The sequence below is a fragment of the Nonomuraea sp. NPDC004354 genome (genome assembly GCF_053602555.1).
Genome location: NZ_JBSGDV010000005.1, coordinates 395,490 through 448,840 on the forward strand (window position 1 = coordinate 395,490; position 53,351 = coordinate 448,840).

Genomic DNA, 53,351 nt, shown 5'->3' on the forward strand with positions numbered 1-53,351 from the left:
TCTCGGAGCGGCGGGTCGTCGTCACCGCGACGATGACCATCTCCGAGACGCGCTCCGGGTACGCCTCGGCGTAGGCCAGCATGAGCGTCGAGCCCCACGAACCGCCGTACAGCAGCCATCGGTCGACGCCGAGATGCTCGCGCAGCCGCTCCATGTCCGCGATGAGATGGTGGGTGGTGTTGGTGGTCAGGTCCGTGGCCGGGTCGGCGGCGTGCGGCAGGCTCCGGCCGCAGTTGCGCTGGTCGAACAGGATGATCTTGTAGCGTTCCGGGTCGAAGGTGCGGCGATGGCCGGGCGTGCAGCCCGAGCCTGGCCCGCCGTGGACGACGAGCGCGGGTTTCCCCTCGGGGTTGCCGCAGACCTCCCAGTAGACGAGGTGGCCGTCGCCGGTGTCGAGGTGGCCGTGGTCGTAGGGCTCGATGGGGGGATACATGCCGGGTCCTTTCCGTCAGAAAATACAACAGCACTGTTATATTAGGGCCATGGAACCACGCGAGGTGCTCGGCACGCGCCTGCGCCTGCTGCTCGACCTGCTCGACGACGGCGTGACGGCGCTCTACCCCCAGCTCGGCCTGGACGGCTTCCGCCCCCGCTACGCGCCGGTCCTCCGGCAACTCGCCCTCGAGGGTCCGAGCTCCATCCGCGACCTGGCCCGCGCCATCGGCGTCACCCACTCGGCCGCCAGCCAGACCGTCGCCCAGCTGGCCAGGGAGGAACTGGTCGGCCTCTCCCCCGGCGCCGACGCCCGCCAGCGGATCGTCCACCTCACCCCGAAGGCCGAGGCGCTGCTGCCCGCGATGGACGAGGAACGGCTGGCGACCGACGCCGCCGTGGCCGAACTCGAGGCCGAACTCCCCTACCCGCTCACCCGCCTGGTCGACGAGGCGCTGGAGGCGCTGCGCCGCCGTCCGATGCGGGAGCGGACCGGCGCGGCCGCCCGGCGCCGCTGACGCTCAGCGGAGAGCGGCCGCGACGTCGGCGGCCGGGCCCGGAGGCAGCGCGCCGTGCAGCAGCTCGACCCGGTGGGTGAGGCGGGGCGCGAGCACGGGGACACCCCGGCCGGCCGAGGCGGGCAGCAAAGTCAGGCCGTGTCCCGCCTCGACCAGGTTGCGCACGGTGTGCACGTCGTCGCCGGTGTAGGCCAGGCCGGGGCGGAAGCCGTCGCCCAGCAGGTCGCGCAGCCGCTCGAGCGGGCACAGCGTGGTCTGCAGCCACACCGCGTCGACCAGGTCCGCCAGCCGCAGGCCCGGTCGGCCGGCGAGCGGATGGTCCGACGGGAGGGCGACGACCAGGTCCTCCTCCGCGATGCCCACCGCGGTCAGCGGGCCGACGTCCGGCAGGCGCAACGGGTCGCTGGGCGCGGCGATGCCGTCGATCATCCCCAGATCGGCGCGCCCGGCGGCGACGTCGGCCGCCACGGTGTCGCGGTCGACGGTGGCCAGCGTGAGGTCGAGGCGGGGGTGGGCGGCGCGGGCACGCGCCAGCCGTACGGCGATCGAGGCAGTGACGGCCAGCGGCGAGGCGGACACCGCCAGCCGGCGGGCGGGCCCGGCCGCCGCGCGGCGCACGTCCGCGCGCGCCGCCTCCACGCGCAGCAGCAGCGGGCCCGCGTGCTCCAGCAGCCGGACGCCCGCCTCGGTCGGCGCGACCGGACGGCGGTGCAGCAACGGCATGCCGAGATCGGCCTCCAGCGTGGCGATCTGCTGGGAGACCGCCGACTGGGTGTAGCCGAGCTCCTCGGCCGCCGCCGAGAACGACCCCCTGCGGGCGACGGCGACCAGAGTCCTGAGCAGGTGCGGGTCCATCCCTAGAGTGTGACGCGCACCAGGTTCCTCGTGCGCAGCGCGTACAGGGCACGGCCGTCGGGCGCGGCTGCCAGCAGCGGCTGGGTGCCGTAGGCCTGCGCGTCCAGCCCGTCGACCACGGTGGAGATCGTCATGGCCGACGGGTCCAGCCGGTAGATCGTCCTGCCGTCGGTGCCGTAGAGGCGGCCGTGCGTCTCCACGAGCGTGCCGCTGCGCGCCGCGCTCAGCGGCACCTGGACGGTGCGGGTCACCTCCCTGCGCCACGGGTCGAACTCGAACAGCACGCCGGTGTCGGCGACGCCGTACAGCTTGCCGCGGTGGGCGACGAGGTCGGAGATCGACGTGGCGCCCTGTACCGGCACCAGCGACCAGCGGACCCGCTTGGTCCGCAGGTCGAAGGCGGCCAACTGGGCCTCCTTCTCCACCGGGGTGGTGCCGAGGCCGCCGGCGATCTCACTGGCGACGTAGGCGGTGCCGAGCATGCTGGTGACCGAGCGGACGGACTGGTTCCTGACGACGTTCCTGAAGGTCTCGATCGTGTCGCGGCGCGGGTCGTAGAGGGCCAGGGCGCCGCCGTGCAGGCCGTACTCCGGCTGGGTGCCGACCAGCAGCCGCCCGGAGAGCGGGTCGTAGTGGGCGTCCAGCGGGCGGTTCTGCTCCTCGCCCACCCGGGTCAGGCGCCTGAGCTCGGTGCCGTCGGGCCGCATCCCGAACAGGTAGGCCAGCGTGTAGACCGACAGGTAGACCTGCTTGCCGACGACCGTCATCGCCTTGGCCTCGCCCGGCAGGAAGGTGCGCGTGCTCGCGCCACCGGCCAGGTCGTGCACCTGGATGCCCGCCTTGCCGCTGACCAGCACCTGCTCACGGGTGGCGGTGACGGCCATCGGCAGCTCCGGCGCCGGCGGCATGCCGGCCTGCGTGAGGTCGACCCCGGTCAGCTCGCCCGTGGCCAGGTCGTACTCGACGACCGAGCTGGTGAGCACGCCCGTCACCTTGCCGCCACCGACGAAGACGCGGTTGAACGCCGCCCCGTCGTACGGCACCGCCAGCCTGTCGAGCTTCGCGGTGTCACGGTCGTAGCGGTAGAGCGTCCCCGACGGCCTGGTGCCGAAGTAGACGTCGTTGTTGGGCGCGTCGATGCCGATGGCGGTGACGTAGGAGTCGCCAGGGGCGTCCACCAGCGTGTGGCGGGACGGGTCGGCGGTCTCCATCAGCATGAGGTCGCCCGTCGCCGACAGCCCGGCGGCCAGCAGGCCGCCCTCCAGCGCCAGCGTGGCGACGAAGGTGCGGTCGGCCAGCTCGGCCGGCAGGATCTCGCGCTTGGCGCCGGTGGCCCGGTCGATGGCGACGAGATGCGCCTTCGCGCCCACGCCCGCGTAGATGGTGGTCTCGTCGACGGCGATGCTGCGCACGTACTGCTCGCCCGGCACGACCTGGCCGAAGTCACGGGTCTGGCCGGTGGCCGGGTCGTATTCGACCACCCGCCCGCGCGGGTAGGTGCCCGCGTAGATCTTGCCGTCGGGGGCGGCGTCCAGGCACCAGATGAAGGGGTCAGGCTTGACGTCGGCGACCTTCGTGGCCGTGCCGGTGCGCGTGTCGACCTTGTGGATGTCGCCGGGGGTGTAGGTGCCGACGTACAGGTCGGTGCCGACGGCCGCCGCGGCCCAGGTACCCTCACCCGTCGGCAGCTCGGTCACCGAGGTCACCGTGCGCCGGGCGGGGTCGTAGGCGCCGATCCGTGTCGGCGCGATGCCGCCGGTGCCCAGGTAGAGCCGGTCCCCGACGAACTCGGCCGCGCTGATGGAGGTGACCTCCGACGCGGGGCCCAGGTCCTCGACCACCGGCGCGGCGGCGGCCGGGGCGGGCACGCCCGACAGGGCGACGACCAGGGCCGTCGCCAGCGCGGCGGCGAACCGTGTCCTTCTCATCGATGTGCCTCTCGTGTGGTGCTCAGAAGGCATGGCGGTACAGCCTTCCGACGATCTTGTAAGAGGGGGTGCCGGGGTCGTCGGTGGCCAGGCCGTCGAGGCTCTGGGCGACCGGGACCGGCTCGGTGATCGTGGAGGTCGACCAAGGCGAGGCGCATGTCGTGTTCCTCTCTGGAACCGAGCACAGCGAGGCCCGCCATTACGGGCCGGGCCGATATTGGGCCCATTCGTACCATGCACGGAATCGATCGAGCAAGGCCTGTCACGATCACATACGCGCACACATCAGGAATGCTTATGGGCCCACCAGGAATCATCGTTGGCGCTTAACCACCCTCGCTCGACAGGATGGGGGGCATGAGAATCGCCCTGGTCGGAGACCGGTCACCCAGCGTCCGCTCGCACGCCCGCATCCCTCAGATCCTCCAGTCGCTGCGCGAGCGGGAGGGGCTGGCGCTCGACGCGTACTGGATTCCCACGCCCGACGCCACCGACCTGGAGGGCTTCGACGGCATCTGGGTTCCACCCGGCAGCCCATACCGCAGCGAGGAAGGCGCGCTCAACGCCGCGCGCACCGCGCGCGTGCACGGCATCCCCTTCCTCGGCACCTGCGGCGGCTTCCAGCACGCCATGCTGGAGTACGCCAGAGGCGTTCTCGGCCTTGACGTGGCCCACGCCGAGAACGACCCCGCCGCCCGCGACTTCCTGCTGCTGCCGCTGGAATGCTCCCTGGCCGGCCACGAAGGCCTGGTACGGCTGGCCCCCGGCTCCCTCGTCGAGCAGATCATGGGCTCGTCCACCACCGTCGAGCGCTACAACTGCTCCTACGGGCTGAACGCCGACTACGAGCAGCGCCTCGTCGACGGCGGGCTGAGGTTCACCGGACGGGCCGACGACGGCGCGATCAGGGTGGCCGAGATCCCCGGCCACCCGTTCTTTCTGGCCACCCTCTTCCAGCCCGAACTGCACGGCGACGGCTCCCGGCCGCACCCGGTCATCACCGCCTTCGCCACCGCCGTCAGCCGTGCCAAGGTGGCGGTGCGCTGATCGCGCTTGATCTCAAGCGCGGTTGAGGTTGCAGGATCGCATCCATCCCGTGGAGTCATCCCGGTGCTGACGAGAGGATGGTCATGCGAGTCGAGATCTACGTCGACGTGCTGTGCCCCTGGTGCTACATCGGCAGGAGACGCGTCGCGGCGGCGCTGGCGGACATGGCCGAACGCGACCGGCTGGAGATCGTCTGGCGGAGCTTCGAGCTGGCGCCCGACGCGAGCCGGACGCCCGGCCAGTCGGCCGCCGAGGCGCTGGTCGAGTGGTGGGGCGAGCAGGCGCCCGCCAGAGCCGCCAGGATCAGGGCCGTCGGCGCCGCGGAAGGGCTGGACCTCGACCTGCACGCCGCCCGCCCGGTCAACACCTTCGACGCCCACCGGCTCAGCCACCTGGCCGCCCGCCACGGCCTGGCCGACCAGGCGATGGAGCGGCTGTTCCGCGCCTACCACACCGAAGGACGCAACGTGGCCGACCACACGGTGCTGGAACACCTGGGCGTGGAGACCGGGCTGGACGCGGACGAGGTGCGGGAGATGCTCGCCGGCGACGCCTACGCCGCAGAGGTCAGGGCCGACGAGCGCCGCGCCGCCGAGCTGGGCGTCACGGGGGTCCCCACCCTGGTGATCGACGGCGCGCCGCGCTTCTCCGGCGTCCAGCCGCCCGCCGTTCTGCGCGAACTGCTGGAGCGGGGCCTGGCACGCGAGACGGTTCGCGGGTAGGGCGAGGTCGTGCGGCGGGGCCGCCGCCTCTTCCCGGACGCACCGGTTCGCCGGGACGGGTCTGCTCGACGGTGCCATTCTCCGGGGCTCGGTCGCGGATTCCCGGGCACGCCGGTTCGCAGGCACGGGCCTGCTCGACGGGCGAGTCACCGGGGCCCGGCCCTCGGTCCCGGCGGGAGGTGCGCGGTCAGGCGCGGGTCTTGGTGCGGCGGCCGGCGGCTAGGTCGTGCCGTTCCGCCCGGGAGGGCCGGTCACAGGGCGTGATCGCTGGGCCAGCCGGACCAGACGCAGCAGCGACCACCGCATGAACGCCCTGGCCACCGGGCGCACCAGCGCACCGAGCGGAAGCGACAGCTCCTCGGCCCAGACGAGCCGGCCGCCGACGATCCTGAAGACGCCCGTGCCGCGTACCAGCCGGCCCGTGTGCCTGACCGCGACCGTCGTGGGCGGCTCCCACCGGGTGACGACCATCGTGTCGAGGAAGCCCACCCGCCAGAGCCCGGTGAAGGCGGCCAGCTCAGCGCCCACGCCATGGCCGTCACCCGAGACGGCGCGGGCGGTGGTGAGGGCCATCCACTCCCGGTGCCGCGGCCAGTCGGTGAGCACCTGGAACAGGCGCTCGGCAGGCACCGTCGTCGGCACGGCGACGGCCATACGGGTCGACATGATCCCTACTCTACGGGCGACGCGACGCCCGGCGGGACGCCCGCGCGGCCTGGGGGCGGCGGGACGCTCGGGGGTGCGCCGCGCAGCAGCCGGCCAGCTCGGCCAGCGCGGCGGGCAGCTCCGGCGGCTCGGGCACCTCGGACTCCACGCCGAGCGTCCCGATCAGGCGGACCGGCAGCGCCTGGCCGAGTACGACGTGTTCGAGTGCGGCGCGGGCTACCTGCGGATCCAGGCCACCAGACCGCCGACCCTCGCGTACGGCCTGCACGACGCGCCGCTGGGCCAGCTGGCGTGGATCGTGAGGGGCGGCCACTTCGCCGCGTTGGAGCAGCCTGACCTGCCGGCCGCCGACATCAAGGCGTTCTTCGGCGCCCTCTGGCGACCAGTGGCCGGCGTGCGGGACCCGCGGGGCAGCCGGTTTCGCCAGCGACCGCTGACTCGCTTGCGGATCACCGGTGGGCAGCCGCTCAGTCGAAGCTGACGGCGGGCGGCTTGCCCGGCTCGGCGAAGGCGAGGAGCGCGACGGCCTCGGCCTCGATCTCCTCGCGCTGGGCAGCGGTCAGCGGCCCGAACGGCGAGACGGTGACCGCGGCCTTGTCACGCTTCCAGATGCCGTGGACGTAGCCGTCGACCAGGACGGTGCCGTGGACCTGGCCGTTGATCGTGATGACGCGCTTGCGGTGCTCGTCGGAGATGACCCTGGTGCGGTCGGCGTGGCCGAGCACGAGGTTGTCGAAGGGGGCGACCAGGCGCACGGGGGCCGGGGTGTCCTCCTCGGGGCGCGGCGCGTCGGGCAGGTCCAGCACGCCGCCGCCCAGATCGACCAGGTCGAGCCGGGCGGCGGCCGCGCGCAACCCGGTGAGCCCCGACCAGGCCTGCATGTCGGCCACCGTGGCCGGGCCGAACGCGGCCAGGTAGCGCCGTAACAGCTGGTCGAGCGCGGGCTCGGGGTCGAGGTCACGGCCCAGCCATGCCTCCACCGGGGTCAGGACGGCATCGCCCGCCCTGCCCCACACCCCGCGCGGCGGCACCTGGACCATGGGCAGCAGAGACCGAAGGATCACCGGCAGGTCGCCGGGCGCGGCGTCGGGGAAGCGCTCGGCCAGCAACGGGGTCATGGCCTTCACCGACAGCGGCCGCTCGGTCAGCAGCGCCCGGCCGGCCGCCACGACGGCGTCGCGGTCGACGCCGTCGACCCGCCTGGCCGCCAGGGCACGGGTGAGCATGGGCTGGATGAGCGGCCTGATGGCCAGGCAGTCGCGGGCGCTGACCAGGTGGACGGTGCCGCGCATGAGCGTGATGCGCACGACCTGCCGGCTGACCAGCAGCTCCGACAGCTCCTGCGGCTGGAAGCTCGCCATGCGCGACCAGAGCCCGAAGTAGGGCGGGAGGGGCGCCTGGGCCTGCAGTCCGACCAGGTGCTCGATGACCTCCATGGGGTTCATCGCATGCCGGCGCAGGAGCAGCTGCCTGGCAAGGGTGGCGCGGTTGAGCGCCCGCTGGCTGATCACGGCACCCACCCTAGGGCGAGCCACCGACATTCCATCAGCCGCGACCGGCCGACGGTGACACCCGCGCTTCGATCGGGGGGCCGGCCAGGACACGGCGAAAGGCAGGCAACTGTGTGAGCGGGTCCCCTCAGTGTTGACGCCTCCGAAGCCCTGCGTTCGACTGAACATCTTGAGCGGTGCGCTCGGTGACGCAGGCCGGCCACCTGGGGTCGGACTGGACGTGGCGTGAGCCGCCGGGTCCGAGGTGTTCGCGCGACGCAACCGAGAGGCGTCATCGGGCCTTGGCACGCGGACAGCGAACCGGGAGCGGCCGGGGTCTGGGCCGGGAATGTGGTCGGCGTCGAAGAATGGACCCGGGGGTCGTGCCGGGCGTGGCCTCAACCGCCGGCCGGGTGTGGCCTCGCCCGGCGGTTGCGGGAGACGCAGGCCACCGGCAAGACTCTCGGTGATCGTGATGGGCGGTCCACGAACTGGCCGAGGAAACATGAGCCGCGACGTCATCATCAGCCTGCAGTTCGAGCGCGACGTGGACTTCGAGGAAATCCTCGACCGGCTCGCCCGGGCGGGCTGGGAGTTCCTCCGTGACGAAGACTCCGTCTGGTACATGGTCGGCTTCGACTGGAAGGATCTGCCGCTGGAAGGCCTGGCCGAGGCGAGACGCGAGATGCGGGCCTCCTACGAGGCCGGAGAAACGGTAGGCGTGACCGCCAGGCTGCCCGACGGCGGCTTCTTCGCGAACGTGATGTTCCACGAGGACAGGGCGTCGGTCTCGCTGATTCCCCTGCTGGAGTACCGCACCTTCGCGCGCGTGCCCGAGTTCGTCGATCTGGGGTGGTACGTCGAGAGCTTCCTGGCGCCTTGTCGGGATCTCCGGATCGTGCGAACGGAGGCGAGCGACCAGCGGTGAGCGCAAGGGCCTCGACGCCGGCCCCGGTCACGTTCGTCACCGCCGGAGCGAGCGCCTGCGCCTGTCCAGCGCGCCTGCCGACCGTGCACCGGTGCCGTGGAAGGGGCAAGGGGGCGGTGGGGTGTCAGGCCGAAGGCCAGTGTCTGAGGGCGACGTCGAGGGCGTCCAGGGTTCTGGACCACGAGGTGTCCACCGCGCGCGGGTGGCGGTCGAACCGGCCCGAGGTCTCCAGGGACACGTATCCGTGGAGCGTGCTGTGCAGCATCCGTACCGCGTCCGTCTGGTCGGGGTCCGACAGGTCGTAACCGCGCAGCATCGCCCGCGTCATCTGCGCGTGCCGGGCTGCCGCGCGGGTGGCCGAGGTCTCCGGGTCGAGCTCGATCTGGGCCGCGGCGTACCTTCCCGGATGTTCCTTCGCGTAGTCCCGGTAGGCGTTGGCGAAGGCCACCAGCGCGTCCTTGCCCGCGCGGCCGGCCAGCGCGGCGCCGACCCTGTCGGCGAGCTCCGTCAGGGCCAGCTCGGCCACCCGTACCCGCAGGTCCTGCGCGTCCTTGATGTGCGTGTACAGCGCTGCGGGCTGGACGCCGAACCCGCGGGCGAGCGCCGAGACGGTCACGTTCTGGAAGCCGATCTCGTCGGCCAGGTCCGCCGCCGCCCGGGTCAGGCGCTCCGCGGTGACTCCCGCGCGTGGCATCTGCCGCCTTCCTCGCTCACTCAGCGGGTCTCCCCGCCCATGACACCGCTCACCGGGCGTGACTGACATCCACGCGTCCTTCGTCGCCCGCTCCAGGAACGAGACCAAGCGTCTCACCTTTCCCAAGACTTCACCGACAGCGCTCCCGGCCTGGTGGGCGGCGCGCAGCAGGCCGCGGGGGGGCGGGCGACCGGTTCGCGACCACGGATGACTGGCTGGAGTCTCGGCGCTCGTTCTCGTTCGGGCCGCACGACGACCCGGCGGACGTCGGGTTCGGGTTCCTGCTCGCGCACAACGACGAGACGCTTCCCCCTGGCACCGGCTTCGCGACGCACCCACACCAGGACCTGGAGATCGTCACCTGAGTACTGCGGGGCTCGCCGGCAACGGGCGGCGGTCGCAATGGCGATCCGCTGGCCGGTACCAGCGACGACCGCGGCTCCGGCAGGCGCTCATGCGAACGCCGAAAGTCACGATGAGCCGGTTTTGAGCGGCACGGCTCCTCACCGAACCTTCGTCTCACGATCACCTCCCGTACGGCCGGCCGCCTCGGTGATCGTCGATACTCGTGGCCCATGAGCAGATCGCGCGTGGTCACGGTTGCCACGATCTTCAGTGCCGCGCTCGCGGCGTTGCCCGGGGCGGCCGACGCGGACAGGCGCCCCTTCGACTTGCAGGCTCACCGAGGCGGGCTGGGGCTGGTGGTGGAGGCCACTCTGCCCGCGTTCGCCAACGCGCTCGAGCTGGGTGTCAGCACGTTGGAGCTCGACGTGCAGATCACCGAGGACGGCCAGGCGGTCGTCACTCACGACCGGAGGATCAGCAACAGGAAGTGCAGGGATACCGCGCCTGCCGTGCCGGGCGATCCCGAGTTCCCCTACGTCGGCAAGTACATCAACACGCTGACCCTCGAGCAGGTCAGGACGATGGACTGCGGCTCCATGACGCTGCCGGAGTTCCCAGGCCAGCGGCCGGTTCCCGGTGCCAGGATGGCGACCCTGCGCGAGGTGTTCGAGCTGGTGGAGCGCTATCGCGCGCGTCGCGTCATGCTCAATGTCGAGACCAAGGTCGAGGCCGGCGCGCCGCATGAGACGGCGCCGAGGGAGCAGTTCGTGCAGGTGACGCTGGCGGAGATCCGGCGGGCCGGGCTCATGCGGCAGGTCACCATCCAGAGTTTCGACTGGGGCGCGTTGATGCGGGTGCGCGAGGTCGAGCCGCGGCTGCCGATCGTGGCCCTGACCAACCGCGACTTCCTGCAGACCGGGAAGCCGGGGGCCTCACCCTGGCTTGGTGGCATCGACATCGACGATTTCGGCGGGGACCCGCTCAAGGCGATCAAGTCGTTCGGCGCTGACGCCTTTTCGCCGGTGCACGGGTTCCCGCAGAACGGAAAGGTGACGGACCCGGGCTACCAGCCGTACGTCACCAGGGAGATGGTGGATCAGGCGCACGGTCTGGGCATCAAGGTGATTCCATGGACCGTCGACGACGAGCCCACCTTGAACAAGCTCGTCGACGACGGGGTGGACGGGATCATCACCGACTACCCGGACCGGCTGCGGCAGATCATGGCCGAGCGTGGCTTCAAGCTGCCCAAGCAATACCGACCCAAGCCGTGATGAACTCGCGGCGAGAGCCTGACAGTCGCGCGGGGCGAACGAACCGGCCCGCGCCCTCGCCACGGGTGAGGCTGAATCGCCGGAGCCAAGGACGGCACTCCTGCAGGAGGGCAGCCGGTCTCAGTCGGCCGGTTCGCCTTCGATGGAGGCGAACCGGCCGTGGTGGCGGACGTGCAGACCTTGACCTTGTCTGCCCTCAGGACAGGAAGCGCAGCACCGCCAGGACGCGGCGGCTGTAGCCGGTGGTGTGGGACAGGCCGAGCTTGTCGAAGACCGCGTTGACATGTTTCTCGACCGCGCTCTGCGACACGTACAGCGCCTCGGCGATGGAGGCGTTGGTGTAGCCCTGCGCCATGTGCTCGAGCACCTCGCGCTCGCGCGGGGTCAGCCTGGTCAGCGGGTCGGTCTGGGTCGTGCGGGCCAGCAGCTGCCGTACCACCTCGGGGTCGAAGGCCGCGCCTCCGGCGCCGACGCGCTCGAGGGCGTCGAGGAAGTCGGCGACCTGGGCCACCCTGTCCTTCAGCAGGTAGCCGACGCCGGACACGTCGCCGGTCATCAGCTCGGTGGCGTACTTCTTCTCCACGTACTGCGACAGCACCAGCACCTTGACCTCCGGCCAGCGGTGCCTGATCTCCAGTGCGGCGCGCAGCCCCTCGTCGGTGTGGTTGGGCGGCATGCGCACGTCCACCACCACGATGTCGGGCCGGTCGGCCTCGACCGCCGTGACGAGGGCGGCGCCGTCGCCGACCGCGGCGACGACGTCGTGTCCCTCCTCGGCCAGCAGCCTGGCCAGGCCCTCGCGCAGCAGCGTGGAGTCGTCGGCGAGCATCACCCGCATGGCAGCTCCGCCCGGATCACGGTGGGCCCGCCGGCGGGGCTGGAGACGGCGAAGGAGCCGTCGAGCGCGGCGACCCTGCGCGCCAGGCCGGACAGTCCGCCGCCCGCCGGGTCGGCGTCGCCCTTGCCGTCGTCCTCGATGTTCACGGCGATGATTGTCCCATCGGCGCGCACGTCGACGGTGATCAGGTCCGCCTCGGCGTGCTTGGCCGCGTTGGTGACCGCCTCGCACACCACGAAGTAGGCGGCCGTCTCCACCGCGCGCGGTGGCCGCCGGTCGAGCTCGCAGGTCACCTTCACCGGTACGGCCGAGCGGTCGGCGACGGCGGCCAGCGCCTCGCCCAGGCCGAGGGCGTCGAGACCGCTCGGGTAGACCCGCCAGGCCACCTCGCGCAGCTCCGCGAGGGCCTGCTGGGCCTCCTCGTGCGCCTGCGCCAGCAGTTCGGGGCGTCCGCGGCGGGCCCTGCCGATCACCATGGCCAGCGCGACGAGCCGCTGCTGCAGACCGTCGTGCAGGTCCCGCTCGATGCGGCGGCGCTCGGCGTCCACGGCGGTCAGGACGCCGGCGCGGGTCTCGGCCAGCTCGGCGATCCTGCGTTCGAGCGCCTCGGTGGAGTGCGGGCCGAGGGTGCGCAGGGCGAGCCGCCGTTCGACGGCCTGCACGCCCACGAGGCCCGACAGGTCGAGGAAGAGCAGCACCAGTCCCGCGACCAGGAAGTAGGCCAGCAGGCCGGGGGTCATGCGCATGCCGTCGAACGCCTCGCCGTGGCCCCAGGCCCACAGCACCTGGATTCCCACGTCGAGGCCGATGACGAGCAGGGCGACGACGATGCCGCCGAGGATTCCGAGGGGCAGCCGCAGGGCCAGGAAACGCAGGGCCTGACCGCGCGAGAAGTCGCCCACCCGCACGTCCAGCCTGCGCGCCTCCGTCGCCGCGACCCGGGCGAGCGCGGCGCCCATGCGGGGGTGGGCGAGCACGGGGAGCGCGATCAGCTCGGCGACGGCGCTCAGCGCTCCCAGCGTGACCTTAGCGACGACTCGCATGCCGGCCCTTGCGCCGCTCGGCCAGCCGTACGCCGACGAAGACGAGCACGGCGAGCACCACCGCGCCGATGACAAGGTTGGTGCCGATGCCGACGTAGCCCTCGACGAGCGACCAGTTCTCCCCGAGGACGTAGCCCGCCAGCACGAAGATCGTGTTCCAGATCGCGCTGCCGAGCGTGGTGAACGCCAGGAAGACGCCCAGCGGCATCCGCTCGACCCCGGCCGGGATGGAGATCATGCTGCGGAAGATGGGGATCATCCGCCCGAAGAACACCGTTTTCACGCCGTGCTTGGCGAACCATTCCTCGGTCTTCTCGATGTCGGAGACCTTCACCAGCGGCAGCCGTCGGGCGATCGCGGCCACCCTGTCCCTGCCGAGCAGCGCGCCGACCAGGTAGAGCGCGAGCGCGCCGACGACCGAGCCTGCCGTCGTCCACACCAGCGCCTCGATCAGGCCCATGCCGCCCTGTGCCGCGGTGAACCCGGCCAGCGGGAGGATCACCTCGCTCGGCAGCGGGGGGAAGAGGTTCTCCAGCGCGATGGCGATGCCCGCGCCGGGCGCGCCAAGGGTCTCCATGAGGCCTGTCGCCCAACCGGCGATTCCGTTCTCAGCAGTCATGCCTCAGAGCCTATGAGTGATCGAATATGCCCAGAATGAGGGCAACTGCCGAAATGCGGCTGTGGTAAACCACAGCTACGCCGTACGGTACGCTGTACGGCTATGCGGGAACTCCTTCGGCACGCGGCCGTCTTCGAACCGGGCGACCCGCCCAGGGCAGCAACCGTGGCCTTCCTCGACCCGGCGGGCGACGAGAGAGTCACGATCGCGGAGCCGGAAGGGCCTCGTGAAACTCCGGTCACCCGCGTTCCCGTCACCGAGGCGGTCGCGCTGCTCAGCAGGGCCCGCACCGACCAGAGTGCCGACCCCGCCACCCGGTTCTGGGGTGCCGTGGCGCTACTGGCGCTCCAGATCGTCGCCAAGGGTCGTATCAGGCCCGGCGTGAGCGCGGGCGACCACGCCGCGTGGCGGGCCGGCCCCCTGGACGCCGCCGACCTGGCCAAGGTCAGGGAGCTGGCCGACGCGATGCCCGCCACGGCGCGGGCCGTCCCCCTGCCGTCGGCCCCGGGCCTGCTGCCCGACGCCGAGGGCCTGGTCCGCGCCTTCCTCGACGCCGTCGCCGACGGCATGCCCCGCTCCCCAGGCGCCGTGCGCGCGGTGGGCGTGCCCGCCTACTCGGCCGCCAAGCCGGTCAAGACGCCACAGCTGAGGGCATGGGCGGCCGACCCCGGCGTACGGCTGTCGCTGCGGGTGGAGACCGCCGGCGCCGACCACGCCGCCTTCCGCGCGGTCGTACAGCTGCACGGCATCGCCGACCCCGCGCTGGTCGTGGACGCCGCCGAGCTCTGGGCGGGCCGCGACCAGGGGCTCGGCCCCCGCGCCAAGGTCGACGCGGTGGTCGAGCTGCGCAGGGCGGCCCGGCGGTGGCCGCCGCTGGAGCGGCTGCTCGACGCCGAGGTTCCCGACGAGCTCGAGCTGTCCGACGAGGAGGTGTCCGGCCTGCTGTCCGGCGCGGCCACCGGCATCGACGTGCACTGGCCACGCGACCTGGTGCGCGGCGTCAGCGCGAGAGCGGTCGTCGGCGGCGAGTCCAGCGGGCTGTTCCGCTTCGACTGGCGGCTGCGGCTGGGCGACGACGAGCTGACCGAAGCCGAGATGGACCGGCTGGCCGAGGCCCACCGCCCCGTCGTACGGCTGCGCGACCAGTGGGTGCTCATCGACCCCGAGCTGGCCCGCAAGGCCAGGAACCGGGAGATGAAACCGCTCACCGGCATCGAGGCCCTCGGTGCCGCCCTCACCGGCACGGCGCTGGTGGAGGACGAGGAGGTGGCGGTCTCCCCCGGTCCGGTGCTGGAGGAGCTGCGCGGCAGGCTGGTCGCCGATCCCGTCGACCCGCCCGAAGGGCTGGCCGCGACGCTGCGCGACTACCAGCTGGCGGGCCTGCGGTGGCTGGCCCAGATGACCTCCCTGGGTCTCGGCGGCTGCCTGGCCGACGACATGGGCCTGGGCAAGACGATCACGCTGATCGCGCTCCACCTGCACAGGAACAGCGGGCCGACGCTGGTCGTCTGCCCCGCCTCGCTGCTGGGCAACTGGGAGCGGGAGATCGCCAGGTTCGCCCCCGGCGTCCCGGTCCGCCGCTACCACGGCGCCCAGCGCACGCTGGCCGACACCGGGTTCGTGCTCACCACCTACGGCACCATGCGCGTCGACGCCGCCGTGCTCGCCGAGCACACCTGGGACCTGGTCGTGGCCGACGAAGCCCAGCACGTCAAGAACCACCGATCGGGCACCGCCAAGGCGCTGCGCGAGATCCCCTCGGCCGCGCGCGTCGCGCTGACCGGCACGCCGGTGGAGAACACGCTGTCGGAGCTGTGGGCGATCCTCGACTGGACCACGCCGGGGCTGCTCGGCCCGCTCGCGCGCTTCCGTACGCGCTGGGAGCCGCGGCCCGAACGGCTCGGCCGCCTGGTCGCGCCCTTCCTGCTGCGCCGCCGCAAGTCCGATCCCGGCATCGCGCCCGAGCTGCCGCCCAAGACCGAGACCGACCGGCCCGTCTCGCTCACCAGGGAGCAGGCCGGGCTCTACGAGGCGACGGTGCGCGAGCTGATGGCCTCCATCGCGGCGGCCGACGGCATGGCCAGGCGCGGCCTCATCGTCAAGCTGCTGACGAGCCTCAAACAGATCTGCAACCATCCCGCCCAGTTCCTGCACGAGAAGGACCCCGTGCTGGACGGCCGCTCGGGCAAGCTCGAGCTCCTCGAAGAGCTGCTGGAGACCATCCTCGCCGAGGACGGCGCGGTGCTGGTCTTCACCCAGTACGTCACCATGGCCCGGCTCCTGGAGCGTTTCCTCGCCGCAAGGGGCATCGCCACCCAGCTGCTTCACGGCGGCACCTCCGTGGCCCGGCGGGAGGAGATGGTCAGGCGCTTCCAGGACGGCGAGGCCCCCGTCTTCCTGCTCTCGCTCAAGGCCGCGGGCACCGGGCTCAACCTCACCCGCGCCGACCACGTCATCCACTTCGACCGCTGGTGGAACCCCGCCGTCGAGGACCAGGCCACCGACCGGGCCTACCGCATCGGCCAGACCAGGCCCGTCCAGGTGCACCGGCTCATCGCCGAGGGCACCGTCGAGGACCGGATCGCGACCATGCTGGAGACCAAGCGGTCGCTGGCCGAGGCCGTGCTGTCCAACGACTTCACCGAACTGACCGACGCGGACCTGCTCAACCTCGTGGAGCTGCGATGACCGCCGCCAAGGGATTCCCCGCCTTCGCCCCGCAGCGCGCCGGCGCCCGCTTCGCCACCTCGTGGTGGGGCAGGGCCTGGCTCAAGGCGCTGGAGGACACCTCGCTCGACCACACCCTGCTCGCCAAGGGCCGCGCCTACGCCAAGACCGGCCAGCTCGGCCCCATCACCGTCAGCTCCGGCCGGCTCGCCGCGATGGCCGAAGGCGAGTACGCCGCGGTCGTGCACGTGGCACCCGTGGCGGCGGGATTCGTCGAGCAGATCGCCGCCAAGGCGGGCCATCTGGCCGCGCTGCTCGACGGCGACCTGCCGTACGACCTGGTGGAGCTCCTTCCTGGAGTCGGCGACCTCGAGCCCGAGTGCGACTGCCCCGACTGGGGGCACCCGTGCAAGCACGCCGCCGCGCTGTGCTACCAGGCCTCGTGGCTGCTCGACCGCGACCCGTTCCTGCTGATGCTGATGCGCGGCCTCGACAAGGACGACCTGATCGCCTCGCTCCAGCGGGCCACCGCGCCGACCGGCACCCCCGTCGCCGAGGCCTACGCGCACGGCATCCCGCCGCTGCCGTCCTTCGCGACCGCCGAGCCGCTCGACGCGCTGCCCGCCCCGGAGCCCCTGGAGGTGGAGCCCGCGCCGGGCATCGACCCCGCTGCGCTGCGGGTGCTGGCCGCCGACGCGGCGCTGCGCGCCCGCGAGCTGCTGGTGTCGGGGGCCGCCGCGGTGCTCACCGAGTTCCAGGACCGGGTACGGCTGGCCGCCACCCACGACCTCGACATCGGCAGCCCGGCCGCCGTCCGGTCATGGCGGTACGGCGGCGCCGCCGCCCTCGACACGCTCGCCACGACGTGGACACCGCCCCGGCAGGCCGTCGCCCGCGCGCGACGTGACCTGCCCGGCTTCGCGGCGGTCCGCAACCGGTGGACCCTCGGCGGCGCTCAGGTCCGCTACGGCAGGGACGGCCGCTGGTACCCATTCGTCGACGCGGACGGCGACTGGTTCCCCGCCGGCCCGCCCGAACCCGACCCCGCCGCCGCGCTGGCCGCCACCCAGGCCGCCGACTGACCTCGCACGGTGTCCGGTGTCCGTGTCCTGGCCGGATCGAACCCCGGGCTCACCGCTGGACGGCGGCGGCGAACAGCTTCCGCGCCGCCGCGACCGCCTGCCCGAGGGCGTCGGGCTCCGGCCGCAGTCCTGCCACGATCGCGTCGACGCCGCGCAGCCCGGCCCGCTGCAGGAGCCGCTTCTCGTTGGTGACCCACTCGCCGCGCGCCGCCAGCACCGCATGCGCCGTCTGCATGGCGGCGGTGGCCAGCGCCCCCGCGACCTCGGTGGACTGGCCGCGCGGGACGTACGCGGCCGCGGCGTACTGGACAGTCAGGTCCGCCCGGTCGCGCCACACCCGCGGGGCCGTCTCACGCAGGGCCTCCGGATAGCCGGGGCGGGGCAGCGTGCCGCGCAGGACGTCGTTGAGGGCGAGTTCGGCGACCACCAGATAGCTGGGGATGCCCGCGAGATGGAACATCAGCGGCTCCCAGCGGAAGCGGCCCTGCCGGGCCTCGGCGAGCTCGTGCTCGACGACGTCGAGGTCGCGGTAGTGGACGTCGACCCGGCGGCCGTCGATCGTGAACCAGGCTCCCCCGTTGAAGACGCCGCCGCCCCAGCCGCCGATCTCGGAGACCTCGCCGGGCCAGCCGACCGCGCGCAGATCGGCCGGGTCGAAACCGCCCCGGTAGTAGACGGCCAGGTCCCAGTCGCTGTCCGGGGTGTGGGTGCCCTGAGCGCGCGAGCCGCCGAGGGAGACGGCACGTACGGCGGGCAGGGCAGCGAGGCGGTCGGCGACCAGGGTGAGGAACATGTCGTCGGTCATGAGCGTCCGATCGGGTGAAGTGGATGACGGCGGTCGAGGGCACCCGGGACGGACGCCGGAGCAACGGCTCGGACGGCGTCGGGCGCAGGGGGTGCCGGTGTCGTCACTTCATGGCCCCGACCCTACCGACCCGCCCGCCTCCTGCGGCAAGCGGTTTTCCCGCTCAGCCCTGGTCGCGGACGGTCAGCCCCAGGTTGGTGGCGAGCGTGACGGCCTGGACCGGGTCGATGACCGCCCCAGCGATCTCGGCGCCGAAGGGGTCGAGCGAGGACAGGTCACTGCCCCGCAGGTCGCAGCGGGTGAAGTCGGCCTTGCTCAGCCAGGCGCCCGACAGGTCGACGCCGCGCACCGTGGCCCCCGCGAAGCGGGCACCGGTCAGGTCGGCCTCACGCATCCGCACCCCGGTGAAGGACGCCTTGCGCAGGTCGGCGCCCGGCATCCCGACGAACGACCAGTCGCCTCCGTCGGCCTTCATCAGGTCGTGGGTGCAGCCGTCGAACATGCTGCCCACGAACTTGCACCTGGTGAACGTCGCGTCGAAGAACGACGACCGGGTGAAGGTGCAGTTGATGAAGCCGGTCTCCTCGTGGGTGGAGGCGTTGAAGCGGCAGCCGCGGAAGGTGCACTCGACGAACTCGGCTCCCCTGCTGACGGCTTCGGTCAGGTCGACGTCGACGAAGGCGACCCGCCGGTGCTGCTCGCCCGACAGGTCGCGGCTGTCCCAGTCGGCGGAGCGGACGGTGGAGTCGGTCGGCGGTGCCGGGACGCCGTGCTTGCGGTCAGCCGTCATGGGTCGAGAGCCTAGACGGGAGCGCCGACATTTCCTCAGGCGCTCTTGCGGCCGGTTCCTCCTGCGGGACGCGGCTCGCCGCCCTGGAAGGCCGCGCGGACGGCATCGCCGACCTGACGGCGGATCGGGTCCCCGCCCGGGCCGAACAGCCGGTCGTCGACCTGGGTCACCGCCTCCTGGGCCGTCTGGAGCAGGCGTGAGCCGTCCGCCGTGACCTCGATGGCCGACGCGGACCCGGCGCGGGCGGTGTTGTCGCGCACCAGCCCGGCACCCGCCAGCACCTTCACGGCGGCGTGGACGCTCTGCACCGTCGTCCCCGACATCCGCGCCAGGTCGCTGAACGACACGCCGGGCATCATGGCGATGTGAGCCAGCAGCCCGAGCCTGCTGACGGTGAGGTCGAGCGGGGCCAGGACGGCGTTGAGCTCGGTCTCGATCTGCCGTGCCAGCGTCAGCAGCACGATGGAGGGACTGCTGGTGGGAGGCGGAGCGGGGCGGCCGTTCTCGATGGTCACCCCACCAGTCTCTCGCACCCGGCGCCTTCGGCTCGCTACGGCCCGTACGACGGAGCAGCCGGTCGACGACATCGGTGTGTCCACGCCCGAGCAGGCTGCCGAGATCGTCGGCTCCGCGCTGGTCGAGGCCCTTCTCGAGGCCCCCGACCAGGATGCCGGGCTCGCGGCCCTCCGTGCCCTCACCGCCGAGCTCGCCCGGGGCGTCCGTGGGGAAGGCTAGCGGCGGTGCCGGGGCGCCCGTCCTCCGGGCGCCCCGGCACCGCTCACACCAGGATGCGCCGGTGACCGGCCCGCTGGGGCGGGATGTGGACCTTGGCGAGCTCGCGCATGGCCCGCTGGGCGCCGGTCTGCCTGGCCAGGGCGCGGGCCCGACCGGCCAGTTCGGCCGACCGCTCCCGCTCGTGGGCCTCGGCGTACGCGTGGGCCATGCGAGCCAGGGCGAAGGCGGTGGCGAAGGTCGACACCGTCCGCGGCGGTTCCTTCTCAAGGATCTCGATCGCGCCGGTGGCCTGGCCGAGATCGACGAGGCAGCCGGCGCACAACGTGTTGTGCGCCTCCTGGGAGCAGTCGATCACGTACGGCGTGTCGTCGCCCGGCACCGCCAGCGACTCGGCCGACTCCTCCAGCCGGCGCCGGCACATGTCCAGGTCTCCGGCCAGCGCGTGCCCCTGCGCCTCGTGGTGCCGCGCCAGCGCGTCCACCCGCGGAGGGAGCGCGGCGCGTTCGCGGGCGGCGACGGCGATGGCGACCAGCTGGTCGGGGTGATCGGTGGTGTCGGAGAGGCCGCCCCGCTGGGCGAGGGTGTAGGCCTCCAGCAGCACGTCGGCCGCCTCGTGGGCGTCGCTGATGGCCTCGTCCGACCACACCAGCGCCCCATCCGGATCGCCGGCCTCGTGGTCCATGCGGCTGATCAGCTCCGCGTTCTCGGCGGCGAGCAGCAAGAACGCGCGTCTCGCCGATGAGCCGGCGTCGCGGCGGAACCCCTCGATGCCGGCGAAGACGCTCCGCAGGGCGTTGCCCAGGGCTGCGGGGCGGCGGTCGGCGCGGGTGTAGGCGCCCACCAGCGCCTTGAAGTACCGGACGGTTTCCTCGTCGGCCCGATCGGGCGTCTCGATCGCCCGGCCGGCGCGCTCTTCCTCCTCCGCCGCGAACATGCCCGGCAGCAGGGGGATGCCCGTGAGGTAGTGCCACAGCGTGGTGCCGGCCGCGTCCCCGACGAACAGCGTGGCCTCGTCCACGCCGAACGCGCGGCAGAGCAGTTCCGCGTACCGCTCGTCGGGCCGTCGCTCTCCTGCCTCCCAGCGCCGGAGTTCCTCGGTGAGTGCCTCCGGCGCGGGCAGCCGGTCGCGTGATTCCTCGTCCGCCACGTCGGCAAGCCGCCGGCTGAGTTCCCGGCGGTTCCAGAGCTGCCCCTCGCGCAGAACGCGCAGGCGGGCGGCCCAGATCGGAACGTCGATCTCAATCATTGGCGTATCCCTACCTTGGGGAGTTTTGTCCCATACTGCCGCTTTCCTGGGGCCTCTCGTTAGACCGAACCGGTAGATCGTCTTGAGTTGGTGGACGGGAGCGCACGCCGCCTCGCCGCCGGAGGGAGTACGGCACCGTGCTTCAGGACGGGCGCGGCCCTGCCAAGAGCTCGCCGACCTGGACGACCGCGAACTCGACCTGGCTCTGACCCTCCTCCCAGTTGGCGATCAGCGTGCAGCCCTCGTCGGCGAGCAGGTCGCCGCCCGACCGCTCGGTCCGCAGGTACATCAGCCCCTCCTCGCCGTCGGTGCAGAAGAAGCTCAGGTGGGCGAACAGCTCGGGCGGCGTGAGGGCGGCCAGCGCCTCCTGCCACTCCTCGGCCGCCTCCGCCTCGAGAGGGAGGAGGCTTTCGGGGCCCGTGCCGAGCGCCGTGGCGACCCGCATCGCGTCGAAGAGCGTGCCGTCCGAGCCAGCCGCGGGTAACAGACGGTCCAGGTGTCGCGCAGATCGGACGCGGCGAGGTCGTACCGCGCCAGCAGGGGAGCCAGGTCGCCGCCCAGGACGAGCCGGCCCGCGAAGCACGCCGCCGCGAGATCCGCCTCGAACTCCGGCGGCAGCCCGGCCTTGTCGAACTCGAAGACCGACCGGCTCGCGTCGAACTCCAGCAGCGGCTCGTCCAGGTCGAAGATCGGGCAGTCCCAGACGACCGGCTCGACGCCGCGCAGGGCAGCCGGGTTCACCCAGACGGCGTCCCGCGCGAAGCCGAGCTCGTTGATGAGGTTGCCGCCGAAGAACGTCGCATAGACGGCGTCGGCGTCGAAACTCGCCAGCGGACGGCCGAGCAGGATCTCAAAGGCGCCGGTCAGCTGTTCCAGCCACGGTCCCGACATGTTCGCGGAAGTGGAGTTCATGCCGGGACCGTATAGGCCGGGTCCGTCATTCCGGACCGGGTTCGTCGGAAGCGGGCGGAAGATCGACTCCCTGCCGCTGTTTTCTGCGCTCAGCCTCCTCGAAGCCCGGCCCGGGTGAGTGGAAGGTCAGCTCGCCTGGCGGAAGACGACGGCGACGCCGAGCGCGGCGGCGGCCGGGACGAAGATCTCGCCCCTGGCCGTCCTGCCGAGCGGCACTCCCCTGCCGTGCAGCAGCCGCTCGGTCGCGCCGAGGTCGCGGGTGGCCACCGTGTACGCCGCGAACCCCGGCAGGGCGGCAGGCCGCTCCCCCGGCAGCAGCTGTCCCAGAGCCGATGCGCCCACCAGCGTGATGTCGGCGTCGCGCAGGCCGAACACCCTGGCCCCGCCCTCGCCGCGCGCGGGCAGCCCGAGGTAACGCGCGTACCGTTCCTCGGCCTGCGGCAGCTCGGCGTCGGCCACGCACAGCACGCACTCGACCAGGCCCACCGCTCCGTTCGGGTGCGGTCCGTGGTCCGACCCGCCGTTCTCGGCCAGCCCCACCCTGCCCTCGGCCACCAGCCCCGGCGTGGCGCCGTCGAGCTCCAGGAAGCGCACCGGCTCCATCCTGGTGCCGTGCTCGGTCTCGACCGGGCGCTGTACGGCGTGCACGCCGCCGTGCTCCACGCCCTGCTCCTCCAGCCGCACGGCCTCACGCCCGACGTCGTCGGTGTCGAACATGAGGATGTGCACGCCCTCGAACCGGTCGAGGCAGGCGGTGAGGTTCGCGGTGGTGTTGCGGATCGCCGCCACGATCCCGGGCAGCCGGTCGTCGGGAACACGCAGCGGGATCGGCCGGGCGTCGTCCGGCATCGCGCCCGTGGCCGCGCTGCCCGCGAGCGTCACCAGCTCGACGAAGTCGCCGGGGAAGTAGGCGTGGGTGTTGGCCACGCCGAACGGCTCGGCGGGCGCGCCGGGCGCAGGGGGCAGGACGGGGTAGGCCGCCGGCGGGAGGGTGAAGCCGAGCGTGCCGTACCGCTCGACCGCCTGCCGCATGTCCCTGACGATGTGGCCGACGTGGTGCAGGCCCAGCACGGTCATGCGTCGCCTCCGTACGCCGCTTGCTCGAAGTCGCGGCCGAGCCGCTCGAAGATCCCGATCACCTTGTCCGCGGCCGGCGCGCAGTCGGCTCCGGTGGGCGTCCGCTCCGGGCCGAACGTCCTGTGCAGGGTGACGGCCAGCTGGTCGGCCTTGTCCTGCAGCCCGAGCGTGAGCTGCGGCGGCAGCAGCGGCTCGATGGCGAAGAATCCGTAGGCGATCGTGGGCAGCGCGTAGTCCAGGTCCTCCTGGCGCACGCCCTCGCGCAGCAGCCCGTGCTCGGCCAGCACGCCGAGGTAGTCGCGCGAGGCCAGCAGCTTGGCACCCTCCAGCGGCCCGCGCGCGGGGCTGTCGAGGAAGGCGCCCATGGTGTCGGCGTCCCTGGTGAAGATGGCCCGTAGCACCGGCCGCTCCATCGCCGTCACGAAGAACCTGCGCATGTACCGGTGCAGCGCGATCTCGGCGGCGTCGGCGCGCATCGCGGCCACCACTTCGGTGATCATCGCCACCGCCTCGCGCGCCCCGACGGCCAGGAACACCTGCTCGCGGGAGCGCCAGTGCAGGTAGACCGTGCCCTTGCCGACTCCTGCGCGTTTGGCGATCTCGTCGATCGTCACCCGGCGGTATCCCCAGCGCAGGAGCAGGTCCTTGGCGGCGTCGAGGATGCGGTCGGCGCGCGCCCGCCGTTCGGCGGCGCCCGGTGGTGCGGTCATGAGCCCTCCTTTATGACCAGTGACTCATGACCACATTAGCAAACTGGTCACAACAGCGTGGTCCGCGACGGGACCGTGGAGGCGACGGCATGGCAGGCGCCCCTGCCCTCCGCGCGCGCGACCACGCGTCCCGCCTCCACACGGACGGCCACCTCGGTTCCGTCGCCGGCCCCCTGCGCGCCGGCCCCCTGCACACCGGCCGCCGCGGCCGGCGTGCCCGACTCGTCGCAGACGACGGCCAGCGGCGGCTGGGCCGCGGCGGGAAACGCCTGGCGCAGGCAGCCGGTCACCTCGGCCACGGCCAGCCTCGCCAGGGGCAGGAGCTCCGCCGGATCACCGGTCACCACCACGGCGGTGACCCGCGTTCCCGGGGGCGCCGCCCGCACCGCCTCCTCGGCGGCCTCGAGCCGGTGCAGGCCGAGCACCGCCACCACGCCGTCGTCGGCCAGCGGTACGGGCCGGCCCGTCACGGCGTCGAGCGCAGGCGGAGGCGCCCACGGCTCGCCGGCCGGTCGCGCCTCTGGAGCCCAGGCCAGGTGCGGTGGCGGCCATCGGTCGTCGAGGTCGAGGCCGGCCAGCCGCTCGCAGGCGGTGACGACGTTGAAGGGCTCCACGAAGCCGGGCGCGGCGGCGGCCAGCTGGCTCGCGCCGTGGAGGGTGGTCAGGACGGCCTCGGCCGCGCGCACCCGGCGCCCGCCATCCCCCAGGTCCAGCCGTTCGAGCGCGAGCCCGAGCAGGATCGCGTCGAGCCGCATCAGCTGCGCGAACGCGGTCCTGGTCCGCTCGTCGGCGAGCACCTCCGGCAGCACGTCCATGCCGAGCCTGGCCTGGCCGCGCGGGTCGTCGGTGGCCAGGGGCAGCCGGGCGAGCCAGGCGCGCGCGAAGGCGCGCAGCGCCTCGCCTGCCGTACGGCCGGGCTCCTGGTACGGCGGGTCCGGTGGCCGCTCGGCCAGCTCGGCCATGACCGCGAAGTAGAGCGCGCGCTTGCCGGGGAAGTTGGAGTAGACCGCGCCGCGGGTCAGCTCGGCCCGCTCGGCGATGCCGTCGACCTTGGCGTCGCGGAAGCCGCGCTCGGCGAACTCCTCCCTGGCCGCGGCCAGCACCTTGGCGCGGTTGCGTTCCTGCGTCTCTGCCCTGCTGAGCCGGCCCATCGTCCTCCTCGTCGGCGGTTGCCGTCCTGGGAGATCCACGATAGTGCCGCCATCCGAATGGCATCATCATCTGAATGTTCAGAACATCCGCCAACCGGGACCCGCGCGTGTTCGCCGACCCCGACACGCTCGACGTCACCCGCGTCCCGGCGGCGCCCGGGCACCTCGGCTACGCTCACGGCCCCCACTTCTGCCTCGGGGCCGGGCTGGCGCGCGTCGAGGCCGAGGTCGCGCTCGGCGCGCTGCTGCGCCGCTTCCCCCGGCTGGCGCCGGCCCCCGGCGAGCACGGCGGGCGCCTGCCCGACCCCGGCACCTGGCGCCTGGCCGCGCTGCCGGTGACCGTCTGACCCGCGACGGCCCGTGGCGGCCGGGACACGGCACAGGGTGGCCGGCACACTCGCTCCGCCACCCCGCCCAGATGGCGCCTGATCAGGCGGAAAGGACCAAGGTCCCGGCGCGCAGGGTCGGCCGGCCCTACGCCCGCACCAGGCGCGACCTCGACGCTGTCAGGCATGGATGTCCTTGATCTGTCGCGATGGCAGTTCGGTATCACCACCGTCTACCACTTCCTGTTCGTCCCCCTGACCATCGGCCTGTCGATCCTCGTGGCCGGGTTGCAGACCGCCTGGCACCGCACCGGCAAGGAGAAGTACCTCAAGCTGACGAAGTTCTGGGGCAAGCTGTTCCTGATCAACTTCGCGATGGGGGTGGTCACCGGCATCGTGCAGGAGTTCCAGTTCGGGATGAACTGGAGTGACTACTCCCGCTTCGTCGGTGACGTGTTCGGCGCGCCGCTGGCCATGGAAGGGCTCATGGCCTTCTTCCTGGAATCGACCTTCCTCGGCCTGTGGATCTTCGGGTGGGACCGGCTGTCGCCACGGCTGCACCTGGCGACCATCTGGGTGGCCGCGATCGGCACGAACATCTCCGCCTACTTCATCCTGGCGGCCAACTCCTGGATGCAGCACCCGGTCGGCTACCGCATCAACAACGGCCGCGCCGAGCTGACCGACATCTGGGCGGTGCTGACCAACTCCACCACCCTGGTCACCTTCCCGCACGTCATCTTCGGCGCGTTCGTCACCGCCGGCGCCTTCGTCCTCGGCGTGAGCGCCTGGTTCCTGATGCGCGGGCGAGACGTCGACCTGTTCCGCACCTCCGCCAGGTTCGCCATGGTCGTCACCATGATCTCCTCGATCGGGGTGGCCTTCTCCGGCCACTGGCAGGCGCAGATCATGACCGAGCAGCAGCCGATGAAGATGGCGGCCGCCGAGGCGCTGTGGGAGGACGAGCGCGCCGCCGGCTTCTCGCTGTTCGCCGTGGGCGACGTGGAGAACGGCCGCAACCACATCAACATCCAGATCCCGTACGGCCTGAGCCTGCTGGCCACCGACACCCTCGACGGCGAGGTCGAGGGCATCAACGACATCCAGGCCCGCTACGAGCGGCAGTACGGCCCCGGCGACTACCGGCCGGTGGTGGGCATCGCGTACTGGACCTTCCGGCTGATGATCGGCTTCGGCGCGCTGTCGGCGCTGCTGGCGCTGGCCGGGTTGTGGCTGACGCGGCGCGGACGGCTGCCGGAGTCGCGCTGGTTCTACCGGGTCGCGCTCGCCGGGATCGCGCTGCCGTTCGCGGCCAACACGATGGGGTGGATCTTCACCGAGGTGGGCCGCCAGCCGTGGACGGTCTTCGGGATCATGCGCACCGCCGCCGCCGTCTCGCCCGGCGTGGACGTGGCCGAGGTGGCCATCACGCTGGTCGGCTTCACCCTGGCCTACGCGATCCTCGCGGTGATCGAGATCCGGCTGCTGGTCAAGTTCATCAGGATCGGCCCGCACGAGCAGCCCGCGCTCGAGTCCGACCCCGACGCCGTCCCCGCCCCGAGCTACTGAGGAACACCATGGAACTCACCACCGTCTGGTTCCTGCTCATCGCCGTGCTGTGGACCGGCTACTTCGTCTTGGAAGGCTTCGACTTCGGCGTCGGCATGCTCATGCCGGTGCTGGGACGGAGCGCGGCCGACCGCAGGACCATGGTCGCCACCATCGGACCGGTGTGGGACGGCAACGAGGTGTGGGTGCTGGTGGCCGGCGGCGCCACCTTCGCCGCCTTCCCCGAGTGGTACGCCACCCTGTTCAGCGGCTTCTACCTGCCGCTGTTCCTCATCCTGCTGGCGCTGATCGTGCGCGGCGTGGCGCTGGAGTACCGCAACAAGTCCACCTCGACCAAGGGCTGGGACCGCGCGTTCTTCTGGGGCTCCCTCGGCCCGGCCGTGCTGTGGGGCGTGGCGCTGGCCAACGTCGTGCGCGGCGTGCCGCTGGACGCCGACCACGAGTACACCGGCACCCTCCTCACGCTGCTCAACCCCTACGCCCTGCTCGGCGGTATCGCCACGGCGGCGCTGTTCGCCCTTCACGGGGCCACGTTCCTGGCCCTGCGGACGACCGGCGAGCTGCGGCAGCGGGCCACGCGGGTGACCCGGCTGCTCGGCCCGGTGGCCGCCGTCCTGGCGGGGCTGTTCCTGGTCCTCACCGTGGACAACCCGCTGACCTGGATCGCCGTGGTGGTCGCGGCGGGCGGCCTGGTGACCGCGGTCGGCGCGACCCTGCGCGGCCGGGACGGCTGGGCCTTCACCGGCACCGCGCTCGCCATCGTCGCCCTGGTGGTCACGCTGTTCGGCAACCTGTTCCCCGACGTGATGCCCGCGCTGGACCCGGCCAACAGCCTGACCGTGACCAATGCCGCCTCCAGCCCCTACACCCTGACGGTGATGACGTGGGTCGCGGCCGTCTTCACCCCTGTCGTGCTGGCCTATCAGGCCTGGACGTACTGGGTCTTCCGCCGGCGCCTGACCGGAGCCGTCACCTCCTGACGCGTCTGGAGCAGCCGGCGCCGGTCCATCAGCGCCGCCGCGAGAGCCTGGCCGCCTGGCCCGGCTGACGTCTGGGCCGCCCCCACCCGGGGCGGCCCTGCGCGTTGCCGGGGCCTGGCGTTCCGGCTGGAGAGGAGCGGGGTGCGGCGGAAGTCCCGGACCGAACGGGCCGAAGGTCCTTCCGCAGCGAGTCCTTCCGGCACTGCCCCGCGGAGCGCGCAGGCGGTGTGCTGGAAGCACCCCAAAACAAGGAGTGCAGCGATGACCGCCATCCACGCACAGCGCATCACCGCCCCCGCCCCCGCGACGCCGAAGAAACGCCCGGTGGACTACGTGTGGGCCGTCGCCCGCATCGCGCTCGGCTGGGTGTTCCTGTGGGCGTTCCTGGACAAGACCTTCGGCTTCGGGTTCGCCACCCCCGCCGCCAAGGCCTGGATCAACGGCGGCAGCCCCACCACCGGCTTCCTGAAGGGCACGGGCGAGAACGCGCTCGGCGGGCTCTTCGCCGGCCTCGCCGGACAGGCCTGGGTCGACTGGCTCTTCATGGCCGGCCTGCTCGGCATCGGCCTGGCGCTCGTCCTGGGGATCGGCACCCGTGTCGCGGCGGCCGCCGGCGGCCTGATGCTGATGCTGATGTGGGCCGCGCAACTGCCGCTGGCCACCAACCCCTTCATGGACGACCACATCGTCTACACCATCGTGCTGATCGGCCTGGCCATGACCGGCGCCGGCAACACCCTCGGCCTCGGCACGTGGTGGGGCGGCCTGGACATCGTCCGCCGCAATCCCTACCTGAAGTAGCGACCGCCGCGCCGTCGGGCCCGCCCCCGGAACCGGGGGCGGGCCCGCGCCGTCTGCTCCCCCGCCCGCAGATCGACCACCCGGTGGCCGTGGTGGCAGACCGCTGACGTTCTCGGATCCCCTCGAATCCCCCGGCCGCCGTGCCGTGGACCAGGCAGGCCATGCTGCCCGGCGTGGCCGGTCGTCAGCGTTGGATCATCCGCATCTGCTCCTCGCTGTGGTCCGCGCCGGCGGCCGGGGGCAGGCTGTCGAGCCTGGCGAGCTGTTCGGCGGTCAGCTCGATGCCGTCGGCGGCGATGTTCTCCTCCACGCGCGAGACCCGCTTGGTGCCGGGGATCGGGGCGATGTGCTCGCCCTTGGCCAGCAGCCAGGCCAGCGCGACCTGCGCCGGAGTGGCCCCGGCCGCGGTCGCGACGGCCCGCACCTCGTCGGCGAGAGCGAGGTTGCGCCGGAAGTTCTCGCCCATGAAGCGCGGACTGGTCCTGCGCCAGTCGCCCTCGTCGAACTCCTCGGGCGAGCGGATCGCGCCGGTGAGGAAACCGTGCCCGAGCGGCGAGTAGGGCACGAAGCCGATGCCCAGCTCGCGCACCACCGGCAGCACCCGCTCCTCGACGTCACGGGTCCACAGCGAGTACTCCGACTGCACCGCGGTGACGGGGTGGACGGCGTGGGCGCGGCGGATGGTCTCCGGCCCGGCCTCCGACAGGCCGATGTGGCGGATCTTGCCTTGCCGTACGAGTTCGGCAAGGACACCGACGGTGTCCTCGATCGGGGTGTCCGGGTCGACGCGGTGCTGGTAGTACAGGTCGATGTGGTCCGTGCCCAGGCGCTTGAGCGAGCCGTCGACGGCGGTGCGGATGCTCGCAGGGCTGCTGTCGAGGCGGCCGGGGCCGCGGCCGGTGTGCGAGATCATGCCGAACTTGGTCGCCACGGCGACCTGGTCGCGACGGCCTTTCAGGGCCTTGCCGACGAGGTCCTCGTTGACGTACGGGCCGTAGACCTCGGCGGTGTCGAGGAAGGTGACGCCCAGCTCCAGCGCGCGGTGGATGGTGCGGATCGACTCGGCGTCGTCGCTGCCGGCGCCGGTGTAGCCGAAGGACATGCCCATCGTGCCCAGGCCGATGCGGGAGACGTCCAGGTCTCTCAGCGTGGTGTGTTTCATGATCGCCTCTCGGGACGAGTTCGATCGTCGCGGCTCGCGACGTGGGGTCGACGCCGCCGCCGATGATGTCGGCGCCGTAGGGCGGCACTCGCGGCGGCCATCGTGCTCCTTCGGTCAGGGCTGGATGAGGACCTTCAGCGCGGTGCGGTCGTTCATCGCGCGGTAGCCGTCGGGCACCTGCTCCAGGCCGATGGTCCGGTCGAACACCCGGCCCGGCTCGACCGCGCCGCTCAGCACGTCGGGCAGCAGGTCCTCGATGTAGGCGCGCACCGGGGCGGGGCCGCCGGTCAGCGTGATGTTGGGGCCGAACAGGCTGCCGAACCCGATCGGCGCGTCCTCGTACTGCGGCACGCCGACGCGGCTGATGACACCGCCGGGACGGACGATGCCGAATGCCGTCTCGTAGGCGTTCATGTAGCCGACCGCCTCCAGCACCGCGTGGACGCCCTGGCCGCCGGTCAGCTCGCGCACCTTCTCGACGCCTTCGGCGCCGCGCTCGGGCACGACGTCGGTGGCGCCGAAGTCGATGCCGAGCTTGGTGCGCTCGCCGTGGCGGCCCATCAGGATGATCCGCTCGGCGCCGCGCCGCCGGGCCGACAGCACCGCCATCAGCCCGACCGCGCCGTCCCCGATGACCGCCACCGTGGTGCGCGGGGTGACGTGGGCCCGCTTGGCGGCGTGGTAGCCGGTGCCGTACACATCCGCCAGCGTCAGCAGCGACGGCAGCAGCTCGCTGTCCTCGCCGACGGGCAGCTTGACCAGGGTGCCCTGCGCCTGCGGGACGCGGATCGCCTCGGCCTGGCCGCCACCGACGCCGCCGGAAGCCCAGAAGCCGCCGTTGGGGCAGGAGGTGTGCAGGCCCTCGCGGCAGAAGGCGCACGTGTTGTCGGAGTAGGCGAACGGCGCCACCACCAGATCACCACGCCTGAGCCCGGACACTTCGGCGCCGAGATCCTCGACCACGCCGAGGAACTCGTGCCCCATCGGGGTGCCCTGCTCAGAGGCCGGCAGGTTGTGGTACGGGTGCAGGTCGCTGCCGCAGACGCATGAGCGCACGATGCGCACGAGCGCGTCGGTGGGCTGCTGGATCGCCGGATCGGGCGCGGTCTCCACGCGCACGTCACCGGCACCGTACAGGAAGGTAGCTCGCATCGGGGTTTCCGTCTCTTGTCTTCGTCGTCGGGCCTGCCCGGGGCCGGTCGTCCGGCCGCCCCAGGCCAGGTCCGTTACAGGTGAATCCGTGCCGCCGCAGAGATCGGGCGGCGGAAGTCGCGGGTGTCGTCCGCCTGCACGGGCGGCGCCACCTTCAGACCGGGCTGCGCACCGGGACGCATCGGCACCGATCGGACCGGCAGCCAGGGGAACTCGTGGCCGATCCGGCCGACGTGCAGCCGGCATGGCTTCGGGCTTCCCTGGTCAGCTCCATCAAACAGGCCCGCCATGACATGCGGCAGGGCCTGCTGTTACAGGTAATGGCAGAACCCCCCAGCCAGGGGTGACGGGCCCACTGCGCGGTGCGGGGATGGTTTCGCGCAGCGGATCGCGCGCTCGGGGGATGTGGAGTCAGAATGCCGGTGGTGTGGTCAGCTCTGGTCCGGGGCCGCCGGCTGTGCCTCGGCGAGGTCCTGGGTGGCCGCCCAGCTGGCGAGCATCTTCAGGCCGTCGGCGGCGGGGCTGCCCGGGGCGGCGGTGTAGACGTTGAGGGTCAGTCCGGGCTCGGACGGCAGCTCCATCGATTCGAAGTTCAGGTCGAGCTGCCCGACCACCGGGTGGCGCAGCCGCTTCTGGCCGCTGCGGTGGAACCGCACGTCGTGGGCGGCCCAGCGCTGCCGGAAGACCTCGCTTCGCGTCGACAGCTCACCGACGAGCTCGATCAGCGCCCGGTCGTACGGGTTGCGGCCCACCTCCAGCCGGAGCATGGCGGCGGCGTCGTTGGCGATCCGGTCCCAGTCGACGAAGAACTCCCGCGCGGCCGGATCGAGATAGACGAACCGGGTGGTGTTCGCCGGGCGGCGCGGGTCGGCCAGGACGGGGGCGTAGAGGGCGCGGGCCAGGCGGTTCGTGGCGACGATGTCGTGGCGGCCGTTGCGCACCCAGGCCGGGGCGTCGGTGATGGCATCCAGCACCTGCTGGATCACCGGCCGCACCGTGGCCGGGGGCGTACGGCGGCGGCGAGAGCCTGGGCCGGCGGTCCGGGCGAGGGAGAACAGGTGCTCACGCTCGGCCTCGTCCAGCTGCAGGGCGCGGGCCAGAGCGTCCAGCACGCTGTCGGAGGCGCCGGAGAGGTTCCCGCGCTCCATGCGGACGTAGTAGTCGATGGAGACGCCCGCGAGCATCGCGACCTCCTCCCGCCGCAGCCCCTGGACGCGACGGTTGCCGCCGTAGGCGGGCAGCCCCGCCTGCTCCGGAGTGATGCGCGCCCGGCGTGAGCTGAGAAACTCGCGGACCTCGGCGCGGTGGTCGATCTGGCCCATAACCCCAGGGTAGGCAGGGTGACGACGGTGAAGAAGGTAAGGCCAGTACCCCGAACGAGCGGTACTCCCAGGGACACCGCCTCCTCCTTGCCCAGGCGAGCCGGCAGGTCGGCAACGGCGCGGAACTTGGGGTGCCGTTAGGGATCGACGCACCAGGGGCGAGGTGGCTGAGGACGCGGGTCAGCTGAGGATTGCACGGCCTCCGGAGAGCTGACAGTGGTCGCCCTGGTCCGTAAGCGGGTTTCGCGGAAGCTCCACGGCCGGACGCCAGGGGGCCACTCGCCTCAAGGCGAAGACCGTGTAGGTGCGGGGAGTGCCTCGCACGCGACAGCGATGTGGTCGTTGGTGGAGCGGAACGCCGCGGTCTCGTGGGTCTCGTGGCGGGCAGGCGCGTGCAGGACCTGCTGTTAGGAAGGCCACACTTCTCCGTACGCGATACAATGTATCTCGTACGGTATTGGAGAGGTGAGCGATGGAAGCAGAGCGGGAGTTGCCCACGGTGGTCGCGCGGATGTGGGGGCGGGAACCGGCGTCGCGCCGCGGTCCCCGCCCCGGCCTGACGCTCGGCCGGATCGCCGACGCCGCGATCGTGATCGCGGACGCGGAAGGCCTGGCCGGCGTGCGGATGAGCAGCGTGGCCGCCCGGCTGGGCGTGTCCACGATGGCGCTGTACGGCTACGTCGAGAGCAAGGACGACCTGCTCGCCGCGATGGTGGACACGGCGGCCCCGGATCCGCCCGAGCCGGGCGACCTCTCCTGGCGCGCGTACCTGGCCGCGTGGACCCGCGCCCACCGTGACTTCCTGGCGAGCCACCCGTGGCTGCTGGGGGTCGCGCCGCTCACCCCGCCCGTCGGCCCGCGCGCCCTGCGCTGGCTGGACCGGTCGCTGACGGTGCTGACCGGTGCCGGGCTGGCGGCGGCGGAGGCCGTCAACATCACCACCACCCTGTCGGCCTACGCCGTCAGCGCCGCCACGCTCGCCGTCGCCATGAGCGGGACGGTCGACGAGGCGGGACCCGAGGGCCCGGCCGGCTACGCCGCGATGCTCTCCCAGCTGGTCGACGCCGACGGGTATCCGGGGCTGGCGGCGGCGCTGGAGTCCGGCGCGTTCGGCGCCGCGCCTGAGTGGGTCGAGGACGCCGACTTCGTCTTCGGCCTCACCCTGCTCCTCGACGGCGTCGAGGCGCTCATCACCCGGCGGAAGGAAGGCTGAACCATGATCGAGGTCAAGCGGGCCGCGGACCTGGGCGAGAGTTACCGCAAGGCGATCACGAGGATCTTCGTTGACGGCTTCGGTCCAGATCTGTCGTATTTCTCCAAGGATCCGGAGAAGCTCACCGACGCCCTGGCGCACATGCTGGTGCTCGACCTGTTCTACGTCGGGCTGGTCGACGGGGAGCCGGCGGGCATCGTCGCGTGCACCGACGGGCGGCAGCGGGCGGTCCGGCACGACCGGCGGGAGCTGCGCAGGCATTTAGGTTGGTTGAAGGGGACGATCGCCGACATCTCGTTCAAGCGGGAATTCGAGAAGGCCCTGCCGTACGCCAGGGAGGGGATGGCCTCGCTGGAGTTCGTCGCGACCGGCCTGAACTTCCGCGGCCAGGGCGTGGCGACGGCCGTCATCCGTCACCTGCTCACCCTGCCGCAGTACGACGAGTACGTGCTCGACCCCGTCGCCGACAACAACCGCCCGGCCCTGCGCCTGTACGAGAAGTTGGGCTTCGCCGAGTTCAGGCGGGTCAGGACGCATCACGCGATGATCACCGGGATCGGGGCCTACGTGGGCATGCGTCTGGCCACGAGCGGGCCGAGGTCCCCCGCGGTCTGAGCGAGCGCGCGGATCGGGTGGCTCTCCTCAGGTCTCATCGATCAGCGCGTGCTCGGCCGGTCGTCTGGCGAACCGGTCGGGCGATCGTCGGTGCCGGCCGTACCGGGCCTGCGTGGGCGGGCACGGAGGTGGACGCGTTCACCCACGCGGTCGGACAGGCTGTGAGGACATCGGCGGGCGCGGGGCCGGGAGCGAGGGGGCGTGGAGGATCCGCCCTGGAGAGGCCCAGGCTCCTCCACGGGAAGGTTCCGATCAGGCCAGGGAGGGGACACCGGCGCTCAGGCCGGTGGTCCGCGCCGGAAGGAAGGCCAGGCACAGCGCCCATCCGCTCCAGGCGACATAGCCCGCGAAGTTGGCCAGGTCGGCGCCGGGAAGACCCAGCGGCACGAACACCCCCGCCGCGATGGCCAAGGCCGAGCCCATCCCCAGGACACCGAACCAGCGCGGCGACCCCGGCAGCGCGACCAGCAGGAGGACGGTCCACGCTGCCGTGAACAGGTAGCCGAGAGTCTCGCCGATCCCGGTGCCGAGGTAGCCGTGGAGCGCGGAGAAAACGGTCTCCGCCACCTGTGGCTGCTCCGCATGGGCCAGCCCTGGTACGGCGAACGGCCAGCGGAGCAGGCCGAGTACCTGGACCAGCCCGGCCAGCACGCCCGCGTGCACCGACAGGGTGGCGGCCGCGCTGGGCGGCAGCCTCCTGCCGAGCAGGACCGCCGCGGGGATGAGCGCGCCCGCCCCCAGCGCCAGCAGCAGGAACCAGGCGGAGATCGTCGCCTGGTCGGCGGCGAACCTGGCGAGGATCTCCGCCGGCGGTTCGGCCAGGACGTCCGGATAGCCGAACGCGACTCCCAGACCGACGAAGGCGGTGTTGGCCGCGAGCACACCCGCGGTGAGGAACCATCTCATGGCGCCACTCCTAACTCTGAACGATGTTCAGTATTAAACACCGTTTAGAGTTAGCTTGTGAAGAGAGGACCGCAACGTTCGGCGAACCCCGAGGCTCTGCTGGACGCCGCCCTGGAGTTGATCGACGCCGGCCGGCTGACGATGCGGGCGCTGGCCGCCCAGGTGAACCTGACACCCGGCGCGCTCTACACCTACTTCCCCGACCGTGCGGCGATCGTGACGGCGCTGACCGACCGGCTGCTCGGCGCCGCCGACCTCGGCCTGCTGGAGGACACGACCAGGACGAGGGACGAGCGAATCGTCACGTTCGCGCTGAACCTGCGCGAGGTGCTGATGCGCCATCCCAGGGCGGTGCCCTCGATCCTCGGCGCCGCGTTCACCGGCCCCGTCGCGCTGCGGGTCGGCGAAAGCCTGCTCGGGGCGCTGCCGGATCCGCGCGCCGCCTACACCGTCATGGTCTACGTGCTGGGCGCGATCGCGCTGGAAGCCGCCGAGATCGAGGAAGCGGGCCCCGACGCCGTCGCACCGGAGGCCCAGCGGATCGCCGCCCGCAGGTCCGCCTTCGTCGTCGACCCCGAGGCCTTCCCGCGTACGCACGCGGCGGCGGACGTCATCGCCGCGTACGTCTCCACCGAACAGTTCCGCTGGGGCCTCGAGCGGGTCCTGTCCGCGCTCTAGGCATCCCCGCCCTGGGGGAGGCCAGGCCGTGAAGGACGCACGATCCAGCCGGGCCTTCAGGTGGCGAACCGCCAGGGGCGCCGGCGCCCGGCGCCGGCTCAGTTCGTCGGTGGGCTCTCGTCGTCATGGCCGCGCATCCGGTCCGCCGCCCGGCTCACCCCCAGGATGAGCCGTTCAACCGCCTTGTCGATCCGGTAGTACAGCCGTGGCGGGACGTGCGGGAGCAGCCGGGAGTGGCGCTGGCTGAGCAGCGTGAACATGTGCGCGGGCGGAAGGCCGACATAGCGCGGAAGGTTCTCGTACCACTGGGCGCTGTAGCGGGCCGATCTCTGGGTGGGCCGGATCGCGGACTTGCGTACCCGCTCGTAGCGGGCGAGGGCTGTCTCGAGATCCGGCTTCTCGTGCAGCGCGGCGGTCAGGATCGCGGCGTCCCCGAGCGCGAGGGCGGTGCCCGCGCCGATGGAGAAGTGCGTGGTGTGCGCGGCGTCGCCCACCAGCACGAGGTTGCCGCGGGACCACGTCCGGTTGGTCAGGGTGCGGAAGTTCAGCCAGCGCGCGCTGCCGCCGGAGTGCGCCCGGCCGATCAGCGGGTGGCCGTCCAGGACGTCGGCGAAGAGCTTCTCCAGCATGGTCAGGCAGTCGGCCTCGCTCGCCTCGTCGAACCCGAGCCCCTTCCACGTCTCGGGTGAGCACTCGATGACACAGGTGCTGTTGGCCTTGCCGTACCCGTAGCCGTAGCACCAGATCCAGCCATGCGCGGTCTCGGTGAAGGCGAAGGTGAAAGGGCCGAACACCCTGGTCGTGCCGAGCCAGATGTACATGTTCCGCCCGACCGCGACCTCGGTGCCGAAGTGGTCGCTGTGGCGTTCGCGCAGCACGCTGTTGATGCCGTCGCCGGCCACGACGAGGTCGGCGCCGGCCAGCTCGGCCTCGTCGGTGATCTCGCGCTCGAACTCGATGTGCACGCCGAGGGAGCGGGCCCGGTCGGAGAGGATGCCCATCAGCTCACGCCTGCCGATGCCGAAGCCCTCGTCCCAGTGATCCACCGTCACGGGCTCGCTGTCGCGGACGTGGGCGACCCAGCTGTCCCAGCGGACCGAGTTGGCGATGATGGCCTCCGCGGACTCGGCGTCGGCCCGGTGGAGGTCGTAGAGCAGGTCGTCCCAGTAGGTCACGCCCCAGCCGTCCGTCGCCCCGGCCGGGTTCCGCTCGTAGACGGTGATGTCATGGGACGGGTCCACCCGCTTCATCAGGATCGAGAAGTACAGGCTGGCGGGCCCGCCGCCGACGCAGGCGACCTTCACACGAACTCCCATTGTAGCTCAAAGTAAATGATCTGTTGCATTGAGTAACAATGCTATGTGCCTGGACGGTTTTCTGTCTCTGAGCCGCCGGTCAGAAGATGACCAAGGATCGAGACGGCGCGCCGCTGCGATGTCCGGCCGCGTGACACGCTGATCGTCCAGTCCTTCTGACATGGAGATCCGCCGTGGCCGCCGAAACTCCGGACGTGCCGTCCGGGCTCGGCAGGGAACGGGTGGCCGCCTTCACCGACGCGATCCTCGCGATCGCGATCACGCTGCTCGTCCTGGAGATACCGCGCCCTGGAGCGAGCGACCTCCCCGACCTGGCAGGGTTCCTCGCCGAGCAGGTCAGCTCGTTCTTCGCCTTCGTGGTCACCTTCCTCGTCCTGTGGCAGGTGTGGCGGGCCCATCACCGGCTCTTCGACCAGATCGAGCGCCTGTCCGGTCCGCTGGTGGCGGCGCACGTCCCGCTGCTGATCTTCGCCGTGCTCCTGCCGTACGGCACGACGGTCTTCGGGCTGGCGGACGAAGCCACCGGGCAGGACGCGGGGACCGCCCTCGCGGTCGGCCTGCTCGCCGGCAACGTGACCGCCGTGCTGGTGAGCCAGGCCCTGCTGGTCAGCCTCGTCCTCCGCCAGGGGTTGCACCGCCCCGGCACCGACCTGGCCCGCCTGCGCTCGGACGCCTGGGTGGGGTGGACGATCGGCCTCTACTGGGCCGCGACCACCGTCGCCTGCGTCTGGATCGCCGGCGTCGTCCCCTACCTGTGGCTCGCCTCCCCGGTGGCCGGCCACGTCGCCCACACCCTCACCGGACGCCGCCACTGACCGGCGCGTGCGGCGTCACGTCCGCGGCCCGGGTCCGTCCGGCCCCCGCCCGCCTTCCGGCGGCAGGCCGTCGCGCATGCCAGGAGACCCCTTCGGCATGACCACCATCAAGCGCCCCTGCACCACCGTCCGCATAGGCAAGAGGACCGACCGCCGCTGCCGTTGACCGGCCGATCCCGGCTCGTCCTGGTCGCGGGCCGTACCGATGACGGGTGGGGGTTCCTGCGCCTCACCACGACCTTCGGCCGGCCCCCGATGCGCGTCACGGTTCCGCGTGGCGGTCGATGCCGAGGGTGGCGATCAGGTCTTCGTGGAGCTCGAACCAGACCCGGTGGCAGGAGTCCACGTCGGTGCGATCGACCCAGGCGACCTCCCCAGCCCGAGCGCGCGCCAGGGCGGAGGCGAACCGCGCGTCGTAGCCACGGAACCGGGCGAGAACCCTCCCGAGCCGATCAGAGAGCGGCAAGAGCCCACGCCCGACCACCGCGAGGTCGTCCAGAACTCTGGCGTCCCAGGAGGGGTCGGAGTGGTCGTTGCCGGCGAGCCGGTCACCGTCGGTGGGCCGGATCTGCCAGTCGGTGCAGGCTCGCTGCAGCAACGCGTTGAGCGGCAGGAACTCGCGGTAGACGTCACGGACCTCGCCACCGCCCCCGGCGCCGGCGAGTTCGGCCGCGAGCAGGCGCTCGTTCTCGGTGCGCCCTCGCTCGGTCAGCGACCAGCCCCCGGTGCCGGCGAACGCGGAGTGCTGGACCCAGCCGCGCGCCTCCGCGTCGTACAGCATCTCCTTCGTCTCGGCCGCATCGAGCCCGTACCGCCGGGCGATCACCGGCGTGTCGGCGAACCCGGTGATGCGTACGGCATGCAGCACCAGCAGGTCAGGGGCGGAATCGTGCGTCATGTGTCGGCGTCCTGTCGTGCCGTGAGGCGGTTGTAGTACTGCTGGCAGGCCTGCGGGGAGTTGAACCCCATGGCCTGCGCCATCTGCGCCCAGGTCAGTCCCGCGCTGCGGGCGATGAACAGCAGGGCGGATTCGAGCCCGTCGACCTCAGCCCGCGCGGCGGGAAGAAGGGCGAGCGCGCTCAGGGTGTCCTCCGGGCTCAGCTCGGCCTGCCGCCAGACGGCGAACTGGACGAGGTCGATCGCCGAAGGCGGGACGGGCGGCGGCCGCCACGGGCGAGGGTCGAGCGCGTCCGCGCCCCGGTCGAGCAGGCGCTCACGCGCCTCCTTCTCACGGTCCGCCTGGGCGCTGTCGGCTTGAGCCGTGTGGGCGATGTCCTGCTTGCGCGGCATGGACCCATCGTGCACAATCAACAAAAAGTTGTCAACAAAACATTGAAAGGCGGAACGGGTGACCATAGCCTTGGCGGAGGCCGTCTCCAGCACTTGCGGTGGCAAGGCCGGGGCGCTCGGCGCCCTGCTCCGCGCGGGACTACCGGTCCCCGACGGCTTCGTCGTCCCGTTCGCCACCTACCTCACCGCCGCCCGCGACCTGGACCTCGGCGGGCCGTACGCTCTGGACGCGGTACGGCAGGCGCTCAAGGCCCACCCGCTCGACACCGCCGAGCTCAGGCACGCGCTCGCCGGGCTCGGCGATCCACCCGTCGCGGTGCGATCCTCGGCCGCGAACGAGGACACCGGCCAGTCCTCGGCGGCCGGCCAGCACGAGAGCTTCCTGGCCGTGCGCGGAGCCGTCGAGGTCGCCGATGCCGTACGCGCCTGCTGGGCCTCGCTCTTCACCTCCCGAGCCGTCGGCTACCGGGGCCATCATGATCTCGCGATGGCCGTCATCGTCCAGCGCCATCTGGACGCCGAGGTCTCCGGAGTCATGTTCACGCCCTCAAGCCCCGACGGCCCGACCGAGATCGAGGCGTCCTGGGGCCTCGGCCCCAGCGTCGTCGAGGGCAAGGTCACCCCGGACTCCTACCGCGTCACCGGCGACGGGACGATCCACCGCACCATCGCCGACAAACACACCCGCCTCGACCGGCACGGCGACCGGCTCGTGCTCGGCGACGTACCGGCCTCCGCGCGTCAACACCCCACGATCGACGACGCGACCGCCACCCGGCTCGCCGAACTGGGCGAGGAGATCGCCGCACTCCGGGGCGGACCGCAGGACATCGAATGGGCCATCGCCGACGGCCGCCTCTGGGTCCTCCAAGCCCGCCCGATCACCGCCGCCCTTCCCCAACGAACCGAGCCTTCCCGGCAGTCCGGCGCTCCGGTCGGCACGCTCATCGGAACCCCGGGCAGTCAAGGGACGGCGACCGGCACCGCCAGGATCGTCCGCGGCCCCGGAGACTTCTCCCGCGTGCGCCCCGGCGACATCCTCATCTGCCCTTTCACCGACCCCGCCTGGACACTGCTGCTGCGCATAGCCGCCGGCGTCGTCACCGAAACCGGCGGCATGCTCTCCCACGCCGCCATCGTGGCCCGCGAACACGGCATCCCCGCCGTCCTCGGAACCCCGGCCGCGACGACCAAGCTCCGCGACGGCACCACCATCACCATCAACGGCTCCACCGGCACCATCACCTACCCCTGATCGCCGACCGAACGGAAAGGAGACGGTCCGCCCGATGCCGACTCGCCACCTCTACCTGACCCGCCACGGCGCGTCCGACCCCTTCGGGAACCTCACCGACACCGGCCGCCGGCAATCGGCCCTACTCGGCGAGCGCCTGGCCCACCTACCGATCGACGCCGTATGGCACTCCCCACTCCCCCGCGCCACCGCGAGCGCCCACGAACTCGCCAGCCACCTCCCGACCGCGTCAGTCGCCGAGGCCCCCGAACTCATCGACCACGTGCCCTACGTCCCCCGCCCCGCCGAGACGCCCCCGTCGTGGACCGGCTTCTTCGACGGCTACGACGCCACCGAAGCGGCCCACGGCCACCGCCTCGCCGACGCACTCGTCGCCCGCTTCACACAGCTCCCCGACACCGACACCCACGAGGTCCTGATCACCCACGCCTACCCGATCGCGTGGCTCGTACGGCACGCGCTGGAGGCTCCGCCGTACCGCTGGCTCGGTCTGAACAGCGCCAACACCGCCCTCACGATCATCGAATACCGCCCCGGCCTGCCCCCCACCCTGGTGATGTTCAACGACCTGAGCCACCTCCCACCCGACCTACGCTGGACCGGCTTCCCCACCAGCACCAGACCGTGACACCCAGTACGGCGAGCCGGGCCACCGCTTCGGCGAGCAGGCCGGCGTTCTATCCATCCGAACGTGGTATTGGAGCCTATGGGCGCACCCGCAGGCCGAACACCAGGTCGGAGTAGGGGGCGGTGTCGGTGACCACCATCTCCGGCTTCGGGCCGCCGTCGAGGTTGAAGATGGCGTCCAGGATGAACAGCGAGTCGCGCAGCGTGCCGGGCACCACCAACCCGCCGACGCCCATCACCTGGTCGTTGACGACGTTCAGCCAGGTGGCGCTGCGCTGGCGGCCGAAGTAGAGCGGGTTGTGGCCGGTGTGCAGGTTCTGCACCGGCACGACGAAGCGCAACCCGTCGGCCGAGGCGATATGCCCCGACCCCCACGCCTTGACCACCTCCAGGCCGGACTGCGCGGCGATCAGCCGGGCGTTGGCCGCCGCGATCGTCTCGCCACGCACCTACCCCTGGTCGACCTGCTGCAGCCGGGCCCGGGTCAGCGCCGGCACATTCGGCTTCTCGATCGGCACTAGGCCGACGATGCACGCCTCGGCCACCAGCAGGCCGCACAGGCTGACCGCGAAGTCGTCCATCCGGGCGTCGGCTCCGGAGACGTGGGTGAAGTCGGCCGCCGGCCCGGTGCGGTCGAACACCTCCAGCAGCAGCTCGGGGAAGTCGACACGCGGCAGCATGCCGTCGACCAGGGAGCGTAGTTCCTTCATCAGAGGCGGCTCGGCGAGCGGGCCGAGCTTCTCCAGACGGAGCCGGCCGTCGACGAACTGCACCGCGGTGTTGGTGTCCGTCCAGCACCTGTGCGTACGCGCCCTCCAGCGCGCCGGCGAGCTCGGCCAGATGCCCGGCCGGTTCGGCCTCCAGCTCCAGCGCCGCCTCACACGCGCCGAAGTCGCGATATCCCAGCAGTTCCCGGATCTCCCAGGCGTGCTCGTACACCGTCTGCTGCCGGTGACCGTACTCGGTCAGGCACTCCGCTTCGAGGCCGAGTTGCTCGGCGACGAACGCCACCACGCCCGGCGGGACGGCCGCGGGGTTCTCGGTCAGGAACACCCCGAGCATGCGCACTGTGCCCCACCGCACGGCCCAGCCCAGCCGGGTCGCCGCGCGGCGTTTGCCGGCCAGTGCACCGAGCGCGGCGCGATCCAGCCGGAAGAACTGCTCGAGCTCGGCGACCGATGGTTCCTCGGGGAACCGGCCGTAGCGGGCAACTTGCTTATTGGAGAGGAATTCGAAAGGCATGGCCCAGGACCGTAGAGCTCCCGACCAGGCCCAACACCGCTCGTCATCGAACCGAAACGAAGATCAACTATCTAGCGCTCATTCCTGCACTCATCCTCCTCGGAGGCATGCGTGTAGGCCGGCGCCTCCAGCAGGCGGTCGAGTCCCAGCGGGACGAGCACCCGATGCACCCGTGGAGGCACGTGGGTCAGGCAGAGAGAGCCGCCCGCGTCCATGAGACGCCACCGGAACGGCACGAGCACGCGTAGTCCGGAGCAGTCCATGAAGGTCACCTGGCTCATGTCGATCTCGATGACAGGCGCCGCTCCACGCCTCACCAGGTCGACCTCAGCCTCCACCAGTTCGGTCCGCAGGCAGCCCGCGGTCGCCATGTCGATCTCCCCGCACGGAGAGATGACCACGCGGTCGCCCTGATCAGCGGACGTCACTTTCAGCCGTTCCATCACGAACCTCCATCAACCCGCCTAACGGGGTGCCCGAAATGTCACGTGTGTGGTGGAAGCTGACCACATCTGGCCGCGCCGCGTCCCCTCCGCAAGGCAAATCCCCGGCAACAACCTCTCCAACCGGCCGAACCCACACAGGAAGGTCCCGCTCAGGCCGGCTGCGGCACTCGGCCGTCTCCGGGCGGAGCAGGCAGGAAGGAGAGGTAGGCGCTGGAGATCAGCCACGCCGCGAGCCCCCGGCAGGCCCTCACCGCGCTCCACGACTACCTCGCGGCCCATGTGGACGCGGACCTGCTCCCCTGCGCCGCGGAAACCCTCGACCGTCTGCTCGGCGCCGACGACCGGTGGGCCAACCCCGCCACGATGATGGACCCGTCCCGGTCCGTGGGGTAGTCGGCCGAGGCCAGGGAGCTGCTGCTGCTCGCCGACGATCTCGTGGCGCTGCTCGACGCGGAGACACCGCGCCTGATCGCGGCGTCCTCGCGGGACGGCTGGGACCGGGCCCGCCTGTACGGGCGCGCCGCCACGGGCCTGCTGCGCTACCACTTCTGGATGGCCGACACCTCACCGGGCCGCGTGACGCGGCTGCTGGGCCTGCGGAGTTCGATGATCGCGCTGGCTACTTCCCGCTGGACCCGGCCCACCTGGCCGGGAACGACGGGATCGTGTTCGTCAAGGACGTCCGGCGGAGCTAGGTTCCCTCTGCCTTCAGTGCGCCGATCGTCGGCGGGTTATTCCTCCAGGGCTACCGCTATGCGGTCGAGGTCGGTGAGGAGCGCTGCCATCCGTTGGGGCGGGATCGCTTCGACCATGCGCTGCTCGATGGCGTGGACGGCGGCCTGGACCGCCGCCAGGCGTGCGTGGCCCTCTTCGGTGAGGTGGGCGGGCCGGGCGCGGCCGTGGTCGGCGGTGGCGGGCCGGGTGATCAGTCCCGCCTCCTGCAGACCCCGCAGGACGACGTTTCCGGACTGCCGGGTGACGAAGGTCGCACGGGCGAGGTCGGCGTTGGACATGCCGGGGTGCAGGGCCAGGAGCTCGAGGGTGGCGTACTGCGGCACGGTCAGCCCGTGCTCCCGCAGGGCCCTGTCCATGGCGCCGCGCAAGGCGGCCTGGGCGCGCTTGAGCAGGTACCCCACGTGTCCGGTGACGTCCTTCGCCGGCTCGGTCGGCAAGCTCTCCTTCATGTCAGCATTTTGACATAGGAATCCCCCGGTCCTAGCCTTGGCTATGTCAAAGTTCTGACATGCAGGATCGAGGAAGACCATGTCCATCACCGTCAACGGCCCCGACTTCGTCGCCCTGCAAGTTCGCGACGTGGCCGCGGCAGCCGCCTTCTGCGAGCAGCACCTGGGCCTGCGCCGGGCCGCCGTCTCGCCGCCCCACGCGGTCGTCTTCGACACCGAGCCGACCCCGTTCGCCGTCCGCGAGCTCCTCCCGGGCGTCGACCTCGACGACACCGCGCGGCCCGGTCTCGGCGTCGCACTGTGGTTCCAGACCTCGGACGCCCACAAGCTGCGCGACCAGCTCACCGCCGCCGGGATCAAGATCCTCACCCCGGTGGCGGACAGCCCGTTCGGCCCGATGTTCTCCTTCGAGGGCCCTGAGGGCTACACGCTCACCGCGCACGGAGACAGCGGTCACGGTCAGGTTCGGTGACCTTCGCGTCCTCTTGAGCCCACGGAACGCGGCGTGCCGCCGCTTCGTGAGGAGGTGATCCGTCCACAACAAAAAGGGAAAGGGGGGTACCCGCTCCTTTCCACTCTCAACGTATAGCGCACCGGGGGACTTGCGGCAAGACCCGGGGTATGCCGCAGAATCGTCGGCCGAAGGCAGAAGCTGCGGAAACGGGGGACGCGAAAGTGCGCGTGGTGTTGTCGACGTATGGGTCGCGCGGGGATGTCGAACCGCTGGCGGGACTCGCGGTGCGGTTGCGGGAACTCGGTGCAGAGGTGCGGGTGTGCGCGCCGCCGGACGAGGAGTTCGCGCAGAGGCTGGCCGGTGTCGGCGTGCCGTTGGTGCCGGTCGGCCGGTCGGCGCGCGAGCTGATGACCGCGGCGCCGCCGCCGTCGTCCCTGCCCGAGCGTGCGGCCGAGTTGATCGCCGGCCAGTTCGACGCGGTCACCGCGGCGGCCGAGGGATGTGACGTGCTGGTGGCCACCGGCATGATCCCGGCCGCGGCCGGCGCGCTGTCGGTGGCCGAGAAACTGGGCATCCGCTCCGTTTCCGTGACCTTCCAGCAGCTCACCCTGCCGTCGCCGCGCCACCGGCCGCTGGCGTATCCAGGCCGGCCGTTCCCGCCGGGGGTGACCGACAACCGGGCGCTGTGGGACCTGGACGCCCAGAGCATCAACGCGTTGTTCGGGGCGGCGCTCAACACGAACCGGGCGTCGAACGGCCTGCCGCCGGTGGACAACGTCCGCGACTACGTCATCGGCGACCAGCCGTGGCTGGCGACGGACCCGATCCTGGACCCGTGGCAGGAGACGCCGGATTTCGACGTCGTCCAGACCGGCGCGTGGATCGTGCCCGACGTCCGCCCCCTCCCGGCCGAGCTGGTGGCGTTCCTGGACGCCGGCACACCACCGGTGTACGTGGGCTTCGGCAGCATGCCCATGCGCGCCTCGACGGACGTCGCCCAGGCGGCCATCGAGGCGGTCCGCGCGCAGGGCCGCCGCGCGGTCGTGGCCCGCGGCTGGGCTGACCTGGCCCTGATCGACGACCGGGACGACTGCTTCGTCGTGGGCGATGTCAACCAGCAGGCCCTGTTCGGCCGGGTGGCCGCCGTCGTGCACCACGGCGGCGCGGGCACCACGACGACGGCCACCCGGGCCGGCGCGCCTCAGGTGGTCGTGCCCCAGGCGGCGGACCAGCCGTACTGGGCGGGCCGGGTGGCCGAGCTCGGCATCGGGGTGGCACACGACGGTCCGGCTCCGACCTTCGACTCCCTGTCAGCCGCGCTCAGGACGGCCCTGGCCCACGAGACCCGCGCCCGAGCCACCGCCGTGGCCGGCGCGATCCGCACCGACGGGGCGACGGTGGCCGCGAAGCTCCTGCTCGACGTGGTCAGCGGAGAAAAAGCCACCCGTGTCCGCGTGAACCACGCGTGATCGCCGAGCCAGGACCCCAGATCGGAGCTGATGACGTGAACCCCTTGACCACCAGCGCGTTCGACCTTCCCGACCACCTTGCCCCCAAGGCCGACCCGGCGCTGATCGCCGACGACGAAAAGCACTTCGCGGCCATCGCGGAGAGCCTCGAGCAGTCGATCGCCGAGCTGTCCGACCGCCTCGACGCCGCGCGCAAGGCGCCCGGCGGCAAAGGGCGGCAGGCGATGGACAGGGACCTTGAGGTCCACCGGCTGAGCGCTCGCCTGCGCGCCTTGCGCCGCTTCGGTCTGGACCTGTGCCTCGGACGCGTGGTCAGCGCGGACAACCCCGAGCCCGTGTACATCGGACGGCTTGGCCTCACGGACAGCGAGGGTCGCCGGCTGCTGCTCGACTGGCGCTCCCCCGCGGCTGAGCCGTTCTTCGGAGCCACCCACGGCAACCCGATGGGACTGGCAAGCCGCCGCAGGTATCGCTGGACCCGTGGCCGGATCAGCGACTACTGGGACGAGGTGTTCACCTCGGACGGGTTCGAAGGGCACGCCGCGCTCGACGACCAGTCCGCCTTCATCGCCAGCCTGGGCAGCAGCCGGTCGCCACGCATGCGGGACGTGCTCGGCACCATCCAGGCCGACCAGGACGCCATCATCCGCGCGGGATCGCGCGGCGCTCTCGTCGTCGACGGCGGTCCGGGTACGGGCAAGACCGTCGTCGCTCTGCACCGCTCCGCCTACCTGCTCTACTCCGACCCTCGCCTCGGTCACCGCCGGGGCGGCGTGCTGTTCGTCGGTCCGCACCAGCCGTACCTGGCCTACGTCGCCGACGTCCTGCCCAGCCTCGGCGAGGAGGGCGTGCAGACCTGCACCCTGCGGGACCTGGTCGCCGAGGGAGCCGCGGCAGCGATCGAGACCGACCCGGACGTGGCCCGCCTGAAGTCGTCCGCGGACCTGGTGAAGGCGATCGAACCCGCCGTCAGGTTCTACGAGAACCCGCCCACCAAGGGCATGACGGTCACGACCCACTGGTCCGACATCTGGCTGAGCGCCGACGACTGGGCCGAGGCGTTCGAAGCGGCGGAACCCGGCACTCCGCACAACGAGGCGCGCGACCAGATCTGGGAGGAGCTGCTCACGATCCTGGCGGACAAGCACGACGACGACGAAGTCCCGGCTGACCTGCTCCGCAAGTCGCTGCTGCGGAACAGGGAGCTGCTCACGACCTTCAACCGCGCGTGGCCGCTGCTCGAAGCGGCCGACCTCGTCGGAGACCTGTGGTCGGTGCCCGCCTACCTGCGGATGTGCGCTCCCTGGCTCAGCCCCGACGAGGTTCGGAAGCTGCAGCGCGAGAACGCCCAGGCCTGGACGGTGTCCGACCTGCCGTTCCTGGACGCGGCACGGCAGCGGCTCGGCGACCCGGAGGCGTCGCGGCGTAAGCGTCGGCAAGATGCTTCTGTCGCCGCGCAGCGCGAGCGCATGGCGCAGGTCGTCGACAACCTGCTCGAGGCCGACGACGACGGTGAAGGGGTGGTGACGATGCTCCTCGGACGCGACATGCAGGACGCCCTGGTCGACGAGAGCGCGTCGCCCGGCATCGAGCCGGACCGGCTCGCCGGACCGTTCGCGCACATCGTCGTGGACGAGGCTCAGGAACTGACCGACGCGGAGTGGCAGATGTTGCTGCTCCGCTGCCCGTCCCGGAGCTTCACCATCGTCGGCGACCGCGCCCAGGCCAGGCACGGGTTCACCGAGTCGTGGCAGGAACGGCTCGAGCGGATCGGGCTCGACCGGATCGACCTGGCCTCGCTGAGCGTCAACTACCGCACGCCGGAAGAGGTCATGGCGGAGGCCGAGCCGGTCATCCGGGCCGTGCTCCCGGACGCCAACGTGCCGACCTCCATCCGTAGCAGCGGCGTCCCCGTCGTCCACGGACCCGCTTCGGATCTGGGCTCCATCCTCGACACCTGGCTCGCCGGGAACGCCGACGGCATCGCCTGCGTCATCGGCGATCCCACGTTCCGGTCGACGCCACGCGTCCGGTCACTGACTCCGGAGCTGTCGAAGGGGCTCGAGTTCGACCTGGTCGTCCTCATCGACCCGGACAAGTTCGGCGAGGGCATCGAAGCAGCGGTCGACCGCTATGTCGCGATGACGCGAGCGACCCAGCGACTCGTCATCCTTACCAGCTCCTGACGCCGGCCGCCGAACGCGACCGCACATGGCCCGTCATCGCGCTCCCTGGAGACGGCCGCGCGTGTCTCATGGACGATCACCCATGAAACACGCGCGGGCGCCATGTGCGGTCCAGCGGCGCATGCCGTCGCCCTGGCAGCAGGTTCGCCGGAAGGAGCTTCCTGACCAATCTCGCTTCCTCCATCACCGGGCTCTTCGCGGTCGTGGTGCTGCACGAGGTGTCAGCCCATCAGGAGAAGAACCGGATGAAGCGCGAGCTGTCGGGCGGTGGCCGGCCACTGGGTGCCTCAGTCGGGCAGGGTGATGGTGACGCTCGCACCACCGTTGACCGGGTTGGCGAACTGGAGGGTCGCCCCGATGATGCGGGCGTGGCCGAGCACGATGGTCAGGCCGAGCCCGTGCCCGCGGCCGCGCTCGGTCCGTCCGGTGCGGAAGCGCTGCGCCTGTCCCTCGTTCAGGTTCGCGAGCAGGTCCGGCGGGAAACCCGGCCCGTGGTCGCGGATGACGATCCGGCGGGAGCCCACGGTGATCGTGACCGGGCCGGCGCCGTGCGTGCGGGCGTTGAGGAGCAGGTTGGCGACGATGCGCTCCAGGCGGCGCGCATCGGTGACGGCCGTCGTGTCGCCCTGGTCGGGGACGACATGCAGCTCGGCGGGCACGTCGACACGGTGCAGCGACTCGCGGACCAGGTCGGCCAGCGGCACCGGCTGGCGGTCCGGTTGTTCGTCGGTGGCGTCCAGGCGGGAGATCTCCAGCAGGTCGTCAACCAGGCCGCGCAGGACGCCGATCCGGTCGCGGACCATGTCGGTGGCTTGCCCGTCGGGCAGCAACTGGCCGGCGGTCAGCAGCCCCATCAGCGGGGTGCGCAGATCGTGCGCGACATCGGCCGTGAAGCGCTGCTCGGCCAGCAGCCGCCGCTGCAGGCTGGCGGCCATGGAGTTGAGCCCGGCGCCGATCTCGGCGATCTCGTCCCTGCCGCCCGCGTCGGTGCGAGCGGCCAGGTTGCCGTCGGCGATCTCGCGGGCGGTACGGGCCATGCGCCGAAGCCGCCGGTTGGGGAGTTCGGCCGCCAGCACCGACAGCGGCACCACCCCGGACAGGGCCAGCAGGGCGGCCTTGACCATGTCTCGGTCCAGCGCGTACAGGTCGAGCAGTTCCGAGCCCATCGAGATCTGTACGCTCACCGCCTGGCTGCCGTCGCGGCCGTACGGCTGGGTGGCCCACATCCAAGGTTCGTCCCGGTGATCGAGCCCGTACCAGATCACCGGCCGGCCCGGCCGCAGCTGGGCGGCCAGAGCGTCAGGGAGCTCCTCGACGGTCACCACGTTGTCGGGCGTGCCGCCGGGCCGCTCAGCGGGGGCCAGTGAGCTGTCGAGGGCGGTCCTGGCTCGAGCCGCGCCGATGTCCAGGGCACGCTGCCAGGTCGCCCGGTGAACCAGGAGCCCGACCACGGCGGCGACGACGGTGGAGGCGAGCGTGACGAGGGCGGCGATCTTCCATCGCAGCGAAGCCGGGTTCATGTGGTGCTCAACTTGTAGCCGAACCCGCGGACCGTCTCGATGCGCTCGGCGCCGACCTTCTTGCGCAGGCGCTGGACGCACAGGTCGACCACGCGGCTGTCGCCGTCCCACCCGTAGTCCCACACGGTGCGCAGCAGCGTCGCCCGTTCCAGCACGATGCCGGGATGGGCGGCGAACTCCAGCAGCAGCCGCAACTCGGTCGGGCTCAGCTCGACGCGTCGCCCAGCCCGCCGTACCTCCAGCGAACCGGTGTCGATGCTCAGCTCGCCGAAGGTGAGCACCGCACTCTCGGCGGCCCGCCCGGTCGTGGGCGGGGGCTGCGCGATGCTGGCCCGGCGCAGCAGCGAGCGGATCCTGGCCACCAGCACCGGCAGGTCGACCGGCTTGACCACATAGTCGTCGGCGCCGCCCTCCAGCCCGGCGACGATGTCCAGGCCGTCGCCGCGGGCCGACATCATGAGGATCGGCACCTGGCTGGTCTCCCTGATCCTGCGGCACACGCTGATGCCGTCCAGGCCGGGCAGCATCACATCGAGCAGCAGGAGGTCGTGGCCGCCTGCCTGGGCCGCCTCCAGGCCGCTCAGTCCGTCAGCCGCGGTGGTCATGCGATAGCCGTAGCGTTCCAGGGCCAGGCTGACCGACGCGCGGATCACCGCGTCGTCCTCGACGAGCAGCAGGGATGTCATGAAGGTGCACCATATCTACCGAAGCGCGGCGACCGGTTCCATGCGGGCGGCCCGCAGGGCCGGGTACAGGCCCGCCAGCAGCCCGACGACGGCACCGGCGGCAGGAGCCGTGACGGCCAGCCGTACGTCCAGGACCGGAGTCCACTGCTTGGCCGCGCAGACCACGACGATCACGACGATCCCCCCGGAAGCGCCGATGACGCCGCCGGTCAGCCCGGTGAGGGTGGACTCCAGCAGGAACTGCGCGGCGATGTGGCGGCGGGCGGCGCCGAGGGCGCGGCGCAGGCCGATCTCGGCGATACGCTCCATCACGGTCACCAGCGTGACGTTGGCGATGCCGACCGCGCCGACGACCAGGGAGACCAGCCCGAGGATCAGGAAGAGGGCGTCGACGTCGCCCTCCACCGCATCGCGCGCTCTGGTGGGGCTGGGCGGCGAGATGACCTGGAGGCGGGCCTCGTTGCCGGGGCTGAGCGCGGTCGGCGCCTGATCGGCGATCAGTTCCGCGGCGCCGAGGCCGGTGTTGACCAGAACCCTGGTCACGGCGCTCAGGCCGTAGCGCTTGCCGACGGACGGCGGCAGCATGACCGCACCCGCGAGGCTCTTTTCGCGTTTCAGGTCGCCGAGCACGCCGATGACGGTGTACGCCTGGGCGCCGATGAAGACGGCCGGGGCACGGGTCAGCCTGGTGATGCCCAGCAGCTTGGCCGCGTGCTGGCCCAGCACGACGACCTTGTCCCCACGGGCGATGTGCCCGGCGTCGAAGTAGCGGCCCTCGATCATCCTGCCCTTGACCGCGGCGGGCAGGCCGGGGCTGCTGGAGACGACGGTCAGCGTCTGGTCGGTGACCCGGGTCGGGTCCACGATGTCGTTGGAGCGGACGCTGAGATTGGTGCTCTGTTGCGACTCGGCGAGCGCGGCGGCGGAGACCACCCCGCGCAGCCGGGTCACCCGGTCGACGCCGGCCCAGTCGACCAGGGGGACGGGGTTCTCCGGGACTTCGACCGTGACGGAGGTGGCGGTGAGCTCGTCGAAGCGGCCGACGATCTGGTTGCCCGCCGTCGCGGCGATGCCCAGGGTGACGACGAGCGTGGTGATGCCCAGCACGGTGCCCAGCGTGGTCAGCGCCGAACGCACCGGGCGGGCCAGCAGACCCGCCAGGGCCTCGTCCAGCAGGTCGCGAGGGTGCACGTCTACTCCTCTGTGAGGACGCCGTCGGTGATGCGCACCCGGCGCCCGGCCCGGTCGCTCACCTCGGTCTCGTGAGTGATGACCACGATGGTCATCCCCTGGGCGCGCAGTTCGTCGAACAGGTCGAGCACGGCGTCGGTGTTCTTGCTGTCGAGGTTGCCGGTGGGTTCGTCGCACAGCAGCAGCGACGGTTCGCCCAGGAGCGCGCGGGCGATGGCGGCGCGCTGCCGCTCACCGCCGGACAGCCTGCCGGGCAGGAAGTCCACCCGGTGCGACAGCCGTACCCGCTCCAGGGCCCGCATCGCGCGCTCCCGCCGCCCCGCGCGCGGTGCCGCGCCGTAGACCTCGGCCAGCATGACGTTCTCCAGCACGCTGCGATGCGGCAACAGGTGGAAGGACTGGAAGACGAAGCCGATGCGGCTGCCGCGGATGGTGGTCCGCACGCTGTCCTTCAGGGAGGCGGTCTCGATGCCGTCGAGCCGGTAGCTGCCGCTGGTCGGCCGGTCGAGCAGACCGAGCGTGTTGAGCAGGGTGGACTTCCCCGACCCCGAGGGGCCGACGATGGCGACGTAGTCGGACCGGTCGACTCTCAGGTTGACGGCGGACAGCGCCCTGACGGGTGGATCGGTGGGGAACTCCCTGGTCAGGTCGTGGAGCAGGATGACCGGCTCAGGCACTGTTGATCACCACCATGTCGCCCGGCTTGAGGTCGCCGGTCACCTCCACGGCTCCGTCGGCGGACAGGCCGGTGCGTACCTCGACCTCCTTGGTCCGGTCGGGCGCGACCTCCACCTGCACGCGGGCCTTGCCGTCCGCGGCCGTGACGACCGCCGCGGCGGGGACCACGAGCACCTCCTGGTCGGTGGCGCCGATGGTCACGCGCACCGTGACGGGCGCCCCGGCGAGCTTCTTGAGACCCTTCATCGAGGCGGGCGTGATCGTCACCGGCACGGCGCCCTTCGCGTCGCGTCCTCCGATGGCGGTCACCGTGCCGGGGACGGTCCTGCCGGCCTCGGTCTCGATGCTCGCGTTCAGACCCGTCTTCACCCGCTCGGCCTCGGCCACGTCCACCGAGCCCGAGACCATGAAGGCGGAGCTGGTCACCGTGGCGACCGACTTGTCCACCGGCTCGCCCGCCTTGACGGCCGGCTTGTGCAGCCGGGCCGGCAGCCTGGGCAGGAAGACGACCTCCCCCGGCGGGACGGTGGTGCCGTAGGTCCGGGAGAACTCGGCCAGCAGCGCCTGCGCCGCGGCCAGGTCACGCTGGGCGTTGGCCGCCTTCAGCTTGACGGGCGAGAGCTGCCTGGCCTGGCGGAGCGCCTGCTCGGCGGTGACGACGACCTCGCGCGCCACCCGGACGTTCTTCCTCAGCTCGGCCAGCCGCTTGGCCCGCGTGGTCCCGACCTCCTCCCGTACGCGCTCCAGCGCCGACCTGGCGGCGGCCAGCTCCGCGTCGGCGTTGGCCACCCGGAGTTCGAGCAGGCGGGTGTCGGCGGGCGGCACGGGCGTGGCACCTGTGGTCGGGCCCGCAGTGGAGCTGGGGTTGGGCGCGGGGGTGGACGGCGCAGTGGCCTGGTCGAGCTCCTGCTGGGCGGTCAGCAGCTTCTCCTCGGCCGCCCGTACGGCGCTCTCGGCGGCCTCGACCTTGGCCTCGTCCTCGGTGGTGTGGTCCTGTGCCCGCGCGCTCTTCAACGCCTGTTCGGCCGCCTTCAGATCCAGCCGGGCGTTGGTGAGCCTGACTTTCATCGGGAGCACATCCCTGCCCTGGTCAAGGGCCTTGCGCTCGGCCGCGAGCACTTCCTGCGCGGTCCGTACGGCCCGGCGCAGTTCGTCGCGCTGCCGCCGCAGTTCCAAGGTGGGCTGCTGCGCCTCGTAGCCCCGCTTGGCGTAGAAGCGCGACACCGCGGCGACGGTCGCCTGGTCGAACACGCCGGTCGCGGGTGCGCGGTAGCCCAGCCTGCGCAGCGCCTTCTGCAGCTGCGCGACGTCGGCCCCCTCGGCGCCGGGGACGATGCTGCGGTGCATCGGCACCTTGCCGGAGAAGACGAACACCGGGCGTCCGTTCACCTCCATCAGCACCGCGCCCTCCGCGAGAGTGCCCCGCCGGGGAGCGCGGGTGGCGCGCTGCACCGTTTCGCTGCCGCCCACCACCCCGGCCAGCGACACCGGATACGGCGAGCCGTACTCCAGCGTGCCGCTGACCACGACGGTGGCGACCAGTTTGCGCCGCTCGACCGCGGCGGTGACGAGCGACGGTTTGGGCGGCCTGCGCGCCGCCGCCTCGTCGGCCGGGGAACGCAGCAGGGTGCCCACTCCCCAGCCGGTCCCCGCGACCACCAGGACCACGGCCAGCACGAGCAGCAGCTTGCCGC

General features: G+C 71.9%; 55 protein-coding genes and 2 pseudogenes (2 of these 57 cut by a window edge). 23 read left to right on the plus strand and 34 right to left on the minus strand.

The window, feature by feature from the left end:
• On the minus strand, positions 1–433 hold the 5' end (the start) of the coding sequence (gene pip, locus ACWENQ_RS19110) for a prolyl aminopeptidase (protein WP_452415390.1). The gene continues 515 nt to the left of window position 1, outside the view; 433 of the gene's 948 nt are visible here — the first part of the coding sequence; the start codon lies at positions 431–433; its stop codon lies beyond the left edge, outside the window.
• 49 nt (positions 434–482) lie between these two features.
• Here pip and ACWENQ_RS19115 point away from each other — a divergent pair, with 49 nt between their 5' ends.
• The gene (locus tag ACWENQ_RS19115) at positions 483–950 is read left to right on the plus strand and encodes a MarR family transcriptional regulator (protein WP_449922186.1); all 468 of its coding nucleotides are present in this window, start codon (positions 483–485) and stop codon (positions 948–950) included.
• Positions 951–953: 3 nt separating this feature from the next.
• Here ACWENQ_RS19115 and ACWENQ_RS19120 read toward each other — a convergent pair whose 3' ends face one another.
• On the minus strand, positions 954–1,805 hold the full coding sequence (locus ACWENQ_RS19120) for a LysR family transcriptional regulator (RefSeq protein ID WP_452415391.1): 852 nt from the start codon (positions 1,803–1,805) through the stop codon (positions 954–956).
• Positions 1,806–1,807: 2 nt separating this feature from the next.
• The gene (locus ACWENQ_RS19125) at positions 1,808–3,733 is read right to left on the minus strand and encodes a PQQ-binding-like beta-propeller repeat protein (protein ID WP_452415393.1); all 1,926 of its coding nucleotides are present in this window, start codon (positions 3,731–3,733) and stop codon (positions 1,808–1,810) included.
• A gap of 357 nt (positions 3,734–4,090) precedes the next feature.
• Here ACWENQ_RS19125 and ACWENQ_RS19130 point away from each other — a divergent pair, with 357 nt between their 5' ends.
• On the plus strand, positions 4,091–4,780 hold the full coding sequence (locus ACWENQ_RS19130) for a CTP synthase C-terminal region-related (seleno)protein (protein WP_449922182.1): 690 nt from the start codon (positions 4,091–4,093) through the stop codon (positions 4,778–4,780).
• Between the two features lie 83 nt (positions 4,781–4,863).
• Positions 4,864–5,502 carry a DsbA family oxidoreductase gene (locus ACWENQ_RS19135; RefSeq protein ID WP_449922180.1) on the plus strand — a complete coding sequence of 213 codons (639 nt, stop codon included), beginning with the start codon at positions 4,864–4,866 and terminating at the stop codon, positions 5,500–5,502.
• A 219-nt stretch (positions 5,503–5,721) separates the two neighbouring features.
• Here ACWENQ_RS19135 and ACWENQ_RS19140 read toward each other — a convergent pair whose 3' ends face one another.
• Positions 5,722–6,168, minus strand: a complete 447-nt coding sequence (locus ACWENQ_RS19140) for an SRPBCC family protein (protein WP_452415394.1) — start codon at positions 6,166–6,168, stop codon at positions 5,722–5,724.
• Between ACWENQ_RS19140 and ACWENQ_RS19145 the strand changes: the two genes are divergently transcribed.
• Positions 6,167–6,649 (plus strand): hypothetical protein, encoded by a 483-nt coding sequence (locus ACWENQ_RS19145; protein ID WP_452415396.1) that lies wholly within the window; start codon positions 6,167–6,169, stop codon positions 6,647–6,649. The genes ACWENQ_RS19140 and ACWENQ_RS19145 overlap by 2 nt on opposite strands.
• On the opposite strand, the gene ACWENQ_RS19150 is transcribed toward ACWENQ_RS19145, so the two are convergent.
• A complete protein-coding gene (locus tag ACWENQ_RS19150; RefSeq protein WP_452415398.1) occupies positions 6,636–7,679 on the minus strand; it encodes a winged helix DNA-binding domain-containing protein in 1,044 nt (347 codons plus the stop codon). The two genes, ACWENQ_RS19145 and ACWENQ_RS19150, sit on opposite strands and share 14 nt — an antisense overlap.
• A gap of 484 nt (positions 7,680–8,163) precedes the next feature.
• Here ACWENQ_RS19150 and ACWENQ_RS19155 point away from each other — a divergent pair, with 484 nt between their 5' ends.
• Positions 8,164–8,586 (plus strand): hypothetical protein, encoded by a 423-nt coding sequence (locus tag ACWENQ_RS19155; RefSeq protein WP_449922175.1) that lies wholly within the window; start codon positions 8,164–8,166, stop codon positions 8,584–8,586.
• 124 nt (positions 8,587–8,710) lie between these two features.
• Here ACWENQ_RS19155 and ACWENQ_RS19160 read toward each other — a convergent pair whose 3' ends face one another.
• A complete protein-coding gene (locus ACWENQ_RS19160; protein ID WP_449922173.1) occupies positions 8,711–9,280 on the minus strand; it encodes a TetR/AcrR family transcriptional regulator in 570 nt (189 codons plus the stop codon).
• 62 nt (positions 9,281–9,342) lie between these two features.
• Here ACWENQ_RS19160 and ACWENQ_RS19165 point away from each other — a divergent pair, with 62 nt between their 5' ends.
• Both ACWENQ_RS19165 and ACWENQ_RS19170 read left to right on the plus strand, forming a co-directional pair.
• Positions 9,343–9,645 (plus strand): pirin family protein, encoded by a 303-nt coding sequence (locus ACWENQ_RS19165; protein WP_449922819.1) that lies wholly within the window; start codon positions 9,343–9,345, stop codon positions 9,643–9,645.
• A gap of 210 nt (positions 9,646–9,855) precedes the next feature.
• Positions 9,856–10,899: a glycerophosphodiester phosphodiesterase gene (locus ACWENQ_RS19170; RefSeq protein ID WP_452415399.1), complete on the plus strand. Its 1,044-nt coding sequence runs from the start codon at positions 9,856–9,858 to the stop codon at positions 10,897–10,899.
• Between the two features lie 196 nt (positions 10,900–11,095).
• On the opposite strand, the gene ACWENQ_RS19175 is transcribed toward ACWENQ_RS19170, so the two are convergent.
• Genes ACWENQ_RS19175 through ACWENQ_RS19185 form a run of 3 tightly spaced genes read right to left on the minus strand, consistent with a single transcriptional unit; the run spans position 11,096 to position 13,399 of the window.
• Positions 11,096–11,737 carry a response regulator gene (locus tag ACWENQ_RS19175; RefSeq protein ID WP_452415401.1) on the minus strand — a complete coding sequence of 214 codons (642 nt, stop codon included), beginning with the start codon at positions 11,735–11,737 and terminating at the stop codon, positions 11,096–11,098.
• Complete coding sequence (locus ACWENQ_RS19180) at positions 11,728–12,780, minus strand: sensor histidine kinase (protein WP_449922169.1); 1,053 nt, start codon at positions 12,778–12,780, stop codon at positions 11,728–11,730. Before ACWENQ_RS19180 ends, ACWENQ_RS19175 begins: the two co-directional genes overlap by 10 nt.
• Entirely contained in the window at positions 12,764–13,399 is a 636-nt protein-coding gene (locus ACWENQ_RS19185; RefSeq protein ID WP_452415403.1) for a DedA family protein, read from the minus strand. Before ACWENQ_RS19185 ends, ACWENQ_RS19180 begins: the two co-directional genes overlap by 17 nt.
• A 102-nt stretch (positions 13,400–13,501) precedes the next feature.
• On the opposite strand from ACWENQ_RS19185, the gene ACWENQ_RS19190 reads away from it, so the two are divergent.
• Both ACWENQ_RS19190 and ACWENQ_RS19195 read left to right on the plus strand, forming a co-directional pair.
• On the plus strand, positions 13,502–16,087 hold the full coding sequence (locus ACWENQ_RS19190) for a DEAD/DEAH box helicase (RefSeq protein ID WP_452415404.1): 2,586 nt from the start codon (positions 13,502–13,504) through the stop codon (positions 16,085–16,087).
• On the plus strand, positions 16,084–17,148 hold the full coding sequence (locus tag ACWENQ_RS19195) for an SWIM zinc finger family protein (RefSeq protein WP_449922165.1): 1,065 nt from the start codon (positions 16,084–16,086) through the stop codon (positions 17,146–17,148). Before ACWENQ_RS19190 ends, ACWENQ_RS19195 begins: the two co-directional genes overlap by 4 nt.
• A gap of 49 nt (positions 17,149–17,197) precedes the next feature.
• Here the strand turns inward: ACWENQ_RS19195 and ACWENQ_RS19200 are convergent, their stop codons facing one another.
• From ACWENQ_RS19200 to ACWENQ_RS19210, 3 genes are all read right to left on the minus strand, one after another.
• Positions 17,198–17,953: a nucleotidyltransferase domain-containing protein gene (locus tag ACWENQ_RS19200; protein WP_452415406.1), complete on the minus strand. Its 756-nt coding sequence runs from the start codon at positions 17,951–17,953 to the stop codon at positions 17,198–17,200.
• Positions 17,954–18,116: 163 nt separating this feature from the next.
• Entirely contained in the window at positions 18,117–18,743 is a 627-nt protein-coding gene (locus ACWENQ_RS19205) for a pentapeptide repeat-containing protein (protein ID WP_449922161.1), read from the minus strand.
• 35 nt (positions 18,744–18,778) lie between these two features.
• Positions 18,779–19,258 (minus strand): MarR family winged helix-turn-helix transcriptional regulator, encoded by a 480-nt coding sequence (locus ACWENQ_RS19210; protein WP_452415407.1) that lies wholly within the window; start codon positions 19,256–19,258, stop codon positions 18,779–18,781.
• Positions 19,259–19,334: 76 nt separating this feature from the next.
• On the opposite strand from ACWENQ_RS19210, the gene ACWENQ_RS19215 reads away from it, so the two are divergent.
• The gene (locus ACWENQ_RS19215; RefSeq protein WP_449922157.1) at positions 19,335–19,478 is read left to right on the plus strand and encodes a hypothetical protein; all 144 of its coding nucleotides are present in this window, start codon (positions 19,335–19,337) and stop codon (positions 19,476–19,478) included.
• Positions 19,479–19,521: 43 nt separating this feature from the next.
• Here ACWENQ_RS19215 and ACWENQ_RS19220 read toward each other — a convergent pair whose 3' ends face one another.
• The 6 genes from ACWENQ_RS19220 to ACWENQ_RS19245 form a co-directional block, all read right to left on the minus strand.
• Entirely contained in the window at positions 19,522–20,724 is a 1,203-nt protein-coding gene (locus ACWENQ_RS19220) for a hypothetical protein (RefSeq protein WP_452415408.1), read from the minus strand.
• Positions 20,725–20,866: 142 nt separating this feature from the next.
• A complete protein-coding gene (locus tag ACWENQ_RS19225) occupies positions 20,867–21,013 on the minus strand; it encodes a hypothetical protein (RefSeq protein ID WP_452415410.1) in 147 nt (48 codons plus the stop codon).
• A gap of 32 nt (positions 21,014–21,045) precedes the next feature.
• Positions 21,046–21,636 carry a hypothetical protein gene (locus ACWENQ_RS19230; protein ID WP_452415411.1) on the minus strand — a complete coding sequence of 197 codons (591 nt, stop codon included), beginning with the start codon at positions 21,634–21,636 and terminating at the stop codon, positions 21,046–21,048.
• A gap of 126 nt (positions 21,637–21,762) precedes the next feature.
• Positions 21,763–22,713 carry a VOC family protein gene (locus ACWENQ_RS19235; RefSeq protein WP_452415412.1) on the minus strand — a complete coding sequence of 317 codons (951 nt, stop codon included), beginning with the start codon at positions 22,711–22,713 and terminating at the stop codon, positions 21,763–21,765.
• Positions 22,710–23,423 (minus strand): TetR/AcrR family transcriptional regulator, encoded by a 714-nt coding sequence (locus ACWENQ_RS19240; RefSeq protein ID WP_452415413.1) that lies wholly within the window; start codon positions 23,421–23,423, stop codon positions 22,710–22,712. The genes ACWENQ_RS19235 and ACWENQ_RS19240 overlap by 4 nt, the downstream gene beginning before the upstream one ends.
• A gap of 47 nt (positions 23,424–23,470) precedes the next feature.
• Positions 23,471–24,574 (minus strand): TetR/AcrR family transcriptional regulator, encoded by a 1,104-nt coding sequence (locus tag ACWENQ_RS19245; RefSeq protein ID WP_452415414.1) that lies wholly within the window; start codon positions 24,572–24,574, stop codon positions 23,471–23,473.
• Between the two features lie 74 nt (positions 24,575–24,648).
• Between ACWENQ_RS19245 and ACWENQ_RS19250 the strand changes: the two genes are divergently transcribed.
• From ACWENQ_RS19250 to ACWENQ_RS19265, 4 genes are all read left to right on the plus strand, one after another.
• A complete protein-coding gene (locus ACWENQ_RS19250) occupies positions 24,649–24,921 on the plus strand; it encodes a cytochrome P450 (protein ID WP_452415416.1) in 273 nt (90 codons plus the stop codon).
• Positions 24,922–25,086: 165 nt separating this feature from the next.
• On the plus strand, positions 25,087–26,469 hold the full coding sequence (locus ACWENQ_RS19255; protein WP_452415418.1) for a cytochrome ubiquinol oxidase subunit I: 1,383 nt from the start codon (positions 25,087–25,089) through the stop codon (positions 26,467–26,469).
• Between the two features lie 8 nt (positions 26,470–26,477).
• Complete coding sequence (gene cydB, locus ACWENQ_RS19260) at positions 26,478–27,449, plus strand: cytochrome d ubiquinol oxidase subunit II (protein WP_354908362.1); 972 nt, start codon at positions 26,478–26,480, stop codon at positions 27,447–27,449.
• Between the two features lie 261 nt (positions 27,450–27,710).
• The gene (locus ACWENQ_RS19265) at positions 27,711–28,250 is read left to right on the plus strand and encodes a hypothetical protein (RefSeq protein WP_452415420.1); all 540 of its coding nucleotides are present in this window, start codon (positions 27,711–27,713) and stop codon (positions 28,248–28,250) included.
• Positions 28,251–28,434: 184 nt separating this feature from the next.
• Here the strand turns inward: ACWENQ_RS19265 and ACWENQ_RS19270 are convergent, their stop codons facing one another.
• The 3 genes from ACWENQ_RS19270 to ACWENQ_RS19280 all read right to left on the minus strand — a co-directional run bounded on the left by ACWENQ_RS19270 (position 28,435) and on the right by ACWENQ_RS19280 (position 31,877).
• Positions 28,435–29,412: an aldo/keto reductase gene (locus tag ACWENQ_RS19270; protein ID WP_452415422.1), complete on the minus strand. Its 978-nt coding sequence runs from the start codon at positions 29,410–29,412 to the stop codon at positions 28,435–28,437.
• A 114-nt stretch (positions 29,413–29,526) separates the two neighbouring features.
• The gene (locus tag ACWENQ_RS19275) at positions 29,527–30,564 is read right to left on the minus strand and encodes a zinc-dependent alcohol dehydrogenase family protein (RefSeq protein ID WP_452415424.1); all 1,038 of its coding nucleotides are present in this window, start codon (positions 30,562–30,564) and stop codon (positions 29,527–29,529) included.
• A 431-nt stretch (positions 30,565–30,995) separates the two neighbouring features.
• Positions 30,996–31,877 (minus strand): helix-turn-helix transcriptional regulator, encoded by an 882-nt coding sequence (locus ACWENQ_RS19280; protein WP_452415477.1) that lies wholly within the window; start codon positions 31,875–31,877, stop codon positions 30,996–30,998.
• Positions 31,878–32,358: 481 nt separating this feature from the next.
• On the opposite strand from ACWENQ_RS19280, the gene ACWENQ_RS19285 reads away from it, so the two are divergent.
• The gene (locus tag ACWENQ_RS19285; protein ID WP_452415426.1) at positions 32,359–33,099 is read left to right on the plus strand and encodes a TetR/AcrR family transcriptional regulator C-terminal domain-containing protein; all 741 of its coding nucleotides are present in this window, start codon (positions 32,359–32,361) and stop codon (positions 33,097–33,099) included.
• Positions 33,100–33,102: 3 nt separating this feature from the next.
• Positions 33,103–33,714: a GNAT family N-acetyltransferase gene (locus ACWENQ_RS19290; protein WP_452415428.1), complete on the plus strand. Its 612-nt coding sequence runs from the start codon at positions 33,103–33,105 to the stop codon at positions 33,712–33,714.
• 252 nt (positions 33,715–33,966) lie between these two features.
• Here the strand turns inward: ACWENQ_RS19290 and ACWENQ_RS19295 are convergent, their stop codons facing one another.
• A complete protein-coding gene (locus tag ACWENQ_RS19295) occupies positions 33,967–34,620 on the minus strand; it encodes a DUF4386 family protein (RefSeq protein ID WP_452415430.1) in 654 nt (217 codons plus the stop codon).
• Between the two features lie 57 nt (positions 34,621–34,677).
• Between ACWENQ_RS19295 and ACWENQ_RS19300 the strand changes: the two genes are divergently transcribed.
• Positions 34,678–35,298, plus strand: a complete 621-nt coding sequence (locus ACWENQ_RS19300; protein WP_354908372.1) for a TetR/AcrR family transcriptional regulator — start codon at positions 34,678–34,680, stop codon at positions 35,296–35,298.
• A 98-nt stretch (positions 35,299–35,396) separates the two neighbouring features.
• Here ACWENQ_RS19300 and ACWENQ_RS19305 read toward each other — a convergent pair whose 3' ends face one another.
• The gene (locus tag ACWENQ_RS19305) at positions 35,397–36,614 is read right to left on the minus strand and encodes an FAD-dependent monooxygenase (protein WP_452415432.1); all 1,218 of its coding nucleotides are present in this window, start codon (positions 36,612–36,614) and stop codon (positions 35,397–35,399) included.
• A 173-nt stretch (positions 36,615–36,787) separates the two neighbouring features.
• On the opposite strand from ACWENQ_RS19305, the gene ACWENQ_RS19310 reads away from it, so the two are divergent.
• The gene (locus ACWENQ_RS19310) at positions 36,788–37,429 is read left to right on the plus strand and encodes a TMEM175 family protein (protein ID WP_449922860.1); all 642 of its coding nucleotides are present in this window, start codon (positions 36,788–36,790) and stop codon (positions 37,427–37,429) included.
• 262 nt (positions 37,430–37,691) lie between these two features.
• Here ACWENQ_RS19310 and ACWENQ_RS19315 read toward each other — a convergent pair whose 3' ends face one another.
• Positions 37,692–38,327: a transcriptional regulator gene (locus ACWENQ_RS19315; protein ID WP_452415433.1), complete on the minus strand. Its 636-nt coding sequence runs from the start codon at positions 38,325–38,327 to the stop codon at positions 37,692–37,694.
• Positions 38,324–38,719 carry a DNA-binding protein gene (locus tag ACWENQ_RS19320; protein ID WP_449922872.1) on the minus strand — a complete coding sequence of 132 codons (396 nt, stop codon included), beginning with the start codon at positions 38,717–38,719 and terminating at the stop codon, positions 38,324–38,326. Before ACWENQ_RS19320 ends, ACWENQ_RS19315 begins: the two co-directional genes overlap by 4 nt.
• A gap of 58 nt (positions 38,720–38,777) precedes the next feature.
• Here ACWENQ_RS19320 and ACWENQ_RS19325 point away from each other — a divergent pair, with 58 nt between their 5' ends.
• Together ACWENQ_RS19325 and ACWENQ_RS19330 are read left to right on the plus strand one after the other, a co-directional pair.
• The gene (locus ACWENQ_RS19325; RefSeq protein WP_452415435.1) at positions 38,778–39,974 is read left to right on the plus strand and encodes a PEP/pyruvate-binding domain-containing protein; all 1,197 of its coding nucleotides are present in this window, start codon (positions 38,778–38,780) and stop codon (positions 39,972–39,974) included.
• A gap of 34 nt (positions 39,975–40,008) precedes the next feature.
• Positions 40,009–40,602, plus strand: coding sequence for a histidine phosphatase family protein (locus ACWENQ_RS19330; protein WP_452415437.1), 594 nt, complete (start codon positions 40,009–40,011; stop codon positions 40,600–40,602).
• A gap of 76 nt (positions 40,603–40,678) precedes the next feature.
• Here ACWENQ_RS19330 and ACWENQ_RS19335 read toward each other — a convergent pair.
• From ACWENQ_RS19335 to ACWENQ_RS19350, 4 genes and pseudogenes are all read right to left on the minus strand, one after another.
• A pseudogene (locus ACWENQ_RS19335) lies at positions 40,679–41,311 on the minus strand (Tn3 family transposase).
• Between the two features lie 217 nt (positions 41,312–41,528).
• Positions 41,529–41,843 (minus strand): annotated as a pseudogene (locus tag ACWENQ_RS19340) (DUF4158 domain-containing protein); the annotation flags it as partial.
• A 71-nt stretch (positions 41,844–41,914) separates the two neighbouring features.
• Positions 41,915–42,286, minus strand: a complete 372-nt coding sequence (locus tag ACWENQ_RS19345; protein WP_452415439.1) for an STAS domain-containing protein — start codon at positions 42,284–42,286, stop codon at positions 41,915–41,917.
• A gap of 734 nt (positions 42,287–43,020) precedes the next feature.
• Positions 43,021–43,473 (minus strand): MarR family winged helix-turn-helix transcriptional regulator, encoded by a 453-nt coding sequence (locus ACWENQ_RS19350; protein WP_452415441.1) that lies wholly within the window; start codon positions 43,471–43,473, stop codon positions 43,021–43,023.
• Between the two features lie 79 nt (positions 43,474–43,552).
• Between ACWENQ_RS19350 and ACWENQ_RS19355 the strand changes: the two genes are divergently transcribed.
• The 3 genes from ACWENQ_RS19355 to helR all read left to right on the plus strand — a co-directional run bounded on the left by ACWENQ_RS19355 (position 43,553) and on the right by helR (position 47,582).
• On the plus strand, positions 43,553–43,945 hold the full coding sequence (locus ACWENQ_RS19355) for a VOC family protein (RefSeq protein ID WP_452415443.1): 393 nt from the start codon (positions 43,553–43,555) through the stop codon (positions 43,943–43,945).
• A gap of 212 nt (positions 43,946–44,157) precedes the next feature.
• Positions 44,158–45,396: a glycosyltransferase gene (locus ACWENQ_RS19360; RefSeq protein ID WP_452415445.1), complete on the plus strand. Its 1,239-nt coding sequence runs from the start codon at positions 44,158–44,160 to the stop codon at positions 45,394–45,396.
• 35 nt (positions 45,397–45,431) lie between these two features.
• Positions 45,432–47,582 carry an RNA polymerase recycling motor ATPase HelR gene (gene helR / locus ACWENQ_RS19365; RefSeq protein WP_452415446.1) on the plus strand — a complete coding sequence of 717 codons (2,151 nt, stop codon included), beginning with the start codon at positions 45,432–45,434 and terminating at the stop codon, positions 47,580–47,582.
• Between the two features lie 287 nt (positions 47,583–47,869).
• On the opposite strand, the gene ACWENQ_RS19370 is transcribed toward helR, so the two are convergent.
• The 5 genes in view from ACWENQ_RS19370 to ACWENQ_RS19390 are tightly spaced (at most 15 nt apart) and all read right to left on the minus strand, a layout consistent with a single transcriptional unit that may run on beyond the window.
• The gene (locus ACWENQ_RS19370; RefSeq protein ID WP_452415448.1) at positions 47,870–49,102 is read right to left on the minus strand and encodes a sensor histidine kinase; all 1,233 of its coding nucleotides are present in this window, start codon (positions 49,100–49,102) and stop codon (positions 47,870–47,872) included.
• Positions 49,099–49,788, minus strand: a complete 690-nt coding sequence (gene cseB, locus ACWENQ_RS19375) for a two-component system response regulator CseB (RefSeq protein ID WP_452415449.1) — start codon at positions 49,786–49,788, stop codon at positions 49,099–49,101. The genes ACWENQ_RS19370 and cseB overlap by 4 nt, the downstream gene beginning before the upstream one ends.
• 15 nt (positions 49,789–49,803) lie before the next feature.
• Positions 49,804–50,979 (minus strand): ABC transporter permease, encoded by a 1,176-nt coding sequence (locus ACWENQ_RS19380; protein WP_452415451.1) that lies wholly within the window; start codon positions 50,977–50,979, stop codon positions 49,804–49,806.
• A 2-nt stretch (positions 50,980–50,981) separates the two neighbouring features.
• The gene (locus ACWENQ_RS19385; RefSeq protein WP_449922903.1) at positions 50,982–51,656 is read right to left on the minus strand and encodes an ABC transporter ATP-binding protein; all 675 of its coding nucleotides are present in this window, start codon (positions 51,654–51,656) and stop codon (positions 50,982–50,984) included.
• Positions 51,649–53,351: the 3' portion of a peptidoglycan-binding protein gene (locus ACWENQ_RS19390; protein ID WP_452415453.1), read on the minus strand. Its footprint extends 13 nt past the window's final position; only the last 1,703 of its 1,716 coding nucleotides appear in the window; its start codon lies beyond the right edge, outside the window; its stop codon occupies positions 51,649–51,651. The genes ACWENQ_RS19385 and ACWENQ_RS19390 overlap by 8 nt, the downstream gene beginning before the upstream one ends.

Excerpts from the sequence above, each read along its gene's own strand:
- ACWENQ_RS19115 (WP_449922186.1), top strand. The coding sequence starts at position 483 with ATGGAACCACGCGAGGTGCTCGGCACGCGCCTGCGCCTGCTGCTCGAC.
- ACWENQ_RS19120 (WP_452415391.1), bottom strand. The coding sequence starts at position 1,805 with ATGGACCCGCACCTGCTCAGGACTCTGGTCGCCGTCGCCCGCAGGGGG.
- ACWENQ_RS19125 (WP_452415393.1), bottom strand. The coding sequence starts at position 3,733 with ATGAGAAGGACACGGTTCGCCGCCGCGCTGGCGACGGCCCTGGTCGTC.
- ACWENQ_RS19130 (WP_449922182.1), top strand. The coding sequence starts at position 4,091 with ATGAGAATCGCCCTGGTCGGAGACCGGTCACCCAGCGTCCGCTCGCAC.
- ACWENQ_RS19135 (WP_449922180.1), top strand. The coding sequence starts at position 4,864 with ATGCGAGTCGAGATCTACGTCGACGTGCTGTGCCCCTGGTGCTACATC.
- ACWENQ_RS19145 (WP_452415396.1), top strand. The coding sequence starts at position 6,167 with ATGATCCCTACTCTACGGGCGACGCGACGCCCGGCGGGACGCCCGCGC.
- ACWENQ_RS19140 (WP_452415394.1), bottom strand. The coding sequence starts at position 6,168 with ATGTCGACCCGTATGGCCGTCGCCGTGCCGACGACGGTGCCTGCCGAG.
- ACWENQ_RS19155 (WP_449922175.1), top strand. The coding sequence starts at position 8,164 with ATGAGCCGCGACGTCATCATCAGCCTGCAGTTCGAGCGCGACGTGGAC.
- ACWENQ_RS19160 (WP_449922173.1), bottom strand. The coding sequence starts at position 9,280 with ATGCCACGCGCGGGAGTCACCGCGGAGCGCCTGACCCGGGCGGCGGCG.
- ACWENQ_RS19170 (WP_452415399.1), top strand. The coding sequence starts at position 9,856 with ATGAGCAGATCGCGCGTGGTCACGGTTGCCACGATCTTCAGTGCCGCG.
- ACWENQ_RS19175 (WP_452415401.1), bottom strand. The coding sequence starts at position 11,737 with ATGCGGGTGATGCTCGCCGACGACTCCACGCTGCTGCGCGAGGGCCTG.
- ACWENQ_RS19180 (WP_449922169.1), bottom strand. The coding sequence starts at position 12,780 with ATGCGAGTCGTCGCTAAGGTCACGCTGGGAGCGCTGAGCGCCGTCGCC.
- ACWENQ_RS19185 (WP_452415403.1), bottom strand. The coding sequence starts at position 13,399 with ATGACTGCTGAGAACGGAATCGCCGGTTGGGCGACAGGCCTCATGGAG.
- ACWENQ_RS19190 (WP_452415404.1), top strand. The coding sequence starts at position 13,502 with ATGCGGGAACTCCTTCGGCACGCGGCCGTCTTCGAACCGGGCGACCCG.
- ACWENQ_RS19195 (WP_449922165.1), top strand. The coding sequence starts at position 16,084 with ATGACCGCCGCCAAGGGATTCCCCGCCTTCGCCCCGCAGCGCGCCGGC.
- ACWENQ_RS19200 (WP_452415406.1), bottom strand. The coding sequence starts at position 17,953 with ATGACCGACGACATGTTCCTCACCCTGGTCGCCGACCGCCTCGCTGCC.
- ACWENQ_RS19205 (WP_449922161.1), bottom strand. The coding sequence starts at position 18,743 with ATGACGGCTGACCGCAAGCACGGCGTCCCGGCACCGCCGACCGACTCC.
- ACWENQ_RS19220 (WP_452415408.1), bottom strand. The coding sequence starts at position 20,724 with ATGATTGAGATCGACGTTCCGATCTGGGCCGCCCGCCTGCGCGTTCTG.
- ACWENQ_RS19225 (WP_452415410.1), bottom strand. The coding sequence starts at position 21,013 with ATGTACCTGCGGACCGAGCGGTCGGGCGGCGACCTGCTCGCCGACGAG.
- ACWENQ_RS19230 (WP_452415411.1), bottom strand. The coding sequence starts at position 21,636 with ATGAACTCCACTTCCGCGAACATGTCGGGACCGTGGCTGGAACAGCTG.
- ACWENQ_RS19235 (WP_452415412.1), bottom strand. The coding sequence starts at position 22,713 with ATGACCGTGCTGGGCCTGCACCACGTCGGCCACATCGTCAGGGACATG.
- ACWENQ_RS19240 (WP_452415413.1), bottom strand. The coding sequence starts at position 23,423 with ATGACCGCACCACCGGGCGCCGCCGAACGGCGGGCGCGCGCCGACCGC.
- ACWENQ_RS19245 (WP_452415414.1), bottom strand. The coding sequence starts at position 24,574 with ATGGGCCGGCTCAGCAGGGCAGAGACGCAGGAACGCAACCGCGCCAAG.
- ACWENQ_RS19250 (WP_452415416.1), top strand. The coding sequence starts at position 24,649 with ATGTTCAGAACATCCGCCAACCGGGACCCGCGCGTGTTCGCCGACCCC.
- ACWENQ_RS19255 (WP_452415418.1), top strand. The coding sequence starts at position 25,087 with ATGGATGTCCTTGATCTGTCGCGATGGCAGTTCGGTATCACCACCGTC.
- cydB (WP_354908362.1), top strand. The coding sequence starts at position 26,478 with ATGGAACTCACCACCGTCTGGTTCCTGCTCATCGCCGTGCTGTGGACC.
- ACWENQ_RS19265 (WP_452415420.1), top strand. The coding sequence starts at position 27,711 with ATGACCGCCATCCACGCACAGCGCATCACCGCCCCCGCCCCCGCGACG.
- ACWENQ_RS19270 (WP_452415422.1), bottom strand. The coding sequence starts at position 29,412 with ATGAAACACACCACGCTGAGAGACCTGGACGTCTCCCGCATCGGCCTG.
- ACWENQ_RS19275 (WP_452415424.1), bottom strand. The coding sequence starts at position 30,564 with ATGCGAGCTACCTTCCTGTACGGTGCCGGTGACGTGCGCGTGGAGACC.
- ACWENQ_RS19285 (WP_452415426.1), top strand. The coding sequence starts at position 32,359 with ATGGAAGCAGAGCGGGAGTTGCCCACGGTGGTCGCGCGGATGTGGGGG.
- ACWENQ_RS19290 (WP_452415428.1), top strand. The coding sequence starts at position 33,103 with ATGATCGAGGTCAAGCGGGCCGCGGACCTGGGCGAGAGTTACCGCAAG.
- ACWENQ_RS19295 (WP_452415430.1), bottom strand. The coding sequence starts at position 34,620 with ATGAGATGGTTCCTCACCGCGGGTGTGCTCGCGGCCAACACCGCCTTC.
- ACWENQ_RS19305 (WP_452415432.1), bottom strand. The coding sequence starts at position 36,614 with ATGGGAGTTCGTGTGAAGGTCGCCTGCGTCGGCGGCGGGCCCGCCAGC.
- ACWENQ_RS19315 (WP_452415433.1), bottom strand. The coding sequence starts at position 38,327 with ATGACGCACGATTCCGCCCCTGACCTGCTGGTGCTGCATGCCGTACGC.
- ACWENQ_RS19320 (WP_449922872.1), bottom strand. The coding sequence starts at position 38,719 with ATGCCGCGCAAGCAGGACATCGCCCACACGGCTCAAGCCGACAGCGCC.
- ACWENQ_RS19330 (WP_452415437.1), top strand. The coding sequence starts at position 40,009 with ATGCCGACTCGCCACCTCTACCTGACCCGCCACGGCGCGTCCGACCCC.
- ACWENQ_RS19345 (WP_452415439.1), bottom strand. The coding sequence starts at position 42,286 with ATGGAACGGCTGAAAGTGACGTCCGCTGATCAGGGCGACCGCGTGGTC.
- ACWENQ_RS19350 (WP_452415441.1), bottom strand. The coding sequence starts at position 43,473 with ATGAAGGAGAGCTTGCCGACCGAGCCGGCGAAGGACGTCACCGGACAC.
- ACWENQ_RS19355 (WP_452415443.1), top strand. The coding sequence starts at position 43,553 with ATGTCCATCACCGTCAACGGCCCCGACTTCGTCGCCCTGCAAGTTCGC.
- ACWENQ_RS19370 (WP_452415448.1), bottom strand. The coding sequence starts at position 49,102 with ATGAACCCGGCTTCGCTGCGATGGAAGATCGCCGCCCTCGTCACGCTC.
- cseB (WP_452415449.1), bottom strand. The coding sequence starts at position 49,788 with ATGACATCCCTGCTGCTCGTCGAGGACGACGCGGTGATCCGCGCGTCG.